45 protein-coding genes and 3 pseudogenes are annotated in these 46,993 nt (G+C 58.2%); 22 read left to right on the top strand and 26 right to left on the bottom strand.

What is annotated here, in order from left to right:
* The 4 genes from AU511_RS11780 to AU511_RS11765 form a co-directional block, all read right to left on the bottom strand.
* Positions 1-175, bottom strand: a 175-nt coding sequence (locus tag AU511_RS11780; RefSeq protein ID WP_094109798.1) for a glutaredoxin family protein, incomplete at its 3' end; no start/stop codon positions are given.
* A 210-nt stretch (positions 176-385) separates the two neighbouring features.
* Entirely contained in the window at positions 386-1,180 is a 795-nt protein-coding gene (speD, locus tag AU511_RS11775; RefSeq protein ID WP_026741215.1) for an adenosylmethionine decarboxylase, read from the bottom strand.
* A gap of 29 nt (positions 1,181-1,209) precedes the next feature.
* On the bottom strand, positions 1,210-2,073 hold the full coding sequence (gene speE, locus AU511_RS11770; protein WP_094109797.1) for a polyamine aminopropyltransferase: 864 nt from the start codon (positions 2,071-2,073) through the stop codon (positions 1,210-1,212).
* Between the two features lie 108 nt (positions 2,074-2,181).
* A complete protein-coding gene (locus AU511_RS11765) occupies positions 2,182-2,529 on the bottom strand; it encodes a YacC family pilotin-like protein (RefSeq protein WP_094102117.1) in 348 nt (115 codons plus the stop codon).
* Positions 2,530-2,784: 255 nt separating this feature from the next.
* On the opposite strand from AU511_RS11765, the gene AU511_RS11760 reads away from it, so the two are divergent.
* Both AU511_RS11760 and AU511_RS11755 read left to right on the top strand, forming a co-directional pair.
* Positions 2,785-4,383, top strand: coding sequence for an ABC transporter permease (locus AU511_RS11760; protein WP_167372029.1), 1,599 nt, complete (start codon positions 2,785-2,787; stop codon positions 4,381-4,383).
* A 7-nt stretch (positions 4,384-4,390) separates the two neighbouring features.
* Positions 4,391-5,455, top strand: a complete 1,065-nt coding sequence (locus AU511_RS11755) for an ABC transporter ATP-binding protein (RefSeq protein ID WP_094102119.1) — start codon at positions 4,391-4,393, stop codon at positions 5,453-5,455.
* Here the strand turns inward: AU511_RS11755 and AU511_RS11750 are convergent.
* Together AU511_RS11750 and AU511_RS11745 are read right to left on the bottom strand one after the other, a co-directional pair.
* A complete protein-coding gene (locus AU511_RS11750; RefSeq protein ID WP_094109795.1) occupies positions 5,436-5,822 on the bottom strand; it encodes a DUF6515 family protein in 387 nt (128 codons plus the stop codon). The genes AU511_RS11755 and AU511_RS11750 overlap by 20 nt on opposite strands.
* A gap of 48 nt (positions 5,823-5,870) precedes the next feature.
* The gene (locus AU511_RS11745) at positions 5,871-6,218 is read right to left on the bottom strand and encodes a hypothetical protein (protein WP_094101621.1); all 348 of its coding nucleotides are present in this window, start codon (positions 6,216-6,218) and stop codon (positions 5,871-5,873) included.
* A 332-nt stretch (positions 6,219-6,550) separates the two neighbouring features.
* Here AU511_RS11745 and hpt point away from each other — a divergent pair, with 332 nt between their 5' ends.
* Entirely contained in the window at positions 6,551-7,081 is a 531-nt protein-coding gene (gene hpt, locus AU511_RS11740; RefSeq protein ID WP_094109801.1) for a hypoxanthine phosphoribosyltransferase, read from the top strand.
* Positions 7,082-7,156: 75 nt separating this feature from the next.
* Here the strand turns inward: hpt and can are convergent, their stop codons facing one another.
* Positions 7,157-7,816, bottom strand: coding sequence for a carbonate dehydratase (gene can / locus AU511_RS11735; protein WP_094101622.1), 660 nt, complete (start codon positions 7,814-7,816; stop codon positions 7,157-7,159).
* 112 nt (positions 7,817-7,928) lie between these two features.
* Between can and AU511_RS11730 the strand changes: the two are divergent.
* The 3 genes and pseudogenes from AU511_RS11730 (at position 7,929) to AU511_RS11720 (ending at position 10,939) form a co-directional block, all read left to right on the top strand.
* Positions 7,929-8,866, top strand: a pseudogene (locus tag AU511_RS11730) (ABC transporter ATP-binding protein).
* The gene (locus AU511_RS11725; protein ID WP_094101624.1) at positions 8,863-9,633 is read left to right on the top strand and encodes an ABC transporter permease; all 771 of its coding nucleotides are present in this window, start codon (positions 8,863-8,865) and stop codon (positions 9,631-9,633) included. Before AU511_RS11730 ends, AU511_RS11725 begins: the two are co-directional and overlap by 4 nt.
* Before the next feature lie 58 nt (positions 9,634-9,691).
* Complete coding sequence (locus AU511_RS11720) at positions 9,692-10,939, top strand: polysaccharide deacetylase family protein (protein ID WP_094109794.1); 1,248 nt, start codon at positions 9,692-9,694, stop codon at positions 10,937-10,939.
* Positions 10,940-10,988: 49 nt separating this feature from the next.
* Here AU511_RS11720 and panD read toward each other — a convergent pair whose 3' ends face one another.
* From panD to thpR, 9 genes are all read right to left on the bottom strand, one after another.
* Complete coding sequence (gene panD, locus AU511_RS11715) at positions 10,989-11,369, bottom strand: aspartate 1-decarboxylase (protein WP_094101626.1); 381 nt, start codon at positions 11,367-11,369, stop codon at positions 10,989-10,991.
* A gap of 20 nt (positions 11,370-11,389) precedes the next feature.
* Entirely contained in the window at positions 11,390-12,244 is an 855-nt protein-coding gene (gene panC / locus AU511_RS11710) for a pantoate--beta-alanine ligase (RefSeq protein WP_094109793.1), read from the bottom strand.
* A 15-nt stretch (positions 12,245-12,259) separates the two neighbouring features.
* A complete protein-coding gene (gene panB, locus AU511_RS11705; RefSeq protein ID WP_094109792.1) occupies positions 12,260-13,054 on the bottom strand; it encodes a 3-methyl-2-oxobutanoate hydroxymethyltransferase in 795 nt (264 codons plus the stop codon).
* Between the two features lie 94 nt (positions 13,055-13,148).
* Positions 13,149-13,643, bottom strand: a complete 495-nt coding sequence (gene folK, locus AU511_RS11700; protein WP_094109791.1) for a 2-amino-4-hydroxy-6-hydroxymethyldihydropteridine diphosphokinase — start codon at positions 13,641-13,643, stop codon at positions 13,149-13,151.
* On the bottom strand, positions 13,643-15,049 hold the full coding sequence (gene pcnB, locus AU511_RS11695; RefSeq protein WP_205756450.1) for a polynucleotide adenylyltransferase PcnB: 1,407 nt from the start codon (positions 15,047-15,049) through the stop codon (positions 13,643-13,645). Before pcnB ends, folK begins: the two co-directional genes overlap by 1 nt.
* Positions 15,050-15,117: 68 nt before the next feature.
* Positions 15,118-16,035 carry a tRNA glutamyl-Q(34) synthetase GluQRS gene (gene gluQRS, locus AU511_RS11690; RefSeq protein ID WP_094109790.1) on the bottom strand — a complete coding sequence of 306 codons (918 nt, stop codon included), beginning with the start codon at positions 16,033-16,035 and terminating at the stop codon, positions 15,118-15,120.
* A gap of 77 nt (positions 16,036-16,112) precedes the next feature.
* Entirely contained in the window at positions 16,113-16,568 is a 456-nt protein-coding gene (dksA, locus tag AU511_RS11685; RefSeq protein WP_026741198.1) for an RNA polymerase-binding protein DksA, read from the bottom strand.
* A 161-nt stretch (positions 16,569-16,729) separates the two neighbouring features.
* Entirely contained in the window at positions 16,730-17,452 is a 723-nt protein-coding gene (sfsA, locus tag AU511_RS11680; protein ID WP_094109789.1) for a DNA/RNA nuclease SfsA, read from the bottom strand.
* A gap of 5 nt (positions 17,453-17,457) precedes the next feature.
* Entirely contained in the window at positions 17,458-17,994 is a 537-nt protein-coding gene (thpR, locus tag AU511_RS11675; RefSeq protein WP_094109788.1) for an RNA 2',3'-cyclic phosphodiesterase, read from the bottom strand.
* A gap of 74 nt (positions 17,995-18,068) precedes the next feature.
* On the opposite strand from thpR, the gene hrpB reads away from it, so the two are divergent.
* The 5 genes and pseudogenes from hrpB (at position 18,069) to fhuB (ending at position 27,341) form a co-directional block, all read left to right on the top strand.
* Entirely contained in the window at positions 18,069-20,513 is a 2,445-nt protein-coding gene (hrpB, locus tag AU511_RS11670; RefSeq protein WP_094109787.1) for an ATP-dependent helicase HrpB, read from the top strand.
* A gap of 101 nt (positions 20,514-20,614) precedes the next feature.
* Positions 20,615-23,100 (top strand): annotated as a pseudogene (gene mrcB, locus AU511_RS11665) (bifunctional glycosyl transferase/transpeptidase).
* Positions 23,101-23,644: 544 nt separating this feature from the next.
* The gene (fhuC, locus tag AU511_RS11660) at positions 23,645-24,445 is read left to right on the top strand and encodes a Fe3+-hydroxamate ABC transporter ATP-binding protein FhuC (protein ID WP_094109786.1); all 801 of its coding nucleotides are present in this window, start codon (positions 23,645-23,647) and stop codon (positions 24,443-24,445) included.
* Positions 24,445-25,356 carry a Fe(3+)-hydroxamate ABC transporter substrate-binding protein FhuD gene (fhuD, locus tag AU511_RS11655; protein ID WP_100059671.1) on the top strand — a complete coding sequence of 304 codons (912 nt, stop codon included), beginning with the start codon at positions 24,445-24,447 and terminating at the stop codon, positions 25,354-25,356. Before fhuC ends, fhuD begins: the two co-directional genes overlap by 1 nt.
* Positions 25,353-27,341, top strand: a complete 1,989-nt coding sequence (gene fhuB, locus AU511_RS11650) for a Fe(3+)-hydroxamate ABC transporter permease FhuB (protein WP_094109785.1) — start codon at positions 25,353-25,355, stop codon at positions 27,339-27,341. Before fhuD ends, fhuB begins: the two co-directional genes overlap by 4 nt.
* Before the next feature lie 38 nt (positions 27,342-27,379).
* Here fhuB and hemL read toward each other — a convergent pair whose 3' ends face one another.
* Complete coding sequence (gene hemL, locus AU511_RS11645) at positions 27,380-28,660, bottom strand: glutamate-1-semialdehyde 2,1-aminomutase (protein WP_094109784.1); 1,281 nt, start codon at positions 28,658-28,660, stop codon at positions 27,380-27,382.
* Between the two features lie 308 nt (positions 28,661-28,968).
* On the opposite strand from hemL, the gene erpA reads away from it, so the two are divergent.
* Positions 28,969-29,313 (top strand): iron-sulfur cluster insertion protein ErpA, encoded by a 345-nt coding sequence (gene erpA / locus AU511_RS11640; RefSeq protein WP_085651221.1) that lies wholly within the window; start codon positions 28,969-28,971, stop codon positions 29,311-29,313.
* A 125-nt stretch (positions 29,314-29,438) separates the two neighbouring features.
* On the opposite strand, the gene mtnN is transcribed toward erpA, so the two are convergent.
* A complete protein-coding gene (gene mtnN, locus AU511_RS11635) occupies positions 29,439-30,140 on the bottom strand; it encodes a 5'-methylthioadenosine/S-adenosylhomocysteine nucleosidase (protein ID WP_094109783.1) in 702 nt (233 codons plus the stop codon).
* A gap of 159 nt (positions 30,141-30,299) precedes the next feature.
* Here mtnN and dgt point away from each other — a divergent pair, with 159 nt between their 5' ends.
* The 7 genes from dgt (at position 30,300) to AU511_RS17265 (ending at position 39,204) form a co-directional block, all read left to right on the top strand.
* Positions 30,300-31,811 (top strand): dGTPase, encoded by a 1,512-nt coding sequence (gene dgt, locus AU511_RS11630; RefSeq protein ID WP_094109782.1) that lies wholly within the window; start codon positions 30,300-30,302, stop codon positions 31,809-31,811.
* 168 nt (positions 31,812-31,979) lie between these two features.
* Positions 31,980-33,428: a serine endoprotease DegP gene (gene degP, locus AU511_RS11625; protein ID WP_094109781.1), complete on the top strand. Its 1,449-nt coding sequence runs from the start codon at positions 31,980-31,982 to the stop codon at positions 33,426-33,428.
* Positions 33,429-33,755: 327 nt separating this feature from the next.
* On the top strand, positions 33,756-34,766 hold the full coding sequence (locus AU511_RS11620; protein ID WP_094109780.1) for a sulfate ABC transporter substrate-binding protein: 1,011 nt from the start codon (positions 33,756-33,758) through the stop codon (positions 34,764-34,766).
* Positions 34,767-34,863: 97 nt separating this feature from the next.
* The gene (gene cysT, locus AU511_RS11615) at positions 34,864-35,676 is read left to right on the top strand and encodes a sulfate ABC transporter permease subunit CysT (RefSeq protein WP_094109779.1); all 813 of its coding nucleotides are present in this window, start codon (positions 34,864-34,866) and stop codon (positions 35,674-35,676) included.
* Positions 35,677-35,685: 9 nt separating this feature from the next.
* On the top strand, positions 35,686-36,567 hold the full coding sequence (gene cysW / locus AU511_RS11610; protein WP_100059672.1) for a sulfate ABC transporter permease subunit CysW: 882 nt from the start codon (positions 35,686-35,688) through the stop codon (positions 36,565-36,567).
* The gene (locus AU511_RS11605; protein ID WP_094109778.1) at positions 36,557-37,549 is read left to right on the top strand and encodes a sulfate/molybdate ABC transporter ATP-binding protein; all 993 of its coding nucleotides are present in this window, start codon (positions 36,557-36,559) and stop codon (positions 37,547-37,549) included. Before cysW ends, AU511_RS11605 begins: the two co-directional genes overlap by 11 nt.
* A gap of 1,457 nt (positions 37,550-39,006) precedes the next feature.
* On the top strand, positions 39,007-39,204 hold the full coding sequence (locus tag AU511_RS17265; RefSeq protein ID WP_139829370.1) for a hypothetical protein: 198 nt from the start codon (positions 39,007-39,009) through the stop codon (positions 39,202-39,204).
* A gap of 86 nt (positions 39,205-39,290) precedes the next feature.
* On the opposite strand, the gene AU511_RS11590 is transcribed toward AU511_RS17265, so the two are convergent.
* The 7 genes and pseudogenes from AU511_RS11590 to AU511_RS11560 form a co-directional block, all read right to left on the bottom strand.
* Complete coding sequence (locus tag AU511_RS11590; protein ID WP_094102221.1) at positions 39,291-39,683, bottom strand: Mor transcription activator family protein; 393 nt, start codon at positions 39,681-39,683, stop codon at positions 39,291-39,293.
* 96 nt (positions 39,684-39,779) lie between these two features.
* The gene (locus AU511_RS11585; protein WP_094109775.1) at positions 39,780-40,070 is read right to left on the bottom strand and encodes a hypothetical protein; all 291 of its coding nucleotides are present in this window, start codon (positions 40,068-40,070) and stop codon (positions 39,780-39,782) included.
* Between the two features lie 2 nt (positions 40,071-40,072).
* Positions 40,073-40,975: pseudogene (locus tag AU511_RS11580) on the bottom strand (ExeA family protein); the annotation flags it as partial.
* A gap of 198 nt (positions 40,976-41,173) precedes the next feature.
* Positions 41,174-42,934 (bottom strand): DDE-type integrase/transposase/recombinase, encoded by a 1,761-nt coding sequence (locus tag AU511_RS11575; RefSeq protein WP_094109773.1) that lies wholly within the window; start codon positions 42,932-42,934, stop codon positions 41,174-41,176.
* Positions 42,935-42,943: 9 nt separating this feature from the next.
* Complete coding sequence (locus AU511_RS11570) at positions 42,944-43,858, bottom strand: DUF3102 domain-containing protein (protein ID WP_094109772.1); 915 nt, start codon at positions 43,856-43,858, stop codon at positions 42,944-42,946.
* A 17-nt stretch (positions 43,859-43,875) separates the two neighbouring features.
* Entirely contained in the window at positions 43,876-44,181 is a 306-nt protein-coding gene (locus AU511_RS11565) for a helix-turn-helix domain-containing protein (RefSeq protein ID WP_074728924.1), read from the bottom strand.
* A gap of 54 nt (positions 44,182-44,235) precedes the next feature.
* Positions 44,236-44,424 carry a DNA-binding protein gene (locus tag AU511_RS11560; RefSeq protein ID WP_026741174.1) on the bottom strand — a complete coding sequence of 63 codons (189 nt, stop codon included), beginning with the start codon at positions 44,422-44,424 and terminating at the stop codon, positions 44,236-44,238.
* A gap of 86 nt (positions 44,425-44,510) precedes the next feature.
* Here AU511_RS11560 and AU511_RS11555 point away from each other — a divergent pair, with 86 nt between their 5' ends.
* Positions 44,511-44,933 (top strand): helix-turn-helix domain-containing protein, encoded by a 423-nt coding sequence (locus tag AU511_RS11555; RefSeq protein WP_167372028.1) that lies wholly within the window; start codon positions 44,511-44,513, stop codon positions 44,931-44,933.
* Between the two features lie 18 nt (positions 44,934-44,951).
* The gene (locus AU511_RS11550; protein ID WP_094102226.1) at positions 44,952-45,482 is read left to right on the top strand and encodes a hypothetical protein; all 531 of its coding nucleotides are present in this window, start codon (positions 44,952-44,954) and stop codon (positions 45,480-45,482) included.
* Between the two features lie 459 nt (positions 45,483-45,941).
* On the opposite strand, the gene AU511_RS11545 is transcribed toward AU511_RS11550, so the two are convergent.
* On the bottom strand, positions 45,942-46,238 hold the full coding sequence (locus tag AU511_RS11545; RefSeq protein WP_094109771.1) for a hypothetical protein: 297 nt from the start codon (positions 46,236-46,238) through the stop codon (positions 45,942-45,944).
* 1 nt (position 46,239) lies between these two features.
* Here AU511_RS11545 and AU511_RS11540 point away from each other — a divergent pair, with 1 nt between their 5' ends.
* Positions 46,240-46,470 carry a hypothetical protein gene (locus tag AU511_RS11540; protein WP_094109769.1) on the top strand — a complete coding sequence of 77 codons (231 nt, stop codon included), beginning with the start codon at positions 46,240-46,242 and terminating at the stop codon, positions 46,468-46,470.
* Positions 46,471-46,993: the final 523 nt, after the last annotated feature.

The raw sequence follows: 46,993 nt of genomic DNA, 5'->3' as shown, positions 1-46,993 counted from the left end.
CCTGCCCGGTCACGACTACCGGCGCCTGCTGGTAACCCAGCGATCGCACAAAGGCCAGCGCCTGAGCGTCCTGAGTCAAATCGATTTTATTATAGCCAATCTGGTGCTTGTCGAGCGCTCGGCAGGTGGCATCGCACTGCGGGCAGTTGGATTTGCTGTAAACAGTAATGCTCATGATTCGTATTCACCTCTGGGCTCAAAAAAAGGGGGGCGGTATGCCCGATCGAGAAGCGATGGCGGTCAGCTGCCGTGGCACACGTGGTGTCGTCTTCTGAGAGGTAATACTAGATATAGTGGTGAAAAATATCAACCACGCAATATATGGGATTTATAGGGAGGTTAAGCACAAGAAAAGCCTAAGGGCAGGCGCCCTTAGGCTTGGCGGTCACATGGCGGGGATGTTTCTGCCGTAATAAATTTCCTGCATTTCGCGATACAGCAGATCGGTAATCCGCTGATGCTCTTCCGGCGTCAGTGCATCCGGGCTGGCGTTGAACAGGTAGTGCTTCAGATCGAAATCTTTCAGCAACATTTTTGTGTGGAAAATATTTTCCTGGTAAACGTTCACATCCATCAGGTGATACAGCGACTTCATATCATCCGACATAAAGTTTTGTATGGAATTGATTTTATGGTCGATGAAGTGTTTAACGCCGTTCACATCGCGGGTGAATCCGCGCACGCGATAGTCGATAGTCACAATATCCGATTCCAGCTGGTGGATCAGATAGTTAAGCGCCTTGAGCGGGGAAATGACGCCGCAGGTAGACACTTCGATATCGGCACGGAACGTACACAGGCCGCCTTCCGGATGGCTTTCCGGATAGGTATGCACGCAGATATGGCTTTTATCCAAATGGGCGACGACCGAATTCGGCAGCGGGCCGGGATGTTCGGAGGTATCCACGTCACGCGGATCGACAGGCTCCTCGCTGACCAGAATGGTCACGCTCGCGCCCTGCGGCTCATAATCCTGACGGGCTATATTCAGGACGTTGGCGCCAATAATAGAACAGGTTTCGGTCAGGATTTCTGTCAAACGGTTCGCGTTATATTGCTCGTCGATGTAGGCAATATATCCATCGCGATCGGCTGGCGTTTTGGCATAACAGATATCGTAGATACAAAAACTCAGGCTCTTGGTCAGATTGTTAAAGCCGTGTAGTTTCAGCTTTTGCAATTTAATTCACCCCCTTATGGATACGATTATCAGCGCGCGGCCGACAACGCATTCAGTAGATACTGCGGCAGGGCAAAGCTGCCGACGTGGATTGCCGGATTGTAGTAGCAGCAGTCGATTCCCGTTGCGGCGAAACGTTCTTGCAGACTTTCCGGGCTCAATTGGCGTAAGGCCGGGTTGTTGCTCGCCCAGGCGAAGGTCATGATCCCGCCGTAATAGGTTGGAATTGCGGCCTGATAGAAGCTGACGTCGCTAAAGTAGTGGTTCAGCTTGTTGTGGCTGGTGACCGCTTCATCCTGCTGGAGGAAACAAACGCCGTTTTGCGCCACGAAAATACCGCCGTCGTTCAGGCAGCGTGCGCAGCCCTCATAGAAGTCGGAGGTAAACAGGCTTTCTCCGGGACCAATCGGGTCGGTACAGTCGGAGATAATGACGTCGAATTTTTCCTGGCAGGCTTTAACGAAATTCACGCCGTCGTCGATGACCAGACGGAAACGCGGATCGTCATAGGCGCCTGCACTGTGGTTCGGCAGGTACTGACCGCAGAACTCCACCACACCGGCGTCGATTTCGACCATCGTGATCTGTTCTACGCCGCGATGACGACAGACTTCGCGCAGCATGCCACCGTCGCCGCCGCCAATAATCAGCACGCGTTTGGCATTGCCATGCGCCAGCAGGGGCACGTGAGTCATCATTTCATGATAGATAAACTCGTCACGTTCGGTGGTCTGCACCACGCCATCCAGCGCCATCACTCGGCCCAGTGCGGCGTTTTCGAAAATAATCAGGTCCTGATGGTCGGTCTTTTCGTGATAGAGCACGTTGTCTACAGCAAAGTACTGACCGAAGTTGGCATGGAGTGTTTCATACCAAATTTCTTTCTGGGACATGTTAGTGCTTCCTCCGCGATAACAGCCATGAAAATTGGCGCGCTATGATAGCTAACTCTTATTAGGCTTGCACGGTCAAATTTCATGCAGTGCGGAGGATTTAGACAATTACTGGGTATTCGCCAGCAGACTGAGCGAATTTCGGGCCAGTGACTGGCATTTTTTTGGGGTGGGGATGGCGATGCCGCTCAAATCACGATAGCTGGATTCGCCCAGCGTGAGCATGTCGTAGGTGTTGTAGTTGCTCAAATCCCAGCGGTTCTGCTGAGCAAATCCCACCAGCGCGCGGCGAATTTGTTCATTGGGCAGATCCTGGTAGCCGCAGTTATTTTTCAGATACACGAAGATGGCCGTCAGATCGGCAAGATCTTCGGCTTCGAATTCGTTCAGTGCTTTACTGGCGGAAGAGACACTTAACAGACTCAGCAAGAGTAGCGCCAGTGCGGATTTTTTCATGGTTAGACCTGTTTCATACTGCCGTTGGTGAGACGTTACCACAGTTATTATCGCGGATTCCAAGTTTTATTAAGCGGTTAAGCGGTCCTGCGCCTGCCGCGATCAACACGGGTGCGCAGGCCTCGACCGACCGTCAGGGCTAAGTATTGACCAATAGCCGGATTAGTGCCTTTTTCTCGCAGATTGATTTCATGACGGCTGAGTTAAGCTCTGTTATTAATCGTGTTATCTGAAACTTTTTCTATGCTTTTACCTATGAATCTCAGTATCTGGCGCGTCAGTAGTGGGTGGTTGGCGGGGGTGCTGCTGTTTCCTGTAGCGGCGGTAGCGGTGCTGGCCGTGGTAGAACCCGGCATGAGTATGGCTTCCCTGTGGACGATGTTGTCGCGCTATGGGGAAAACACCTTGACGATCATGGCAGAGAGCGCGGCAATCAGTTTATTGCTGGCGCTTCCGTTCGCCCTGATTATGGCCCGCTACCGTTTCCGGGGACAGCGTTGGCTACATCTGGCGCTCCTGCTGCCTTTAGCCATGCCCGCCTATTTGCTGGCGGCCGTGTACGGCGAACTGCTGGAATTCGGCGGTCCGGTCCGGCAAACCTTCTATGCGCTCTCGTTCGCCCACCTGTCCGGGTGGGGATTCGACTGGAGCCCGCCTCTGCGGCAGATCATCTGTAGCGTGTGTCTTGCGCTGACCCTGTTCCCTTATCTCTATTTGCTATTGCGCGCCACGCTGATGAGCCTGCCGGAGAGCGTGATGCAGTCCGGGCGGCTGCACTGTCCTTCTGCGCTGCGGCTGTTTTTTCGCGTGCGTTTTCCCTTGGTTCGCCCGACGCTATGGCTGGGGCTTGCGGTGGTGGCGCTGGAATCAGTGTCGGACTACGGCGCGGCGAGCTATTTTTCTGTGCCGACGCTGACGACCGCCAGCTTGGATTTCTGGCGCGACAAGGCCCAGTTCGGGACGGCGGCGCGCATCGCGCTGATCCTGTTGCCGCTCGTCGTGCTGCTCGGGGCGATCGCGCGTCACGGTCGTCTCTGGCAAGTGCGTTACCAACGTCCCTTATCGCCTTACCCGATCGAACGACCCGAGGCGCCGGTCTGGCTCCGCCGCGTCACGCTGTCGGCTGGATGCGGGCTGGTGCTGCTGGCGTTTGGCCTGCCGCTTCTTTGGCTGGCCCGTCACTGGCTGACGACGGCGGTCACACTTTGGACCCTTCCGCTGTTGCTGGCGACCATCAACAGCGTTCTGGCGGCGGCGTGCGCGACGCTGATTTCGCTGGGATTGGCGATGATGTATCTGTTCGACAAGCGGACCGCCGACAACCCCGCGTTTCGGCATCCACTGCGCTGGTTGGGGTTCAATCGTGTGTTGCCGGGCAGTCTGGCGGGGATGGGCGTGCTGGTGGCGCTCATGCTGATTGATTCTCGCGGAATGCCGCTGGCAATGGGCGTTTTGTCCGGATCGGTACTGATGTTGATCCTGGTCTATAGTCTGCGAGGCGCCAGCCTCATTATCGCCCCGTTACACCAGCAGTTACGTCAGCTGCCGGCCGGTATGAACGCGATGAGTCGAACGCTGGGTTATTCCACGGCGCAAAACGTGTGGCTCAACGTGTTTCCGTCTGTTCGCGGTACGCTGCTCGTCGGTGCGCTGCTGGTCTGGAGCGAGAGCCTGCGAGAGCTGAATGCTTCGCTGCTGTTGCAGCGCGTTGACGTCGACACGCTGTCGACCTATGTGTTCGGCTTTGTTGAATCCGACCAGTTGGCGTGGGCCGCCGCCCCGGCGTTTCTGCTGGTCTTGCTCGGCGTGCCGCCGTTATTCGGACTTCATCGTCTGCTACAGAGGGAAGGATAAATTCCGCATGACCCAACCAGATATCTTGTCGGTGCGCGAACTGCACTGCGGCTACCCGTCCCGTCCGGTCCTGGACGGCGTCACCTTTTCCATTCATGAAAGCGAACGGGTTTGTCTGTTGGCGGAAAGCGGGGAGGGCAAGAGCACGTTGCTCAAGGCGATTACCGGGCTGATCGCCCCGACGCAGGGCCAGATTGTGCTGGCGGGAACGCCTGTCAACGGCGAGCCTCCGTCCTCCCAGTCCGTCGCGATGGTGTTTCAGGATGACGCGCTGTTTCCGCATCTGACCGTGAGGGAAAACGTTCGCTTCGGGATGCAGCTTATCTCCGGCGAAGAGTCCCGCCGCGTACTGGAGGAGTCTTTGACGCTGATGGGCGTGACGGATATCGCGCAGCGTTACCCGCACGAGTTGTCGAAAGAGCAATGCCTGCGCGGCGCGCTGGCCCGCTCGCTGGCCTGTCGTCCTTCGCTTCTGCTGCTGGATTCGCCGTTTAGCGGGATAGACAGCCAGCATCGTTACCCGTTGCTGACGCAGCTGCGCCGATTGCTGAAGCAGCGCCATATTGCGGCCTTGCTCGTGACCACCGAAAGAGAGGACGCCTTTGCCTTTGCCGACCACCTGATGCTGATGCGCAAGGGCCATCTGGTTCAGCAGGGCGCTTCCGCCGACTTGTACTACCGACCGGTGAATCGTTACACCGCGGATTTCATGGGCTACGGCAATTACCTGCCGGTAAAGATTACGGGTGATAAGGATTGGAAGAGCTTTCTGGGCGAGCATCATGCGGCGCGGTCGTTGGGACTGGAGTCCGGGATGATGCGGGACTGGTTGGTGCGTCCGCAGGAAATCGCGCTGGCGCTGGACCCGGAGGGGGCGGCGGTGATTGAGGATCGCTTGTTTCTGGGCACCAATAATTTATATCGGGTAAGAATTGGGGATGATGTGTTGCTGGTACAAACCAACAACTGGTTTGAGCCTGACCAGCCGGTCAGGCTCAGTATTCGCACCGAACAACCGGTCTTTTTCCCCCATCAAGAAGAAAAGACCGTGATTACAGGCCCGGCGGCCTAGGCACTTCGATGTAATCGCCCTCAACGGTGTGGCGGTAATAGCGTCCGTCTTTGACATAAAAACGTTCGCCGTTGACGTCCAGTACCGTCATCGTGTTTGTGGTCTCAACATTATCCGGGGTGTCGACCACGACATACCCCTCCTGATCCGGACGATAAAAAATGCCGTTCAGAACGTAGTAGGTCAGTCCGGCGATCAGCACGGTTTCGACTCCCGGCGGCAGATGGTCGTAGTGAAAGCCGGGACCCGGACCCGGCCCATGATCGTGACCATGCTCATGCCCATGCCACATATCCGGGCCGCCAGGCGCGGCAAAGGCCGCAGGCATGAGGCTCAGTACGGCGAAAGCTGTCACTAATCTTTTCATACGAAATTCCTGTGTTGCCATGGGACGATCAAATAAACCTTAGCAGGTTTATTTATCCGCAGCGCCTTTTTGCGGTGCGGGCGGCGCTGGCGGGACTTCACGCACGCTCACGCTGACTTCATAGGTCTTACCGTTGCCGGCAGGGACGTTGGAAACCAGTTTGTTCACACCAGCGACCGGATCGTTAGTCTGCAGAGAAGCCTGATACAACGCCGGTGGCATCGGAGGGAACGGCGGATGGTGCGGCATACGGTCATGGTCTTTCTCGCCGTGACCATGTCCTTCCATCTGCGGCGCGCCCTGTTCCGGATGCGCAAAGGCGCTGGGCAGGGTCGCAAAAAGAGAGCAAGCGGCGATGGCGGCAGCGATGCCATAACGTTGGGTCAATGTTTTCATAAATGCACCTCTTCAGTAGGGATGGCCCTATATAAGGACATTCCCCGTCTGCGGGGCAACCGGCTTTACCCAGCTTTATTCAGGCATAACGCAATCCTGATTATTTTGTTCAAACGTTGCGGTTAACGCGTTTTTTTAGCGATATTCCTACGATTGGACAGTACTTCGGCCGCCCACTTTGGGAACTGAACGTGAAAGCGCCTATTAGTGAAAGGGGGCTTTTGCTATACTCCGCGGCCATATCTTCTGGTGCGCACAGGTCGCGTATTCAGCATCGGGGTATGGCCTGCGAGGCGATACAGAACACATCCACTCAATGAGTTTTCAATATGATGAAACACACCGTCGACGTCATGATCTCCGAACAGGACATCAAAGCGCGTGTAACCGAACTCGGTCGCCAAATTAGCGCGCATTACCAGAACAGCCAGAGCGACATGGTGCTAGTGGGATTATTGCGAGGCTCGTTCATCTTCATGGCGGACCTGTGCCGGACGTTGGAAGTGTCTCACGAAGTCGATTTCATGACGGCGTCGAGCTACGGCAACAGCATGAACTCCACGCGTGACGTGAAAATTCTGAAGGATTTGGACGAAGACATTCGCGGCAAAGACGTACTGATCGTGGAAGACATCATCGACTCCGGCAACACGCTCAGCCGAGTGCGGGAAATTCTGCAGCTGCGCGGACCGAAGTCCCTCGCCATCTGCACGTTGTTGGATAAACCGTCACGCCGTGAAGTCGACGTGCCCGTCGAGTGGGTGGGGTTCTCCATTGAGGACGAATTCGTGGTGGGTTACGGCATCGACTACGCGCAGCATTATCGTCACCTGCCGTACATCGGCAAGGTGATTTCGGAGTAAGCTGCTCGCGCTTGCCGTGGGAGAAAATGAAAAGCCGCGCCAACGGCGACCGTTGAGCGCGGCTTTTCATTTCGGCTAGTCTGCCCGGGTAGACGACAGTAGTGAAGACATCGTCCGGCGATAGCGCTGTTCCAGCGATTCGCGGCTGGTGGCGGTGACGTCCAAATCGCTCAGCCGACCGTCCTGAATGCCGTAGACCCAGCCGTGGATCATCACCTTCTGGCCCCGTTTCCAGGCGGACTGCATGATGGTGGAGTGGCCGAGGTTATACACCTGCTCTACCACGTTGAGTTCACACAGTTTGTTGAAGCGCTCTTCGGGAGGCAATTCTCCCAGCAGAGAGCTATGCTTGTACCACAGATCGCGGATGTGCAGCAGCCAGTTATTAATCAGCCCCAGTTCGGGGTTTTCCACCGCCGCCTGCACGCCGCCGCAGCCATAGTGACCGCAGATGATGATGTGTTCGACCTCTAACACTTCGACCGCATACTGCACGACCGATAGGCAGTTCAAATCGGTATGGATCACCAGGTTGGCGACGTTGCGGTGAACAAAGAGCTCTCCCGGCTCCAGGCTGGTCAGGCTCTCCGCGGGAACCCGACTGTCCGAACATCCAATCCATAGAAAACGCGGGCGCTGCGCCTGAGCTAATCGTTCAAAATAACCCGGATCTTCCTTCACCATCTTTTCGGACCAATTCTGGTTATTAGCGATGAGCGTTTCGATTGTTTTCATGAAAGTAAATGACCTGTAACAACAAATGGCAGTGGAGTTAATATAGAGCAATCACTGGGGTTTTAACATTGAAAACTGACGTACACACTGACAATAAGGCATCCATTTTCTTATGACGTATGCACTGGAACTAGCGAAATTAAGCAAGACTTACCCAGGAGGAGTCAAAGCGCTGCGAGGGATTGATTTACAGGTGGAGGCCGGCGACTTTTATGCGCTGCTGGGACCGAACGGCGCGGGGAAATCTACTACCATCGGCATTATCAGCTCATTGGTGAACAAGACCTCAGGCAAAGTTAACGTCTTTGGTTACGACATCGACCAGGACATCGTCAACGCCAAACGCCAGTTGGGTCTGGTGCCGCAGGAATTCAACTTCAACCCGTTTGAAACGGTCTATCAGATTGTGACGCATCAGGCGGGTTACTACGGCGTCGATCGCAAAACGGCGCAGCAACGCGCCGAAAAATACCTCAATCAGCTCGATCTGTGGGGAAAACGCAATGAACGGGCGCGCATGCTGTCGGGCGGGATGAAGCGGCGTTTGATGATCGCCCGCGCCTGATGCACCAACCTAAACTGCTGATCCTCGATGAACCGACGGCTGGGGTGGATATCGAGCTGCGCCGGTCCATGTGGGGGTTTCTGAAAGAGCTCAACGCTCAGGGCACCACCATCATTCTCACAACGCATTATCTCGAAGAAGCGGAAATGCTGTGCCGCAACATCGGCATCATCCAGAACGGTCTGCTGGTGGAAAATACCTCGATGAAGCAGCTGCTCTCCAAAGTGCAGTCGGAAACATTCATTCTTGATCTGGCGTCTAAAAGCGCCTTGCCGCGCTTGGAAGGCTACCCGCATCGACTGGTGGACACGACGACGCTGGAGGTCGACGTGAAGCGGGATCAGGGACTGAACGGTGTGTTCAGTCAGCTGAGCGCGCAGGGCGTCCAAATTTTGAGTATGCGCAACAAGGCTAACCGGCTGGAAGAGCTGTTCGTTAGTTTGGTTAACCATCATGGAGAACATGCCAACGAGGAGAAAGCATGAGCAGGTTGTATTGGGTCGCGTTGCAGAGTATCTGGACGAAAGAAATCAACCGTTTCGCCCGCATCTGGGTGCAAACGCTGGTGCCGCCGGTTATCACCATGACGCTCTACTTCATTATTTTCGGCAACCTGATCGGCTCGCGCATCGGCGAAATGCACGGCTTTACTTATATGCAGTTCATCGTACCCGGCCTCATTATGATGTCGGTGATTACGAACGCCTATGCCAACGTCGCGTCGTCATTCTTCAGCGCAAAATTCCAGCGCAACATTGAAGAGCTGCTGGTTGCGCCGGTGCCGACGCATATTATCATTGCCGGTTATATCGGCGGCGGGATGGCGCGGGGGATCTGCGTGGGGATTTTGGTGACCGCCGTATCGCTGTTCTTTGTGCCGCTACAGGTGCATGCCTGGTGGATGATTGTGGTGACGCTGTTACTGACGGCGATGCTGTTTTCGCTGGCCGGTCTGTTGAACGCGGTGTTTGCCAAAACCTTTGACGACATCAGCCTGATCCCGACCTTCGTGCTGACGCCGTTGACCTACCTCGGCGGGGTCTTTTACTCTCTCACGTTGCTGCCGCCGTTCTGGCAGTCGGTTTCTCAGTTGAATCCGATCGTGTACATGATCAGTGGTTTTCGCTACGGCTTCCTGGGGATCAACGATGTCTCACTGACGTTGACGCTGGGTGTGCTGGTGAGTTTCATCGTCGTCTTTTACGTGCTGGTGTGGTGGCTGATCCAGCGGGGGCGCGGCCTGCGCGGCTAATGTGTTCGCCTCCTTCGGGAGGCGTTTTTAATATCGGCATCAAATAAGTCAATTCTCTATGCACGTTCAATCCAAGGCGGCCGTTGCGGGGCTCGGCGTCGGCATCGCGCTCCTGGCGTTGCTGACCGGTGCCCATGCCTTGTCGCATCACGCCGATCCCTCTTCCGAATACCGAACGCTCATCCACGACAGCGACGTCTACGCCTTGATTGACGACAGCGTGAAAATCGTCGCCTCCATCAAACGCGGCGAGGTGGTCCGGGTGCGTCCCGGCTCCGAAGAGCGTGATGCGCTGAACTTCGGGTTCGGCACTGGTTTCATCGATAAGCATGCGCTCGGCGCGCCGCTCGACGGCCCTCCGGCGCAAGTTCACCCGATGACGCCTTGCCCTCGTCGAAATCTCATCACGCCGCGACCGGTGACGCTCTACTCGGCGCCGGATGACGATAGCCCGGCGATGGGCGTGATGGCGGGCAACCTGCGCTATCCTGTCGCCGGTCTCAGCCACGATCGGTTCAATCACCTTTGGTATGAAATTGCCCTGGGCGACAGGCCGGCGTTCATCAGGGCGCAAGACAGTGAACAGGATCACGGTATTCCGGTGCTGACCTATCACTATCTGCTGACCGACGTCGAAAACACGCATTTTCTGCACACGTCGACGACGACGTCGGATGACGCGTTCAACCGCCAGATGGCCTATTTGAAAGAGGCCGGTTACACGACGCTTTCGCTGTATCAGCTGGAAGATTACCTGCACAATCGCATCAATTTACCGGGCAGGGCGGTCGTGCTGACGTTTGATGACGGTCTGAAGTCCGTCTGTCGCTACGCTTATCCGACACTGAAACAGTTTGGCTTCCATGCCACTGCGTTCATCATCACTTCACGCATCAAATCGCAGCCGCAGCCGTGGGATCCGAACTCGCTGCAATTTATGAGCAGCAGTGAACTCCGGCAGATTGCCGATGTGTTCGACTTCCAGTCACATACCCATTTTCTGCATCGACTGGGTCCTGCGCGTCGCCCGGTTTTATTGAGTCGAACGCGGCGCAATATCAAGCTTGATCTCGAGCATACGCGGCGCGCACTGTCACCGTTTAACGCACAAGTGTGGTATCTGTCCTATCCGTTTGGCGGCTACTCCCCGACGGCGGTTCAGGCGGCGAAGGCCGCGGGTTTTCATATGGCGTTGACGACGCAACAGGGAAAGGTGCTGCCGGGGGATAACCCGTTTACGCTGAAAAGACTGTTTCTGCTGCGAACAGACTCCATTGAGACCATGGCGGCGCGGCTGGCTAACTAGCGAACGCTTCGGCGGAGAAGCGGCGCCGCAGACGCGACGCCGCAGGGGATTAGGCTAACTGCACCGGAATGGCTTTAGCTGTGCGCTGGAGCTCATTGTCGTCGTTGAAATAGGCGACGTTGGGGTGATGATCGCGGGCCTGTTCGTCTGACATTTGCACGTAGGAGCAGATGATCATACGGTCACCGACGCAGGCGCAGCGTGCAGCCGCGCCGTTTACGGAAATGATGCGCGATCCGCGTTCGGCGGCGATTGCGTAAGTGGAAAATCGCTGGCCGTTGTCCACGTTATACAGATCGATGGCCTCGTATTCCAAAATGCCTGCGGCATCCATGAAGTCAAGGTCGATGGCGCAAGAGCCTTCGTAGTGTAAGTCCGCTTGGGTCACTTTGACCCGGTGTAGTTTGCCTTGCAGCATAGTTCTTATCATTAGCGAATACCGGGTGTCGATTATGCGGTGAGATCCACCTGCAGGTTGTCGATAAGCCGCGCTTTTCCGAGCCACGCAGCCATGAGAATGACGCCGCGCGCGCTGTCCGTCGTCAGCGGTTCCAACGAGTCTGCATCACGGATAAACAGTTCATCCGGCGTAAAGCCCGCATTGCGCAGGGCCTCTTCCGCTCGCCCCAGAATGTGGTCAATCTGCCGATTACCGGTGGCAAGTTCTTCCGCGATGGTGTGCATAATACGCGGCAGCTGAGGCGCCAGCTTGCGCTCTTCAGGGGTGAGGTAGCCGTTACGCGAGCTGAGTGCCAGGCCGTCTTCCGCCCGGACAATCGGGACGCCCACGATGCTGATGTCGTATCCCATATCCGCCACCATCCGACGAATCAGCGCCAGCTGTTGATAATCCTTTTCGCCGAAGCAGGCGACATCCGGCTGTACCAGATTAAACAGTTTACTGACCACCGTGGCTACACCGCGAAAATGGCCGGGACGGCTGGCGCCCTCCAGCATCTGTGACAGCCCGGGGACTTCGACAAAAGTCTGCTGATCAAGCCCGGCGGGGTAGATGTCCTGCGCGGCCGGAGCGAAGACCAGATCGGCTCCGCGTTGGGTCAGGCGTTCGCAGTCTTCTTGCAGCGTACGCGGGTAGCGATCCAGATCGTCCGCGCGTTCAAACTGCATCGGATTGACGAAAATACTGACGATGACGATATCGGCGCTCGCTTTGGCGGCGTCAATTAGCGCCATGTGGCCGTCATGCAGATTCCCCATGGTGGGAACCAGCGCCACTCTTTTCCCTTCTTGCTGCCAGCGCCGGACTTCGCGCCTTAGCAAAAGGGGCGTTTCGATAATTAACACTCCGCTTCTCCTGCGTTAGTGAAAGGCGTGCTGGTCGTCAGGGTACAGTCCCTGCTCTACTTCCTGCACGTAAAGGCGAATGGCCGAGGGGATGTCTTCCGCCAGGGCCAAAAAGTTTTTGGCGAAGCTTGGCGTTTGCTCGCCGCTGATACCCAATGCGTCGTGCATCACCAGAATTTGTCCGTCGGTCACGTTGCCTGCGCCAATGCCGATAACCGGGATCGTCAGCGCGTTGGTGATGCGCTGGGCCAGCTCGACCGGTACGCACTCCAGCACCATCATTTGCGCGCCGGCTCGCTCCAGCGCGATCGCGTCTTCCAACAGCTGCTCCGCGGCGGTATCACTACGACCCTGCACCTTATAGCCGCCGAAGATATTGACCGACTGCGGCGTCAGGCCCAAATGGCCGCACACCGGCACGGCGCGTTCTGTCAGCTTCTGTACGGTTGGCACCAGCCAGCTGCCTCCCTCTATTTTCACCATGTTGGCGCCTGCCCGCATTAATTCGGCCGCCTGCTGACAGGCCTGCTCCGGCGTAGCGCAGCCCATAAACGGAATGTCGGAGAGCAGTAGACACAGCGGCGCGCCGCGTCGGACACAACGGGTATGATAGACCATATCTTCGAGCGTCACGGGGATCGTGGAATCGTTTCCCTGCACGGTCATCCCTAAGGAGTCTCCCACCAGCATGACTTTGACGCCGTGTTCATAGAACTGACGGGCAAAGCTGGCGTCGTAGGCGGTGATGGTGGCGAACTTTTTGCGGGCCTGTTTCCACTGGCGCAGATGAGTGAGGGTTGTTGGTTTCATAGCTGCCTTCCTGAATAAAGATAAGGACGTGAAAAGGGGCGGCGATATTCTACTGAAAACGGCGAGGCGTCGGACATTTTATTTGCGGCAACGTTTACTGCGCCGCGTGATCCCACAGGGCAAGTCCGTTGGACGGCACGCAGGCCAGGCGATCGACCAGCGCTTCTCCGTCGGGGAAAGTCAGTTCGGGGGCGATGTCGGCCAGTGGATAGAGCATGAATTCGCGGTTTTTCATATCGTAGTGGGGAACGATAAGGCGGTCGGTATTGATCACCTCATCGCCGAACAGCAGGATGTCCAAATCCAGTGTGCGAGGCCCCCAGCGGTGCGCCTTACGGACGCGTCCCTGTTCCAGCTCGATGCGCTGCGTCTGATCCAGCAGCGCTTCCGGTTCAAGCTCGGTGTGAAGCTCCGCCACGGCGTTGAGGTAATCCGGTTGGTCTTGCGGGCCCAGCGGACGGCTGCGATAGAAGGGCGAGCAGCGCACCAGCTGGGTGAGAGGGATCGCGTCCAACGCTGTCAGCGCAGCATGTACCTGTTGTAACGGCTGCGACAAATTGCTGCCGAGTGCCAGATACACGCACGTCATTATTGCTGACCTCGGCGCGGCGCGGCCGGGCGCTTGCGCGGACGGCGAGAGCGGCGGTGCGGCGTAGGGCCGTCATCCAGCGAGTTGAGTAAGACTTGCTGCCTCGGCGGCGCAGCTACCTGGAATTCGCCCCACCACTGCGCCAGACGCTGCAGTTCCGGCTGATGTTCGATTTCAGCGCGCAGGCACAAGAGGTCGTAGGCCGCTCGGAATTTGGGGTGCTCCATCAGCTTGAAGGCGCGTTTTCCCTGACGGCGAGACAAGCGCAGTTGCAGCTGCCAGATATCGCGGATCAGCGAGGTAATGCGTTTGGGGATGGAGAGTGAACGGCATTGCTCGTCGAGTACATCGTTCATCGCCAGCGCGAAGGCCTCGAAATAGGCCAGACCGCTTTCCTGCGCCAGCTTCTGGGCGTGCTCGATCAGCGGATACCACAGCATGGCGGCAAACAGGAATGCCGGGTTCACGCGCATGTTGTTCTGAATACGCTGGTCGGTGTTTTTCAGCACCTGCACGATCATCCGCTCCATCGTGGTTTCGCCGGTTTCGGTAAAGTTACGGCTGATCAGCGGGAACAGGGGCTGGAACAGTTGATATTCGCACAGCAGTTCATACGTCGGATGGCCGTAGCCCGCCTGTAGCAGCTTCAGCGACTCTTCAAACAGACGCGCCGGCGGAATATCGTGCAGCAACGAGGCCAGACGCGGGATCGGCTCGGCGGTTTCCGGGCTGATGGTCATATCCAGCTTGGCGGCGAAACGCACGGCGCGCAGCATTCTCACCGGATCTTCGCGGTAGCGTTTTTCCGGCTCGCCAATCAGGCGGATGATGCGCTGATTCAGGTCGCTAACCCCATTGGTGTAGTCGCGCACGGTGAAGTCCGCGCTGCTGTAATAGAGGCTGTTGATGGAGAAGTCGCGGCGTTGGGCGTCTTCTTCGATCGTGCCGAAAATGTTGTCGCGCAACAGCATGCCGTTGAGTCCCTGCTGGGACGTGTTTTTCAGCAGCTGTTCCTGATGCTGTTCGTGGTGACCGCGGAATGTCGCGACCTCGATCACTTCAGGACCGAACATGACGTGGGCCAGGCGGAAGCGGCGTCCGACCAGACGGCAGTTGCGGAAAAGTTTGCGAACCTGTTCCGGCGTTGCGTTGGTCGTGATATCGAAATCTTTGGGCTTTTTGCCTAACAGCAGATCACGTACGCCGCCGCCGACCAGGTAAGCCTCATAGCCTGACTTGTTCAGGCGGTAAAGTACTTTCAGGGCATTATCGCTAATGTCACTGCGTGAAATAGTATGTTGGTCACGCGGAATGACCGTCATGGACTCGCGCGGTGCTGAGGAAGCGCCGGACTCGTTCTCACGGTTCAGTACCTTACGACAAAAATTAGCTACTCGGGTAAAGATAATACACCTCGATAATGATGAAAAATGAACGGCCCAATCAAAAAATAGCGGCTAATCATAGCTCACCCTCAGCGCTTTGAGAATGCTGATGTGATTTCGGGCAACGGAATCGCCGCTTCCGTAGGTATGGTCGCGAGCGACCAGTGGGTCTCGGCCCATGTCAGGAGTGCCGGCAGCGTCAGGTCCTGCCAGCTTTCCGGCAAGGGTTGGCGCAAAAAAGCAAGCGCCTGCGCCAACGTCGGCCGCGGATCGCTCTGGGGCAGCGGCGGGGCATGATTTTGTTTGGACAACTTTTTGCCCGCCGCATCCAGCGCAAGCGGCAGATGTACATAGTCCGGCGCATTCCACTCAAGTTGTCGAAACAGCGACAGCTGGCGCACGGTGGGCTCGATCAGGTCCGCCCCACGGACGATCTCTGTCACCCCTTGATCGCGGTCGTCCACTACCACCGCTAAATTATAGGCGAACAGGCCATCGCGGCGATGAATAATGAAGTCTTCGCGCGCCAGCGCCGGGTCCGCATCCAACCAACCGCGCAGACGGTCGTGGAAGCGCATGACTGGGCGGGTTTGCGTTAGCCGCAGCGCGGCGTTATCCGGACTGTGCGCCAGCGTGCGGCAGTGGCCATCGTAACGGCCGCCGAGACGCTGAATGCGGCGACGCGTGCAGGTGCAGTAGTAGCAGCGCCCCTGTTGTTTGAGGTCGTCGAGGATCTGGCGGTAGCGGTCGTGGCGCTGCGACTGGTAAACGATGTCGCCATCCCAGTGGAGACCGTAGTGCTCCAGTTGGCGCAGAATGCGCGAGGCGGCGCCGGGGACTTCTCTAGGGGGATCGATATCTTCAATGCGGACCAGCCAACGTCCCCCGCAGGCACGCGCCTGCAGGTAGCTGCCGAGAGCGGCTATCAGGGAACCAAAATGCAGATCGCCGGACGGGGAAGGGGCAAAGCGCCCGACGTAATGATTATCTTGTTGTAATGCGGACATACTACTGCGGGAGCGTCATGTCGATGGACGTCATATAAAGAAACGGGAAGGCCGAAGCCTTCCCGTTCAGGAATAGATTATCCTGCCATTTGTTTTTCGCGTATTTCCGCCAGCGTTTTGCAGTCGATGCAAAGGTCGGCGGTCGGACGGGCTTCCAGTCGGCGGATACCAATCTCAACCCCACAAGAGTCGCAGAACCCGAAGTCTTCGTCTTCGATTTTTTGCAATGTCTTGGAGATCTTCTTGATCAGTTTACGTTCGCGATCGCGGTTACGCAGTTCCAGGCTGAACTCTTCTTCTTGAGCCGCGCGGTCAACGGGGTCTGGGAAGTTAGCAGCTTCGTCCTGCATGTGTGATACGGTGCGATCAACTTCGCCACGTAGCTGGTTGCGCCATGCATCAAGGATGCGCTTGAAATGCGCCAGCTGAGCGTCGTTCATGTATTCTTCGCCCGGCTTTTCCTGGTATGGCTCCACTCCGGCAATCGCGAGGATGCTCAGAGAGGATGTCTTACGGTTTTGCCCTTCTTGCATGTTGCTTCTCCTACATAACACGACACGCAGTATCGATCCCCGAGGGGAAAAAACAGGCCGCTATAAATAACAGATGGACGTTGGGTTGGCAATCATTCCTGACACTGGCCTGATAAAGTGTGAGGAAGCGTTGAATTCATCCGTAAACATAACGTATCACGCTATTCGCGCATTACCGCCATGTTATCGAATGGTAACGGGCCATTTACTGTTATCCCTTCCGCAGCAAGATGGGTCCCGTAACAGAGAATTTCAACCCCCAGTTGCTGTGCCTGCCATAATAATTCGGCATAACGTTTATCTATGTGGCCGGCAGGAGAGACCCGCGTGATGCCGGAATGCATCACGGCGAAAAAGAGTACAGCACGCGCTCCGCTGGCCGCCATGTACTGTAGTTCACGTAAATGTTTTTGTCCTCTCAGCGTCACTGCATCAGGAAAATAACCACTCGCATGTTGCAATAATGTGACTGATTTAACCTCAACATAGCAGTCCGCTATTCCCGGCTTCTGGAGAAGAAAATCAATGCGGCTGCCCTCTTCGCCATAGCGCACCTCGCTTTTCACCGAGTCGTAGCCGTTCAATTCCGGGATTTTCTGCGCCAGTATTGCCTCACGGACGACCTGATTGGCGCGTAGCGTGTTGACGCACAGGAGATCGCCGTCCTGCGTTTCGGTGAGTTCCCAGGTACAGGGGTAGCGGCGTTTGGGATTGTCGGAGGTCGCGTACCAGACGGTATCGCCCGGCGTGGCGCAGCCGGTCATCGCACCGGTGTTGGGGCAGTGGATCGTCATGACGTCGCCTGAGGGCGTGACCACATCAGCCAGAAAGCGTTTGTAGCGTTTAATCAGCGTCGCGGGCTGCAACGGGGGCGAAAACTGCATAGTCATTACTCTTTGGCGATAAGCGGCCAGCTTGCCAGCGACCGATAGCGGGTTCGGCCGTGTTCAAACTGCGATTCATACAGGGAGAAGCTGTCGACGTGAGCTGACCAGCCGAAGGTGGCGGGCGGCAAGGCCACAGGGTGGGTCGCCCCGCGTAACAGGGTGACATGCGGATGAAACGGCTGCAGACTTTGGTGGCAGCCGTGACGCGCCGCCTGCGCCCGCAGCAGGTCCGCCAACTGCAACAGACCGCGCGGCGCCCGGCGACATCCCAGCCAGACCACGCCTGGACGCGGCCAGTGACCCGCGTCGTCAAGCGTCAGGGTGAACCCCGGCTGACGAATGCGTCCTGCCAGCGTTTGCAGCGCACGCTGCTGACCGTCGCCGACCTCACCGAGAAACGCCAGCGTAAGATGCAGATTGGCCGCCGCGATCGGACGTCCCGCCTGCATCGGGAAATGCGCCGCGCGCCAGCGAACAATCTGGCGGCGGGTGTTTTCCGGCAGCGGCAGGGCAAAAAACAGGCGGCGGGTGGCAGTCATGACGCTCTCTCTATAATAGGGGGCTCCGATGCTACAATGCGAGCCGCTTAAAGTTAATCATTACGGAGAATTCTGTGAGTTTACCGCCCGTCAGCGAGGTGCTGGATGACGTCATCCACGCGTTGCGCCAGTCGCCTCAGGTATTGCTGCATGCGCCGACCGGCGCCGGAAAATCTACCTGGCTGCCGCTACAGCTGTTGCAGAATGCCGAACTGCCCGGTCGTATCATTTTACTGGAGCCTCGCCGTCTGGCGGCGAAAAGCGTCGCGTTCCGGCTGGCGGAACTGCTGGGAGAAACGCCCGGACAGACGGTGGGCTTTAGGATGCGCGCCGAAACCTGCTGCGGCGCGCAGACGCGATTGGAAGTCGTGACCGAAGGTATTCTGACGCGGATGTTACAACAGGACGCCGAGCTGGCAGGCGTCTCTCTGGTGATCCTGGATGAATTTCACGAGCGTAGCCTGCAAGCCGACCTCGCGCTGGCGCTGTTGCTCGATGTGCAGGCGGGACTACGCGACGACCTCAAACTGCTGATCATGTCGGCCACGCTCGACAACGACCGTCTCTCTTCTTTATTACCGGATGCGCGCGCAGTCAGTTCCGAGGGGCGCGCTTACCCGGTGACGCGACACTTCCAGTCGCCGGGGAAGCATGAGCGTCTGGAGGCTTCGCTGGCCCGACTGATTGAGCAGGTGCTACAGCAGGAAAGCGGTTCGATGCTGGTCTTCCTGCCGGGCGTGGCGGAAATCAAACGGTTGCAACTTCTGCTAGGCGAACGCATCGCGGAGGATATCGACCTGTGTCCGCTGTATGGCGCGTTGGCGCTGGCGGAGCAGCAGCAGGCTATTCGTCCGGCGGCCGCGGGGCGGCGCAAAGTGGTGCTGGCGACCAATATCGCCGAAACCAGCCTGACGATTGAAGGCATTCGCGTCGTCGTCGATAGCGGTCTGGAGCGCGTCGCGCTATTCGACGTCAAAAGCGGACTGACGCGGCTGACGACCCAGCGGATCAGTCAGGCGTCCATGACGCAGCGCGCTGGCCGGGCGGGACGTCTGGAGCCTGGCGTCTGCTGGCACCTGTGCACGAAAGAGCAGGCGGAGCGCGCGGCGGCGCAGAGCGAACCGGAAATACTGCATAGCGATCTGTCGGGCCTCTGGCTGGATTTGTTGCAGTGGGGATGTCGCGATATCGGTCAGCTCACCTGGCTGGATACGCCGCCCGCGCCAGCCCTGTCTGGCGCACAGCGTCTGTTGCTGCAACTGGGCGTCGTTGATGATCGGCAGCAGTTGACGACCACCGGCAGGCAGATCGCGGGTATCGGCAGCGATCCGCGTCTGGCGGTAATGCTACATGCCGCCGCGCGGGATAGCGGCGACGCGCTGGCCACGGCGGCGCTGCTGGCGGCCATTATTGAAGAGCCGCCTCGCAGCGGTTCGCCGAATTTGTTCGATAGCCTGCGTCGCCCGGCCGGTCACTGGCAGCGTCGGGCCACGCAGTTGGCGCGACGTCTAGGGGGCGGCAAAGGCCATTTCGACGACGGGCTGGCGGCAGCGCTGCTGGCGAAGGGCTTCGCCGATCGCATCGCCCGGCGGCGCGGTCAGGACGGCCGTTATCAGTTGGCGAACGGCGTCGGCGGTCAGCTGGCGGTGGACGACCCGCTGACCGCTTCCGAGTGGCTGATCGTCCCCGCGCTGATGCAAAGTCCTCAGTATGCCGATGCGCGAATTCAGCTGGCGCTGCCGGTGGATATCGACCGGTTGTTGCAACATGCTCCGGGGTTGTTGTGCGAGCGGAATATCGTGCACTGGGATGAAGAAAAAGGTACGCTGCGCGCCAGTCGGCGTAGCCAAATCGGCTGTCTGACGTTGCACATCCGGCCTTTGGCGAAGCCCTCCGACGATGACCTGCAGCAGGCGATGCTGAACTGGCTGCGCGAGCAAGGGTTATCCGTATTGAATTGGGACGCGGCGGCCTCACAGCTGCGCGCCCGTATTCAGTGCGCGCGCCAATGGTTGCCTGACGTCGAGTGGCCAGCAGTGGATGACGACACGCTGCTGACGACGCTGGAACAGTGGCTCTTACCCTCTTTGGCAGGCGTACGCGATCGCCGAGGGCTGAATCAGCTCAATCTGGCGGAAGCCCTTCAACGCCGCCTTGACTGGCGGCAGAAACAGCGTCTGGATAGCGCGTTGCCAAGCCATTACACGGTGCCAGGCGGCAGCCGTTTGCCTATCCGCTATGCTGAGGATAGCGCGCCGGCGCTGGCGGTACGGTTGCAGGAAATGTTCGGCGAACGGGAAAGCCCGCGCGTGGCGGAGGGCCGGGTGGCGCTGGTGCTGGAACTGTTGTCGCCGGCTCAGCGTCCGCTGCAAATCACCCGCGATCTGGCTGCATTCTGGCAGGGCGCCTATCGTGATGTGCAGAAAGAGATGAAAGGGCGTTATCCCAAGCACGTTTGGCCTGACGACCCGGCTAATGCCGTGCCGACCCGGCGCACCAGAAAGTATCATAATCAGTAATTTCGGATGTTTCCCCCTTTCTTGAGAAAGGCGGGGGACACAGAGTAGACGGCCAGGTACTGCACGGGTGCCGTTAGCAACCTGATGGAGATGTCACAGCAATGGCTCGGGACGATCGCGAACCTATCGGGCGCAAGGGAAAAGCGCCGCGAAAACCTACACGTAAACAGATGGTAAGGCGTCGCAGGGATGATGATGACTATGATGATGACTACGAAGAGTATGACGATAATTATGATGACGAGGACGACGAAGAGATGAGCCGCAAGCCTGGCAAAAAACGCCGCTGGCTGGGGCTGGCGCTAAAACTGCTGCTGGTGTTCGTGGTCGTCATGGCGGTCTATGGCATCTATCTGGACAGCGAAATCCGTAGCCGCATCGACGGCAAGGTTTGGCAACTCCCGGCAACGGTCTACGGCCGGATGGTGAACCTTGAACCCGGCATGTCCTACAGCAAGCAGGAAATGGTGCATCTGCTGGAAGGGATGCAGTACCGCGAAGTCACCCGTATGACCCGCCCCGGCGAGTTTACGGTGCAGGCCAACAGCATCGAAATGCTGCGTCGTCCGTTCGACTTCCCCGATGGCAAAGAGGGCCAGATCCGCGCCCGTCTGGTGTTCAACAACGACCGTCTGTCGAAGATCCAGAATCTGGATAACCAGCGCAGCTCGGTTTCTTCAGGCTCGATCCCAAACTGATCACCATGCTGCAATCGCCGAACGGCGAACAGCGCCTGTTCGTACCTCGAGCAGGGTTCCCCGATCTGCTGGTGGATACGTTGATCGCGACCGAGGACCGTCACTTTTACGAGCATGACGGTATTAGTCTGTTTTCCATCGGCCGCGCGGTGCTGGCCAACCTGACCGCAGGACGCGCGGTGCAGGGCGGGAGTACGCTGACGCAGCAGTTGGTGAAAAACATGTTTCTCACCAACGAGCGTTCGCTGTGGCGTAAGCTCAATGAAGCCTATATGGCGCTGATTGTCGACGCCCGCTACAGCAAAGATCGGATTCTGGAACTGTATCTGAATGAGGTATATCTCGGTCAGAGCGGCAGCGATCAGATCCGCGGTTTCCCGCTGGCCAGCCTCTATTATTTCGGGCGTCCAGTGAACGAACTGAGCCTCGATCAGCAAGCGATGCTGGTCGGTATGGTCAAAGGGGCCTCGCTATACAATCCGTGGCGTAACCCGAAACTGACGCTGGAGCGACGCAATCTGGTGCTGCGTCTGCTGCAAAACCAGCAGGTGATCGACGAAGATCTCTATAACATGCTGAGCGCGCGTCCGCTGGGCGTCCAGCCGAAGGGCGGCGTGATCAGCCCGCAACCCGCATTTATGCAGATGGTGCGTCAGGAGTTGCAGCAGCGGCTGGGCGACAAGGTCAACGACCTGTCCGGCGTGAAGATCTTCACCACGCTTGACCCGGTATCGCAGGATGCCGCCGAACGCGCAGTGGAGAAGGGCGTTCCTGCGCTGCGTGCCGCGCGCAACGTCGGCGATCTGGAAGCGGCGATGGTGATCGTCGACCGTTTCAGCGGAGAAGTTCGTGCGATGGTGGGCGGCGCCGATACCCAATTCGCCGGTTTCAACCGTGCGCTGCAGGCGCGTCGTTCGGTCGGCTCACTGGCGAAACCCGCGACCTATCTGACGGCCTTGAGCGATCCCGATCATTATCGCCTCAATACCGTGCTGGCGGATGCGCCGCTGGCGCTGAAACAGCCGAACGGCGCGATATGGGAGCCGAAGAACTACGACCGCCAGTTCCGTGGTCAGGTGCTATTGGTGGATGCGCTCGCCAACTCCCTGAACGTCCCGACGGTGAATCTGGGGATGGCGGTTGGACTGGATCAGGTCAGCGCCACGCTACAGCGATTGGGGATCCCCAAAGAGGTGATCCAGCCAGTGCCGTCCATGCTGCTGGGGGCGATCAGCCTGACGCCGATGGAAGTCGCGCAGGAGTACCAGACGATTGCCAGCGGCGGCAACCGTGCCCCGCTGTCGGCGGTACGCTCTGTGATCGCGGAAGACAATTCGGTGCTGTATCAGAGCTTCCCGCAGGCGGAACGCGCCGTCCCGGCTCAGGCGGCCTATTTGACGCTGTACGGTATGCAACAGGTGGTTGAACGCGGGACGTCCCGCTCGCTGACGGTGAAATTCGGACGCTATCATCTGGCGGCGAAAACCGGGACGACCAACGACCTGCGCGACAGCTGGTTCGCTGGCGTGGACGGTAAGGAAGTGGCCATCGCTTGGGTAGGGCGAGACAATAATGGCCCTGCCAAGCTGACCGGCGCCAATGGCGCGCTAACGCTCTACCGCCGCTATCTGGAAAACCAGACGCCGCTGACGTTAACACTCACCCCGCCGGAAGGCATCAGCACGATGACGGTCGACGGCAATGGCAATGTCATCTGCAACGGCAGCGCGGGCCGCGTGCTGCCGGTCTGGAGCGATAATCCGCAGTCTCTGTGCCAAACGGCCCCTGAGACGGTTCAATCGCAGGAAGGACAGCCGGTCGGACAGCAGGATGAGCAGAAAGACGGGCAGGGCGTCGCCGGTTGGATCAAAGAGATGTTTGGACAGTAATCCCGCTAAGGCGTGACTGCCGCCATCACCCTCGAAGCCCGCAACCTGGTTGCGGGCTTTTTGTTATCAGCCCGAGCCCCCTGAAGCGCGAGGGGGAGGATTGATCCGCGCTACCCGCCAGAAAGAAGGCATCGGCGTTGCCGGGCTAGGCATTTGGGTCGCGTTTGCTAATTCCCCCCTGTCATCGGCGGTAGATTCTCGGGATGGACGTCGCCTGGCACGAAACAGGACACTGCTTTGTGATGATGGGGCGTCACCGGACGGATACCGGTGGTATCCGTGCTATCGAGACACGCTGGCTTAAATGACGTCTCGCACGGGCATTCGGTGCGGAGCCGGTCGCGTGGGTTTCACGAAGACCAAACGCGCTTGCAGTGGCCGGTTCCTTTTGCAAAAATGCGACGCTTATAATAACCATTCTCGTTTGCATTAATGAATAATTCATTAGAGATGCGACCTATGACGCCCGCTTGCCCGTTACGTCTTGCCATTCACCCTTTCGCGACGGCGACTACCGCCTGTGCTTTCGCTCAGGGCCAGCCTTATGCCAAATAATTTTCCGCTTGATGGGGATGTGACGTTCTCGCTCGAGGGGGTTAGCTTCAGCGTGGGCAGCCGTATGTTGCTGCATCCGCTGTCGGTTGCGTTTCCCACTGGAAAAGTCTACGGGCTGATCGGCCATAACGGATCGGGTAAGTCCACCTTGCTCAAGCTGCTGGGCCGTCATCAGCCCGCCAGCGCCGGTCAACTCTCGCTGGCGGGGCGGCCGTTGGCGCTTTGGGGCAACACGCTCTTCGCCCGTCAGGTGGCCTATCTACCACAGCAACTGCCCGCCGCCGAAGGCATGACGGTGCGTGAGCTGGTGGCGGTGGGACGCTACCCGTGGCACGGCGCGCTCGGGCGCTTCGGTCATGCAGACCGGGAGCAGGTGGAACAAGCCATTGCATTGGTCGGTTTGACGCCGTTTGCACAGCGGCTGGTGGACAGCCTGTCCGGCGGCGAGCGTCAGCGGGCCTGGCTGGCGATGACGCTGGCGCAGGGCAGCCGGTGCCTGTTGCTGGATGAGCCGACTTCGGCGCTGGACATTGCGCATCAGGTCGATGTGCTGGCGCTGATCCGGCAGCTCAGCCGTGAGCGCGGGCTGACCGTGATTGCGGTGCTGCACGACGTGAATATGGCCGCTCGCTATTGCGACTGCCTGCTGGCGCTGCGTCAGGGAAAACTGATTGCGCAGGGAACGCCCGCAGAGATGATGCAGGCATCGGTGCTGCAGGAAATTTATGGGATCCCGATGGGGATACTGACGCATCCGGCGGATGGCTCGCCGATAAGTTTTGTGTGCTGATGATGACACCTTCCACCGGACTTTTTTCCAGCGGACTTTCTCGCCGCCGCCTGCTGACCGCTTTGCTGCTGTCGCCCTGTGTGTATGCGCTACGGGGGCGGGCCGCGGTCAACGATGTGCGGCGCATCGTGGCGCTGGAGTGGCAGCCGTTGGAGCTGCTGATGGCGCTGGGCGTCACCCCGTTGGGCATCGCCGATAAACATAACTACCAACGGTGGGTGAAGTCGCCGTCGTTGCCGGACCGTGTGGTGGACGTGGGGCTGCGCACCGAACCCAATCTGGAGCTGTTGGCGCAACTGCGGCCATCCCTGCTGCTGTATGCCGACGGCTTTGGTCCCGCGCCCGCGCAGATGGCCCGCATCGCGCCAGGCATGGGTTTTTCATTTATTAACGGCGACGGCGGCCCGCTGGAAAGCGCCCGTCGTTCGCTGCGGGAGCTGGGCGAACGCCTGGATCTGCGGTCGGCGGCGGAGCAGCATCTGGCGTTGTTCAGTCGTTTCATTGAGCAGGCGCGGATCAAGCTGCAGGCTTATCCCCATCGGCCTTTACTCCTTTTTACCGTGATGGATGCGCGCCACGTCCTGATCCTCGGCCGTAACAGCCTGTTTCAGTCGGTCATGGATGAACTCGGTATCGACAATGCCTGGCAGGGTGAAACCAATGCCTGGGGCAGTATTATCGTGGGCATGGAGCGATTGGCGACGTTGAGCGCAGAGGTCGACGCGCTATGTTTTGATCACGGCAACGGCGCGTTGATGGCGGAAGTTGAAGCCAATCCGCTGTGGCAAGCGCTGCCGTTCGTGCGTCATCAGCGCTGGCAACGGGTGGAGCCCATCTGGTTTTATGGCGGCACGCTTTCCGCCATGCGTTTTTGCGAGACGCTGGCCAACGCGCAGGAGGCGTTCCGATGATGTCGACATCTTCCCGGCGTTTTACCGTCTTGGTGGTCGGCACGCTGACTTTGCTGGTGCTGGCGATCACGCTGAGCCAACTGAATCGACACCTGCCGTTTGCCCTCTGGCGACAAGGCATTGCAGGTCCCTCGCAGGACGATATCCGGCAGATGCTGTTTCACTACAGTCAGTTGCCGCGTCTCGTGTTGTCCTGTTTGATCGGCGCGGGACTGGGTCTGGTCGGCGTGCTGTTTCAACAAGTGCTGCGCAATCCATTGGCAGAGCCTGCCACGTTGGGCGTCGCCAGCGGCGCGCAGCTCGGTATCACCGTCGCGACGCTGTGGGCGTTGCCGGGCGGGGCCATGACGTCGCAACTGGCGGCGATGCTCGGCGCATTACTGGTGGGGGCGCTGGTGTTTGGCGTCGCCTGGGGACGTCGCTTATCGCCGGTGACGCTGATCCTCGCGGGTCTGGTGCTGAGTCTGTACTGCGGCGCGGTCAATCACTTGCTGGCCTTGCTGCATTTTGACCAACTGACCAACCTATTTTTGTGGAGCAGCGGCTCGTTGAACCAGCAGGACTGGCGCAACGTGTCGTTCGTGCTGCCGCGTTTGATCCTGGGCTTTATCGCCGCCGGACTGCTGGTTCGGCCGTTGACGCTGCTCGTGCTGGATGATGGCGTGGCGCGCAATTTAGGACTCGGGCTGGGACTGACGCGTTTCGGTACGCTGACGCTGGCGATCTTTCTGAGCGCCCAGTGGGTTAACGCCGCCGGCATCATCGGCTTCGTCGGCCTTTTCGCGCCGCTGCTGGCGAAAATTTTGGGTGCGCGTCGTCTGGGTCAGCGGCTGTGGCTGGCGCCGCTGCTGGGCGCGCTGCTGCTGTGTCTTACCGATCGGCTGACGCTCTGGCTGGCGGACGCATGGCGCGAGGTGCCGACGGGGGCCGCGACGGCGCTGGTTGGCGCGCCGATGCTACTGTGGCTGCTGCCGCGTCTGCGCAATGGGGTGGCAGCCCCGGTCAATGACGCGCCTGCCGCCGTGCGGCAACGTCGTCTTAGCCCGCTCTGGCTGACGGGCGGCGGTGTCATGTTGGCGGCGGTAATTGTCGCCGCATTGTGTCTGGGACGTGATGCGCAGGGCTGGCAATGGGCCAGCGGCCATGCCTTTTCCGAACTCTTGCCGTGGCGGTGGCCGCGTCTGGCGGCGGCGATGTGCGCGGGGATGATGCTGGCGGTCGCGGGATGCTTGATTCAGCGGCTAACCGGTAATCCGATGGCCAGTCCTGAGGTGCTGGGAATTAGCTCGGGCGCGGCGTTTGGCGTCGTTATCCTCATGTTCATGTGGCCGGGTAACGCGCTGGCGTGGCGTTTGCCCGCAGGCAGCCTCGGCGCCGCCCTGACGCTGACTGTGATGATGGCGGCGGCAGGTCGGGACGGTTTTTCCACGCAGAGACTGTTACCGACCGGGATCGCGGTCGGCACAGCGCTGACCACGTTGGTCACGTTGCTGCTGGCGAGCGGCGATCCGCGCATGGGCGCCGTGCTGACGTGGATCACTGGCTCCACATACGGCGTGGATGGCAAGCAGGTCATCTATACCGGCGCGTTGGCGTTAGTGGCGCTGTTGTTGACGCCGGTCTGCCGCCGTTGGTTGCAGATCTTGCCGTTAGGCGGCGTGACCGCGAGAACGCTCGGCGTTCCGGTCTCATTAGCCCGTCTGGCTATTCTTCTGCTGGCGGCGATGCTCACCGCCGGCGCGACCTTGATCGTCGGCCCCATGAGCTTCGTCGGGCTGATGGCCCCGCATCTCGCGCGGATGCTGGGATTTAATCGGGTGATGTCGCACATCGTCTGTGCGGCGGCGATAGGGGGAGGGCTGATGGCGGCGGCCGACTGGGCCGGGCGGATGTTGCTGTTTCCGTATCAGATCCCCGCCGGGTTGTTGGCGACGTTCATCGGCGCGCCGTACTTTATTTACCTGCTGAGGAAGCAGACGCGTTGAGCCTCAGAGCCGGATTCGCTCCGAGGCAGCAAAACACATTACAGCTGTGAGAAGCACCGACGCGCCGCGGCGATGGTGCGATCGATATCCTGTTCGCTGTGTGCCGTGGACATAAAGCCCGCCTCGAACGCGGACGGCGACAGATAAACGCCCTCATCCAGCATCAGGTGGAAGAAGCGTTTGAAGCGTTCCACATCGCACTTCAGCACGTCCTGATAGCTTGTTACCGTTTCATCGTCGGTGAAGAACAGGCCGAACATGCCCCCGGCGCGGTTGATGACCAGCGGCACGTTTTCTGCCCGGGCCGCGTCCAGCAGCCCTTCCGCCAGACGATCCGTCAGCGCGGTTAACCGCGGATGGACGTCCGGTTTAGCGACCTCGGTCAGGCAGGCGACGCCTGCCGCCATGGCGATCGGGTTGCCGGACAGCGTACCCGCCTGATAGACCGGTCCGGTCGGAGCCAGCGCTTCCATCACGTCGCGGCGACCGCCGAATGCGCCGACAGGCATACCGCCGCCGATGATTTTACCCAGGCAAGTCAGGTCCGGTTGCACGCCATAGAAGGCCTGCGCGCCGCCCAGCGCGACGCGGAAACCGGTCATCACTTCGTCGATAATCAGCAGCGCGCCGAATTCGTCGCACAGATCGCGCAGCCCCGGCAGGAATGCCGGCAGCGGCGGAATGCAGTTCATGTTACCGGCGACCGGTTCAACGATAATGGCGGCGATGTCTTCGGGGTGTTGTTCAAAAGCAGCGCGTACCGAGGCCAAATCGTTATACGTACAGGTCAGGGTATGGCGGGCGAAATCGGCGGGGACGCCGGGGGAGTTCGGCTGCCCCAGCGTGAGTGCGCCGGAGCCGGCTTTGACCAGCAGACAGTCCGCATGACCATGGTAGCAGCCTTCGAATTTGATGATTTTATCGCGTCCGGTGAAACCGCGGGCCAGACGAATGGCGCTCATCGTGGCTTCCGTTCCGGAGTTGACCATGCGCACCATGTCCATGCCCTTCATCAGCGAGGTCACGAGATTCGCCATGGTGACTTCCATTTCGGTGGGCGCGCCAAAGCTCAGTCCGCGCTCCGCGGCGGCGATCACCGCATCGCGAATAGCCGGATGGTTGTGGCCCAGCACCATCGGCCCCCAGGAACCGACGTAGTCGATATACGCTTTGCCATCCGCATCATAGATGTAGGCGCCCTCGGCGCGTTCGATAAACAGCGGCGTGCCGCCAACGCCGTTAAATGCCCGCACCGGCGAGTTTACGCCGCCCGGAATGACTTGCTGCGCCGCCGCGTACAGACTTTCAGATTTATTCATTACAGATTCCTGACTGGGGATTGATGTCACAGAGTATGCCTTCATTCTAATGAAGAGAGGGCGGTTGTGAAATCCTTGTGACCAATATGAGAGGGCAATGTAGGCGAACGACGTTGTTTTGGCGCGGTAAAAGGCCGATAATCGTCGCCAATACCTGCCGAATCACATGCCTGAATGAGTGCGGCGTCATTGACTGCCGCCCCGCCGCGAACCGATCATCTCTTGAACGAGATCGGGGGCTATTAGATAATCGAAGCATCACCGGGTTGGATGACCTCCGCCCGATACTGAGTTTGGGAGTACGAAAGATGAGCGACGTAACAGCAGTGCCGCTGCAATTCACTGATGCCGCAGCCAATAAGGTGAAATTCCTGATTGCTGACGAAGAAAATCCCGATTTGAAACTGCGTGTGTACATTACCGGCGGCGGTTGCAGCGGTTTCCAATATGGCTTTACGTTTGACGACAAGGTCAACGAGGGCGATATGATGATTGAGAAGCAGGGCGTGTCGCTGGTCGTGGATCCGATGAGCCTGCAATATCTGGTCGGCGGTTCGGTAGACTATACCGAGGGGCTGGAAGGCTCGCGCTTCGTGGTCACCAACCCGAATGCTAAAACCACCTGCGGCTGCGGATCGTCCTTCAGCATCTGATCCTCAAGCTCAGCCACACAGTGTGGCGTGCATAAAAAACCCGTGCTCAGCGTAGCTGCCGCACGGGTTTTTTGTTTACGCGCGCTGCATTCACTCGTCAGTGAATGCAGCGGCGGGCTATCGAATCAGCCTTGTTGGCCCAGCGACTGCACGAGCGCTTCCACCATTAACGTGGACTGCTTGGCCGCCACGCTCAGGAATTCCTCGAAGCTCAGATGAGATTCCTGGTCCGCGACGTCGGAAATCGCGCGCACGACAACGAAAGGTGCGCCGAACTGATGGCAGACGTGGCCGATAGCTGTCGCTTCCATCTCCACGGCGACCGCCTGCGGGAAGGTGTTGCGGATGCGGGCCAGCGGTTCCGCGCCGTTGATGAAGGCATCGCCGCTGACGACCAGGCCGCGTACCGCATTTAGCTCCAGCTTGGCGATAGCCTGTTCGGCCTGAACGATCAGGTTTTCGTCTGCGACGAAAGCGGCGGGGCAGCCCGCCATTTGACCCGCTTCATAACCGAACGCGGTGACGTCGGCATCGTGGTAGCGAACTTCGCTGGATACCACGATATCGCCCACTTTCAGGCTGGAAACGAGCCCCCCGGCTGAACCGGTATTGATCACGACATCTGGACGGCAGTGCTCCAGCAGCAGCGTCGTCCCCAGCGCCGCCGCGACTTTACCGATCCCGGACTTCAGCAGCGCCACGTCCACGCCGTGCAGCTGTCCGGTATAAATTTCACAGCCCGCGCGCTGTATGGTCTGACGATTCTGGATCTGATCCCGCAGCAGGATAACTTCTTGCTCCATTGCGCCAATGATGCCAACTTTCATAGGATTCCCCACAAGTTTTGCTTGAATTAACAGGTGTGTCGTGGCCGGTAGTCTACCATGGCCGTTATGATAGCGAGAGCACGCGAACAAAACGCCTTAACCGTTGTATCGCCCGGTCGGGCATGCTATCACCGGTCAGGGCCAGAAACGGAGAACAGCATGTCCGACATCGATTTTGCCAGGAAAATCAGCTATCAACGCGCGTTGAGCAAGCCTAGAGAAAAGAGCGATGAATACGGCGTCATTCGCGAGTTTGAAAGCGATCGCGGCCGTATCATCAACTCCGCCGCCATTCGTCGGTTGCAGCAGAAGACGCAGGTGTTTCCATTGGAAAGAAATGCCGCCGTGCGCTCCCGTCTTACGCACTCCATGGAGGTGCAGCAGATCGGCCGCTATATCGCTAAAAACATTATCGATAGCTTGAGGCGCCAGGGGAAGCTGGATACCTACGGGCTGAGCCGCTACGAGATCCCTTTCGAAAGCATGGTGGAGATGGCCTGCCTGATGCACGACATCGGCAACCCGCCGTTCGGCCATTTCGGCGAATCCGCGCTGAGAAATTGGTTTTCCACACAAATGGATGCCGAGTTCTGCAAGACGCTTATCGGGGAAGACGCCTGTCAGGTCGCTTGTCTGACGCTGAAGGAGGGCGAGGACGATCTGAACGAGCTTCGCTGCCGTATCCGACAGGATCTGAGTCAGTTCGAGGGCAATGCCCAGGCGGTGCGGATGGTGCATACGCTGTTGAAACTGAATCTGACCTATTCGCAGGTCGCCTGCATTCTCAAATATACCAAGCCCGCCTACTGGGTCGATGAGCTGCCGGCCGACTATAACAACCTGATGAAGAAGCCGGGCTTTTATCTGGCGGAGGAAGCGTTCGTAAGTCAGCTGCGGAGCGAGCTGGACATGAAAGAGTTTCATCGTTTTCCGCTGACCTACATTATGGAAGCGGCGGACGATATCTCGTACTGCATTGCCGATCTGGAAGATGCCGTTGAAAAAAAACTGTTTTCCATCGATCGTCTTTATCAGCTGCTAGAAGAGGCCTGGGGAGAGACGAAAGAGAACGATATGTTCATGAAGACCGTGGGTAAGGCATTTAAATCTCGCCAGCAGCACCGCTGGCGTAGCAGCGACGACCAGTTCTTTATGAATCTGAGGGTTAACGCCGTTGCTTGTCTGGTGCCGCATGCTTCACAGCGTTTTATTGACAACCTGCCTCACATTTTTAACGGCGAATTCAACCAAGCCTTGCTGGAAGATGGCAGTCCGCAGAACCGACTTTTGAAAAGCTTCAAGCGTGTGGCGTTCAAACACGTCTTTAACCATCACGAAGTCGAACAGCTGGAGCTACAGGGAAGCCGGGTGATGCGCGGTTTGCTCGATATCTATCATCCTCTGCTTAAAATGCCCTCGGCCGACTTCAGAACACTGGTGGAAGAGGAGTTTCATCGCGACTATCCCATCGAGACTCGTCTCTACCACAAGCTGTCGCGCAAGCATTGTCTGGCTTATCAAGAGGCCGTGGAGTCTTTGGAGAAGAAACCGATTGATCAGCATGAGTGCCTGGAGTTTTACTACCGCGGTCGGCTGATTCAAGACTACATCAGCGGCATGACCGACCTTTACGCCTACGACGAATACCGTCGGCTGATGGCGGCGGAGTAAGCGAGGGAAAGGCCGTCGCCGACGGCTGTTTTGTAAACAAAGACAATATTTCCTTACGTTTCACAGGATTGCGCAGAGGAACTTCCTTTGTGCAGAGTTATCTTATCTGCGCGACCACAGCAAAAGGCCGTAAAATTTGCGTGTTGATTGACTATGAGACCTATTCCTATGAAAAGAAAATCATTGGTTCTGAGTGCATTGACGTTAAGCCTGGCAATGGCAACAGGGACGGTTCCGGCAATCGCGGCGGAATCGGTCTCCTCCTCCAGCCAACAGCTCCCCAGTCTGGCGCCGATGCTTGAAAAAGTGATGCCTTCGGTCGTCAATATTTCCGTCCAAGGACATGCGCCGGTTAGCCGGGCGGGCAGTGGCGGCATTCCTCCCCAGCTACAGCCATTCTTTGGTGAAGACTCCCCGTTTTGTCAGGAGGGTTCGCCATTCCAGTCCTCGCCGATGTGTCAGGGCGGAGAAGACGACGGCAGCGCTAATCCCCAGCAGCGTCAGCAGCAGACCTTCCAGGCGCTGGGCGCGGGCGTGATCATCAATGCGGCCAAAGGCTACGTGGTGACGAACAATCACGTGGTCGATAATGCCGACAAGATTCAAGTGCGCCTCAACGACGGCCGTAAATACGATGCGCGGGTCATCGGTAAAGATCCTCGCTCCGATATCGCGGTGGTGCAGATCAAAGATGCCCGCAATCTGACCGCGTTGAAAATGGCGGACTCCGATCAACTGCGCGTCGGCGACTACGCCGTGGCGATCGGCAATCCTTACGGCCTAGGCGAAACGGCGACCTCGGGAATCATTTCCGCGCTGGGTCGCAGCGGGCTGAATATCGAAAACTATGAAGATTTCATCCAGACGGATGCCGCTATCAACCGCGGGAACTCCGGCGGCGCGCTGGTCAATCTCAACGGCGAGCTGATTGGCCTCAATACGGCGATTCTGGCGCCGGACGGCGGTAACATCGGCATTGGTTTCGCCATTCCTAGCAATATGGTGAAAAATCTGGTGAATCAGATCGTCGAATTCGGCGAAGTGAAACGCGGCGAACTGGGTATCGTCGGTACGGAGTTGAACTCCGATCTGGCGCAGGCAATGAAGATCGACGCTCAGCGTGGCGCGTTCGTCAGCCAGGTTCAGCCGAAATCGGCCGCCGCCGCCGCTGGGATCAAGGCGGGCGACGTCATCGTGTCGCTGAACGGCAAAACGGTCAGCAGCTTTGCGGCGTTGCGCGCGCAGGTGGGATCTCTGCCTGCGGGCACCAAGCTCACATTAGGCCTGCTTCGCGACGGCAAACCGGTTTCCGTGGATGTCACGTTGCAGCAAAGCAGTCAGGCCCAGGTAGCGGCGGGCAATCTGAATTCGGGCATTGAAGGCGCCGAGCTCAGCAATACGCAGATCGACGGCCAGAAAGGCGTGAAGGTCGAGAAGGTGAAACCGGGCTCCTCCGCCGCGCGCATCGGCCTGAAACCGGGCGATGTCATCCTCGGGGTGAATCAGCAGGCCGTGGCCAATATCGGCGAACTGCGCAAGATTCTGGACAGCAAACCCCCTGTGCTGGCGCTGAATATCCGCCGTGGCGACAGTAGTCTGTATCTCTTGTTGCAGTAATCTAAACGGGCTGACGTCGTTCGCGGCGTCAGCCTTCACCCCGACTCTTGGCCCGCGCGGCCAGCCCGATTTAAACCCCCAAAAATTGTGCGAAGAATATAACGGGATTGCATAAATTATCGCGAAACAGTCTTTTTGCCGCCCTCTCATATCCTCTATTGTCCAGTCTTACCGCCTGCCTGATAACTCACTTAGCTTATCGCTATCTTCGGCTATGGTGTGGTCTCTACAGACTGCCGTAGCGCCAGATATTATCAGGAAGGCCCCATAATTAGCCCGGTGGCCTGCGGGTATCGAACTGAATGACTTCTTGAGGGAGTGTTAACTATGTCAAAGCGTCGTCTGGGGCTGTCGCTGGCTGCCGCAACCCTGTTGTTTTCAGGCGTTGCCTCTGCCGCGACAGGACTGCTGAACGTGTCTTACGATCCTACGCGGGAGTTCTATCAGGAGTACAACGCCGCTTTCAGCAAGCACTGGAAGGCAACCACGGGTGAAGATATCTCAATCAAGAATTCGCACGGCGGCTCCGGCAAACAGGCGCGCTCGGTCATCGACGGTCTTCAGGCGGATGTCGTCACGCTGGCCTTGGCGGGCGATATCGATGCGCTCAATCTGAATAAAAAACTGATCGACCCGAACTGGCAGGCGCGTTTGCCGGATAACAGCACGCCTTACACTTCCACCATCGTATTCCTGGTGCGTAAAGGAAATCCGAAACAGATTAAGGATTGGGGCGATCTGATAAAACCCGGCGTGCAGGTGATTACGCCTAACCCGAAAACATCCGGCGGCGCTCGCTGGAACTTCCTGGCCGCGTGGGCATATGCCAAGCATTTGCCGGGCGGGACCGATGAAAGCGCGCTCAAATTCGTCACTGAACTGTATCGCCATGCCCCGGTACTGGATACGGGCGCGCGCGGCTCGACCGTCAGCTTCGTACAGCGCCAGCTCGGCGATGTGCTGATCGCCTGGGAGAACGAAGCCTACCTGTCTTTGAAAGAGCAGGGCGGCGAAAATCTGGAGATCGTCACACCGTCGCTGTCCATCTTGGCTGAGCCGCCGGTGGCTGTCGTCGACAATGTCGTCGAGAGAAAAGGCACGAAAAAGCAGGCTGAAGCCTATCTGAACTATCTTTATAGCGACGAAGGGCAACGTATTATTGCCAAAAACTTCTACCGTCCGCGCAACGAAAAAATCGCGGAGGAATTTAAGAGCCAGTTCGCGCCGGTGAAACTGGTGACAATAGACGGCGACTTTGGCGGCTGGAAGCAGGCGCAGCCCAAGTTCTTCGCTGATGGCGGAATTTTTGACGGCATCTTCGAAAAAATTAATCAGTAAGGTATCTCATGATGTAAACCGCCTCGGCGTGGGGCGGTTTTGTCACGCAGGGACGCGGGAGACCGTTGTGGTCTGGTAGATAAAAGAAAGGCTTGTTATGTCGCGACGTGCTTCGCCGGTAATGCCCGGTTTTGGATTGACGTTAGGTTTTAGCCTCACCTATCTGGGGCTGATTGTTTTAATCCCTCTGGCGGCAATGTTCCTTTACGCCAGCCAACTCACACTGACCCAGTTTTGGGATCTGATCACCAGCCGGCAGGTGTTGTCCTCTGTGCGGCTCTCGTTTTCCACGGCGCTATCTGCCGCCTTTATCAACGGTATTATTGGCACGCTGTTGGCGTGGGTGCTGGTGCGCTATCACTTCCCCGGACGCAAAATTATCGATGCCATGATCGATATGCCGTTTGCGTTGCCCACAGCCGTGGCGGGTATCGCGCTGACGTCGCTCTATGCGCCCACCGGGCTGGTGGGCAGTCTGTTTCCCTTCAAGATCGCCTATAGCCCGTTGGGGATAACGCTGGCGCTGATTTTTGTCACGCTACCGTTCGTCGTGCGAACGGTACAGCCGGTGCTGGCGGACATTCCGAAGGAAGTGGAGGAGGCGGCGTCTTGTCTTGGCGCCGGGCCGCTACAAATATTCCGTCACGTGCTGGTGCCCGCTATTCTGCCGGCCTGGTTGACCGGCTTCGCGCTGGCTTTCGCTCGCGGTGTGGGAGAGTACGGTTCCGTGGTGTTCATCGCCGGCAATATCCCGTTCAAAACAGAGATCATGCCGCTGCTGATAGTCTCCAAGCTGGACCAGTACGATTACAAAGGGGCGACGGGTATCGGCGTATTCATGCTGGTGCTGTCATTCATTATGCTGTTGCTGATTAACTTGTTGCAGCGCCGAATCCAACCGAATCGCTAGGGGATGATGATGGATAACACAGTCTCCGTGTCGGATAAGACACGCTCTATTTTCCGGCGGCCTGCGACTTATTACACCTTGGTCGCGCTTGCCTGGGGGGTCTTCGTGCTGGTGTTGGTGTTGCCGCTGGTCATGGTAGTGACGCAGGGGCTACACAATGGCGTGGGCGCCTTCTGGAATGCGATTTCCGAGCCTGACGCCGTGTCGGCACTCAAGCTGACGCTGTTTGCCACCGTAATTTCCGTGCCGTTGAATATGATTTTCGGTCTGGCCACGGCATGGTGCGTGACCAAGTTCGAGTTTCGCGGTAAGACGCTGTTGCTGGCCTTGATCGACTTGCCGTTCTCGGTCTCCCCGGTGGTGACCGGCTTGGTTTATGTGCTGCTGTTCGGGGCGCAGAGCAAACTTTATCCGTTCTTGATGGAGCATGATCTGCAGGTGGTCTATGCGGTGCCCGGCATCGTGTTGGCGACAATCTTCGTGACGTTGCCGTATGTGGCGCGCGAGCTGATTCCTCTGATGGAGCAACAGGGATCGCAGGAAGAAGAAGCTGCGCGTCTGTTGGGCGCGAATGGCTGGCAGATGTTCTGGAACATCACGTTGCCTAACGTGAAATGGGCGCTGATTTATGGCGTGGTGCTCTGTACGGCGCGCGCGATGGGCGAGTTTGGCGCGGTTTCCGTGGTATCGGGACATATCCGTGGTATGACTAACACGCTGCCGCTGCACATCGAAATTCTTTATAACGAATACAACATTGTTGCGGCATTTAGCGTGGCGATTCTGCTGCTGGTGATGTCGTTGGTGATACTGCTGCTGCGCCAGTGGAGCGAGGCACGTTTGACAAAACAGTTAGAGCAACAACAGGAGCTGGCCAAAAATGAGCATTGAAGTCCATAACGTTAACAAGCAATTTGGCCAGTTTAGGGCGCTGGATAACATCAATCTGTCCATTCAAAGCGGTGAGCTGGTGGCGCTGTTGGGGCCGTCGGGCTGCGGTAAGACGACCCTTCTGCGGATTATCGCCGGACTGGAGCAGCCGGACAGCGGCAATATTGTGTTCCATGGCGAGGATGTTTCGGTACACGACGTACGCGATCGCAATGTGGGCTTCGTCTTCCAGCACTACGCACTGTTCCGCCACATGACGGTCTTTGACAACGTTGCTTTTGGCTTGCGGATGAAGCCGAAAGCGATTCGCCCGTCCAAACGCGACATTGAAACCAAAGTGCATGAGTTGCTGAACATGGTGCAATTGGACTGGTTGGCGGATCGTTATCCGGAGCAGCTATCCGGCGGTCAGCGCCAACGTATTGCGCTTGCCCGAGCGCTAATTGTCGAGCCGCGCATCCTCCTGCTGGATGAACCTTTCGGAGCGCTGGATGCGAAAGTGCGTAAGGAGCTGCGTCGCTGGTTGTCTCGCCTACACGAGAATATCAACTTGACGTCGGTGTTCGTTACTCACGATCAGGAAGAGGCGATGGAAGTAGCCGATCGCATCGTGCTGATGAATAAAGGCGTGATTGAGCAAATTGGGACGCCGCACGAGGTCTACAACCATCCCGCCAGCGAGTTTGTGTACCATTTCCTCGGCGACAGCAACCGCCTGACGTTGTCTGAATCCGACAAATCTATCTTGTTTCGTCCGCATGAGGTGGTGTTGTCGAAAGATCCGCAGCCGGACTACCAGCCCGTTGCCGTCAAAGACATCCGCCCGTTGGGGGCGTTAACGCGCTTAACATTGCAGATTGAGGGGAATTCGGAGCTGATTGAAGCTGAAGTGGCGCACGACGACACCACGCTCGCCGGACTACATCGGGGCGACATCATTCAATTCAAACCCAAAACCTATAACCATGATTGGGAAATTTAACCTCATTTGAATGACCCGGCATCGGTAAACAAAGCTGGGTCATGTTATTTCACCGTTGCAGTTTAACAGTAATAACCAAGTAAATTATTACCCTCCTATCAAATTAAGCGATTTATCAATAAGCGTACTCCCTCGCTAATATTCTTCATCGCGGATTTTTTGCTCTAAAGATATTTTTTATCTTTAATGAGCATCGAAAATAACGTCTCAGTAACGTCCGTTTTCTGTCCAGCGCAGTATTTATTTTCTGCATGATATTTATGGATATATCCTATTGATCCCCACCAATATAATCCCCGGCCAAAAATAGAGATAATGAGATTCGAGAATGTGAGGGCAGGAATGGGAAACTCGGGTGGATGAAACAATTTTTTGCTATGTGAAAAAAGAAATGAATTTGAATAATTATCCGCACGAAAAGGAAAGATGAATTTTTTATTATTCTTGATTGCTGATTAATAATACAGATAAACGAGGAAGACTTGCGCGTCTATTTCCTCTTTCCTTTACTAACTATTTCGTTAGTAATTTGTCTGTTTTTTGATAAAAGCGCGTTGCCTGTTTATTTTTTTGCGTTTTTTATTTTTCGGTTGACGGGTTATTCAGCGTTGCCGGGTGCACTGGTCCTATCAGTAATTTTATTTTTTGTTCGCTTAGCGCCGGAGCAGGTTTAGTGGAAATAGAGGATAGCCATAAAGGCCGTGCGATCGAAGTGGGTGACCTTTATTCAGCGAATGGCCGCGAAGCGGCGCGTCGTAATATACGGGAAATAGAGATTCTCGACGAATTGCAACAGATCAGAGGACCGTGGAGTCCATTCTTTAACGGCCAATCCTACGCGGCAATCCGACTGTGAGAAAACGGCAACTGTCGTCATTTTTTGAGCACGCTTTTCAGCGCCTCCGCGGCGGCTCATCGGCGTGATCTTTCGGGTATCATCCTTCCATTGCCGGGGCGCTAAGGCCTTTTGGAAACCCGCCGCCGGTAAGCTCATCAATCGGTGATGTTTCCGCCTCATCGCTTCACGTTTTATCGATCTGAACTCTTCGCATGTTCGTCCTTCTGGCCTTTGACACGACCGCCCCTCGGCCCGGGAGCTTTACCCTGGATCGCCTGCGTCTTTGCAGGCGGAGGCGCGTTCCTTCTGTTTTATTTTTCTCTCTTGAATTGAGCCTGATGGGCCGAGCCAGCGCTGTCGGGCCGGCTTAGGCGTGTCGCCTGCGTGGAGAAACGTGAGGGCGCAGCCCGTAAGCGTGACCGGAAGCATGGCCTTAATCGCGTAACCGAGGGCATAAGCGCGGCCGCCTTTCGTACGGAACGAGCAGGTTTTATGCTGACGCTGCGCGGCGGTGCCTCGTCTGGTACCGACGTTTGACCTTCGGTGCCGCCACGCGCTCAGCATACTTGCTTTGATGATCCCCCCGGCGGCGGCCCCGCCAGCCAGAATGTCGTCTGTGATGTCCTCACCGTCGGCGAGTCTCGCGGGCGCTTTCAGAGCAGATGCGGCGGCGGGCGGCGTTATCAACCTGCCTATCCTGTCCCCCGGCCCTGTCCCCACGGTGGGTGGGATTGGCGGCCGTATTGAAGTAACGGCGTTGCGGCATTGGAGAGCGTATCGGCGTCGTAAATCTGCGAACGTGGTGAGTGAGCCGTGAGGCGGTTTTGAGCGGATTCAGGCGAGGCGTCTTGATGGGGTAAACCCCGCCCGGACCGGCGGGGAGGCGCGGTCCGGGCGGGGCGATCAGTCGTCGTCGGGACCGCTGTCGCGGGCGGCGGCGCCTTCGAACAGCGAGCCTTGTATGCGTGCCTGCTCCTCTTTGCGAACGCGTTTGACGACGCTGTAGATCCACTGTAGCGATACGCCGTATTTGCGGGCCAGATCGTGGTGATTTTTGCCGTTAAAATCGCTGAAGATCTCCTGGTCGCGTTGGCTGACTCTCCACGCCATCCCCATCGGGAAGTAGACGTTTTGTCCCCCCCAGACCTGCATCATCCGGCTGGCGACGGCTTCGCCTATCTGGTCGGCGGTGCGGGTGTCGATGTCGACGGCCTCATGCAAAATGTTGGCGGTGTGCTGAGCAAGCTCGACCAGCAGCTCCGGGCCTTTACTGCGAAAACTGTTGCTATTTGTCATGATGTATTCCTCTTCTTGATGTCAAAAATCATTGATTTCACTGCGATTTCCCCGTTAACGGAGCGATGGCGACCGGTGTGCAAGCCGGTCGGTGCCTTAGGGGCGGGCGTCCTCCATGTCGTCCGACGCCGCGGCGGCGTCATTCAGCGGCGTGACGGTCGCCTCCGCCACCCGCACGCCCTGGTCTTCCAGCAGCATGACCAACTGGTCGTTGGCGGACTCGATCAGGTCCGGCAGCCCGGCGCCGAGCAGTTGAGTCATCAGCAGCGTCACCTGCTCTTCGTGGTCCTCCAGCTCCGCCGTGACGGCGCAAGACAGGTCCACCGCGCTTAATCCGCGCGCCGCTTTTTCTTTTTTATGGGTAATGTTGATGATGATTTTGGCCATGATTAGAGTCCTTTGATGACGTCTGAATTGATGAGGGGGATGCCGATGCTGGCCGCCAGATTCATGGCGGCGATCATCAGGTTGCCGATAGCTAAGGGGTAAAGCAGGCTGACCGTCTGGCGGCCGCCCGTGTGAAAGCTGAGGCGAGCGCGGAGAGCGTCCAGCGCGCCGTCGTCGAGCACCTCGTCGAGCGCTTTGCCGACGCGGCCCAGTTTGAAGCTGAGGAAATCCGCCAGCGCCCCGTCCAGCGGCCGCAGTTCGACCACTTCGCAGCGCTGCACCACTTCACGTACCTCGGGGTTGCGCTCGCTGAGCTTCGACGCCAGTTCCGGCTGCCCGATCAGCACGATGGACAGCAGTTTTTTGAAGCCGCTTTCCAGCTCGAAAAAGCGCTTGAGATGCTTGAGCGTGGGGATTGGCAGGCTGTGCGCTTCTTCGATGATCAGCACATGGCTGTAGCCGCTGCGGCTGCTGTCGCGCAGCAATCGGTGCATCTGGCGGAAGCGAGCGTCCTGAGTCCGTTTGATGCGTTCGAGCGGCGCCAATGCGCTGATCACCGCCTCGGCGATGCCCGCCGCCTTCAGCGTTTTGCCTTTGACGTCGTTGTCTTCCATCGCCAGCGTGTAGGGTTCAATGACGACGACCGGGGCGCGCTCGCGCGCCAGACGGTCGATCAGGTCGCGGCGCAGCGTGGACTTGCCGGCGCCGGACTCGCCGATCACCGCCAGAAAGCCGCCGTAGCACGCGGTCTGGTGCAGCGCTTCCCGCACATAACGAATGTCGGGCGTGACGAACACGTCCTCGGGGCCTTGCAGCGCGTCTTCCGCAAACGGGTCGCGGAACAGGCCGAACGCTTTGCGGGTTTCGGGGTGCAACACCTGTTTTTTCAATAACATCCTTGCCTCCATAACGCGGGGGGAACCGGTCCTGACGGCGCGCCGTCGGGGCGTTGTGCGGTCTCGCGTGGTTTCTGCGACGTGCTGTCACGCCGAAAAAAGGTTGAGCGTTCCCAAGGCGGCGCGATGTCGCGTCGCTCTGGGTCGGCGGGGAGGGCCGCTTAGCGAGTCGGCCCGGTCAGGTTGCGGCGCGGTTGCGCCGAGGGATCAAGGCCCGTTGACGATGCGGACAGGCGGGGCCAGCAGCTCGCCGGCCAGCGGCTCCAGCGCCTCGATGGGCACGCCGTCGGGATAGCGGTTGGCCAGCTGGCGATAGTGCGCCGAGGTCCAGTCCTGCCCGTGGGTCAGGAAACGCTCGCGCAGCAGGCGGGCGGCCTCGACGTGGCTTAACGGGCGCTGTTCGATGCGCGGCTCGCGGACCGGCGAGGGCTGGCCGCGTCGCGGCAGGTAGCTCGGCAATTCGGCGTCGTCGATCTGCTTATACGGGTCGAGCCGTCCGCCGAATGGCAGAGCGTGGCGACGGCGGGCGTCGGCGGCATCCGTGGCGCTCTCCGTTCCGGTGATGCGCCGCTCCAGCTCGGCTTTGGCCGTCTGCGCGGGCGTGGCGGCCTGCGCGCGGAAACGTTCGCCGATGACGGGCGCGGAGGCCGCGAAGCCGTAGGCGTCTTTCTCGACTTCCTCGATCTGCCAGTAGTGCTCGTAGCCGTCCTCGCCCATCATCACCACCTGCGCGCAGCCGGAGCGCCACGGGTTGCGGGTGATGCGCAGCGTCTGGCCGACCATGACGTCCGGCACCGATGACACGTCGTACTCCACGCCGCGGAACGAGACGCGCAGTTTCGGCGTCACTTTGCGGGTCTCCGGCGTGGAGACCGCCAGTTCGCGGCAGACGTCGCGCGACGGCGCTTTCACCAGCTCGCTGTCGCGGATGTTCAGCCACGCGGCGGTGCGCGTCAGCCCGGTGCGGCTGTGGACGGCGGTGGCGTTGAAGTGGCTGCGCCATTTGGCGGCCAGCGCGTTCAGCGCTTCCAGACTGTGGATCGGCTGGAACTTCAGGCCGGGTTCCAGCTTGCGTTCGATGATGTCGCGCGCCTTTTCCACCTGACCGGTGGCGCGGGCCGAGTGCGCCTTGTGGGCGATCAGCTCGATGCCGAGCGACTGGCACAGGTTGCGGGTCATGCTCGCGGTGTTGGCGGAACCGGGATCGAGGTAAAGGATGCGCGGTACGCCGTGCAGGACGTCGGCGCCGCCGCGCGCCTGCATCGCGTTGATCAGCACCGAGCACAGGTTCTCGCCGGACTCCGCGCCCATCACGTATTCCACGTAGATCCAGCCGGTGGCGTGGTCGGTGATTTCGTAGCTCCACACGCGGTCGCTGGCGATGCGCGCCAGGTTGGCGGGCTTGTTTTTGTAGAAGCGCGCGCTGTCCATCACCTGTAACCCTTTGCGGCCGTTGCTGAGGTAGTAAAGCGTGCAGAGCGACGCGTCGATTTCCCAGACGTGATTGGGATGACGGCTCGCCAGTTCCGTGACCGGCGCGGGGGCGCTCAGCTGGTCCGGGTGCAGGCCGTAGTTGCGCAGCGCGCGGCTCAGCGTGGAGGCGGACAGCGGGATGCATTCGCCGGTGGCCGGGTCCATCCGGCTGGCGTCGATCAGGCCGTTGGCGCGCAGCGTGTCGGCCGCGTCGGCGATTGTATAGAGGCGTTTGCCGTTTTTACGCGTGGCTTCCATCAGCGTGGCGGCCAGCAGCGCGGCTTCGTCGCGGGTCAGGGCGCTGTGGCCGGCGTCGCTGCGCTGCTTGCGAGGGCGGCGGGGCATCGCCACGGTCTTCAGCTTGCGCAGCAGGGTGCCGCGGGACATCCCCAGTTCGGCGCACGCGGCGTCGTAGATCTGGCCTCGTTGGCCGTGTCCGGCTTCGCGCGCGGCGCGGGCGACAGCGACCAGTTTTTCCGTCAGGGCGGCGTTCATCATCACTCCTCAGACCGTCTCGGTGTGGGGCAGGTGAGGTTCGGGGGCGTCGAGCCAGGCCGGTTTCAGGCTGGCGTTCGGCGTCTCGTCCAGGAAGAAGCGCTCGCGCAGCTGGTGGATGGCGCGCTCCAGCTGGCACAGCAAGCCGTTCATGAATTCGGTCGGCGGCGACTGCAAGGCGTCGTTGCTGTTGAGCAGCTCGCTGAAACCGGCCTGCAGTTTGCCGAGCAGATGCGCTTCGGCGTCGAAGGCGATGGCGCTGACTTCGGCCCGCAGTTGGGCGCTCTGCGGGTCCGGTTCGGGTGTGTCGATGCGGGACTTTTTCTCCAGCCGGGTGGCCAGCTCGTCGATTTTGCTGTTTTTGTCCGCCAGCACCCGCTGCTGAGCGGCGCTGTTCTCGCGGGATTCGCGCAGGGCCGCCTTCAGTTCGCGGCTGGTCATGCGGTCGATCTCGTCGAGCGTCGCGCCCGCCACCGTGCCGCCTTCCGCCAACTGGTCCAGATCGTCGTCGTCCATCACCATCAGTTCATACAGTTTGGTTTTGCCCAAAACGCGCAGCGATGAGCGCTTTGGCTGCGAGCCGTCGCCGTAGCCCAGAAACTTGACGCTGGCCTGCATCATGCGGCGCGCCACCTGCGGCGCCAGCCCCAGTTCGTTCTCGACGATGGTCGTAAAGGTGCCGTGCGGCTCGTTTTCTTTGAGGATCACCAATCGCTTACCGGCTTCCAGCATCGCTTCCGCGCTCTGCGCCATGTAAAAGCGGGCTTCGTGAACGATGCGGTCGCGCTCGTAGGGCAGGCCTTCGCCGTATTGCTGCATGATGCGCGTCTGGTGCTGCGACAGCGCGTTGAGGTTCTCATCCAGATCGCGGGCCAACGCGGCATCCGCAACTAATTCAAGCGGTGGGTTTTTTATTCTTGCCATGTGTGTGAGTCCTTCTACTACCGGCTGCCGGCCAGCAAGCGCTGGTTCATTTCATTGATGCGGTCTTGTGCGAGTGCGATTTCGTTGGCATGAGCCTGAGCGATTTGCAGGGTCTGCATGCTCAGTGCGAAACGTCCGTTGTCCAACCGTTGCGCCAATCCTTCTTCAATCAAGGTATGCAGCGCGCGATGGATGTTGGCGGGCGACTCATCCAGCGCCGCCGCGAGTTCACCGTTCGCGACGCCGCCTAAGGTATGGCCGCGCAATGCCTTGAGAACGCGCAGAATACGAACGCCTGCGCTGGATACGTTTGCCTTGCTCATGCCACATTCTCCTTTTTTTAATATGTGATAATCTGTTACGAAGGTTGATAACCATCAAACGGGTTGAGGCGTTTTTAGGCCAAGCTTCACGGCAATTTCATGGCCTTTTCCGTATTTCGCTTTCGTGAGTCCGTTCAATACGCGGTAGACGTCTGAGGGGCGGTAGCCGTTTTCCTCGGCCCAGCGGTTGAAGGTCCAACCGTTTTGCCGGAACAGCTGTTTGACCTGCTCGGGGGTTTTCATCGAGATGGCTCCTTTTTCTACGAAGAAAGTGTTTATTTGTTCAATAGATTTTGTGAACTTTAGTTCTCATTGTCAATGGGGTTTTTGTGAACTTTGATTCTCTTTGTGCTCAGCGTCTGAAATCTGAGCGAAGTCGGCTAGCGTTAAAACAGGGCGAAGCCGCGGCCAGATGCGGCGTTTCTCGTGAAATGTGGAGCAAATATGAGCGTGGCGTTGCGGTGCCAGGAGGGGATGTCTTCGCGGCGTTTGCACAGTCGGGCGCCAACGTGCAATTCATTTTGACCGGCGAGCAGGGCGCGTCTTCGGAGACGCGTGCTGGCGCATTGGATGCGGAGCTGCTCGCAAAAATTGTCCTAAAGTTAGAAATGCTGGCTAAACAAGCGGGACGACGCTGGACGTCAGCGGAACTCGTATTACAATCAGCAAAAATATATAACTTCCTAATTAAAGAACCTGCTATCGATAATGATAGGATTGATAGCGTGCTGAAGTTGGTTATAAATCGTTGATAATATAAAGGACTAATCATGGACAGAAGAGATAATGAATTACAGGAGCTTGCAGATCAGGTCGCGGGCAGTTTAAAAATGCTTCCCCAAGAGAACCTGGATCGACAAATAACAATAAGCGTCGGGGGGGATAATCCCGGCTCCATACATGTCGGGTCCGTCGTGAATATCAATCCCGCACCGGTGAGACCCCCTGAGTTGCACGAGATGGATGATCGAACTTTACTGAATATGAAAAAAGCCTTGATATCAAACCTTAATGAATCCTCGCGCCGCTGTTATTTCAATATCCCGTGCATCCTCTTATTCGGTTTGATTACTGGCGCGTTTATTTTTGTTCTGTGGAATATTTTTCTTATACTCCACCAAAAACCCACCTTGTTAGATTTAGACGAAAAGAAACTGATTATTTATGCCAGCTGGGTATGTTTGGTGATGCTCGCAGGTAAAAATCTGGAGAAGATCCGAAAAATCGAATCCCGGATAGCGACGGAAAACCAGACTATTATCGATACTATCGATGTCATCTTGTTTCGCCGAGGCCGGTAAGTGAAACACCTGACGCCTTGCGGAGTCCCCTGAAGCCCTATCGCGCGGTGGAAATGGTTTTATTCCTGATTTCCGTGCCGAGCACAGATATTCATCATCTTTGCCGAAGCCATTTAATGGCGCCGTAACGTATTCACTGTGCGGCAATGTGCGAAAATAGGTCGGCGTGGCCGGACCATAAAATAAGCGAAGGCGATAAAAAGACTCTGGATAGTCAATATCAACAATAACCGCAGGCTGATGTATTTATTGAATTCATTGTTACTTCCCTGGAATAGATCAATAAAGTTCCGCATGGGGGCGTGGGCGGCAACAGCACCCTCCCGGGCGGAACCCGGCCCTTCTTATGATGTCATTTCTCATGTTATTCGAACACGGACCGCCACCCGATAACGTCGCTGCGCGCGGACGGAAGAGCGATGTCATCATGATGCTTCGCCGCTCGCCGCATAATCCGCCTTAGCGTCCATGCTGGTATTCGTGGTTCCGCGAGGTTACACGGACGACGGCTGCGAGCGATTCCAGCCAGCCGTCGTCTTGCTCCTCTTTGGCGGATGGCTGTACCCGACGCAGATGCGTCGGCAGATCGCTGCGCTCGACACGGGCGCGGCGGTGGCGCTTGCGGGCCTTTCTGGCGGCGCGAAATCGCTTCCTAAACGAACGCTCAATCTCACCCCTCTTCTTGATTTTCGCTGTGGCCAATCGTGCTAGCGTGTCGCTCTTTCCACGTAAATGCATCTGATGTACTGGAGTCATGATGATGCCCCTACGAGCTGTTTTGACGGTACTGCTCACCGCGAATCTGATGGCGTGCGCGCCCTATCACTATGACGCGGAGCGGAACAAAGGCCCCATCAATCCCGTGGGGCATCCGGTATATACCCGGGATAAAAACGGCAATATGACCCAAAGCCGACGTATGGAGCGTATTAGCCAACAGGAGTGTCGCGAGTACGGCTCGAATTGCGGAAACCATTTCGGTTGGTAGCGATGTGCCCGTCAGGCAAGCGCTGCCCAACCTGAACCCGGCGGGCAGGGGGGAAGTGTCGGTACTGGGTCTCGGCGATGCCGCCGATATCTTCAAGCGCAGTGCCGTTTATCCGCCAGTCCTCAGGCGTGCGCTTGCTGAATCCCCGACACCTTGAACGCCTGAACGCCTGAACGCCCGACGCGTCAGCGAGTGCGCGACGCCCCAAGGGGATTATTTCCGGCAGAGCGTTATCCCGCATGCTCCAGTGCTGCCGGAAGGCATGTCCGACGAAGGGACGGCGACCCGCGTGGACGTCACCGCCGAGGTAAAAACAGACCATCCCGGACAAAAACGGCGTGGCGGATTTTCATGGGTGCGTCCAGACTCGACAGGGGGTAAAACGGCCGGTGTCGCGAGTGTCGCCTTTTGGCGGCGGGCCGATGAAGCTGATGTCGCGAGTGTCGCCTTTTGGCGGCCGGCCGATGAAGCCGGTGTCGCGAGTGTCGCTTTTAGGAGGCGAGCCGGTGAAGTTGGTGTCGCC

It is taken from the genome of Lonsdalea iberica, from assembly GCF_002111585.1.
GTDB classification, from domain to species: Bacteria; Pseudomonadota; Gammaproteobacteria; order Enterobacterales; family Enterobacteriaceae; genus Lonsdalea; species Lonsdalea iberica.
Note: the sequence above shows the minus strand (reverse complement) of the source record. Positions and strands in the feature narration are given on the sequence as shown.

Coding starts and splice junctions, on each gene's coding strand:
- sfsA (WP_094109789.1), bottom strand. CDS start 17,452: ATGCAGTTTTCGCCCCCGTTGCAGCCCGCGACGCTGATTAAACGCTAC.
- fhuC (WP_094109786.1), top strand. CDS start 23,645: ATGCCAAATAATTTTCCGCTTGATGGGGATGTGACGTTCTCGCTCGAG.
- erpA (WP_085651221.1), top strand. CDS start 28,969: ATGAGCGACGTAACAGCAGTGCCGCTGCAATTCACTGATGCCGCAGCC.
- hemL (WP_094109784.1), bottom strand. CDS start 28,660: ATGAATAAATCTGAAAGTCTGTACGCGGCGGCGCAGCAAGTCATTCCG.
- hpt (WP_094109801.1), top strand. CDS start 6,551: ATGAAACACACCGTCGACGTCATGATCTCCGAACAGGACATCAAAGCG.
- AU511_RS11720 (WP_094109794.1), top strand. CDS start 9,692: ATGCACGTTCAATCCAAGGCGGCCGTTGCGGGGCTCGGCGTCGGCATC.
- degP (WP_094109781.1), top strand. CDS start 31,980: ATGAAAAGAAAATCATTGGTTCTGAGTGCATTGACGTTAAGCCTGGCA.
- AU511_RS11745 (WP_094101621.1), bottom strand. CDS start 6,218: ATGAAAACATTGACCCAACGTTATGGCATCGCTGCCGCCATCGCCGCT.
- mtnN (WP_094109783.1), bottom strand. CDS start 30,140: ATGAAAGTTGGCATCATTGGCGCAATGGAGCAAGAAGTTATCCTGCTG.
- thpR (WP_094109788.1), bottom strand. CDS start 17,994: ATGACTGCCACCCGCCGCCTGTTTTTTGCCCTGCCGCTGCCGGAAAAC.
- AU511_RS11545 (WP_094109771.1), bottom strand. CDS start 46,238: ATGACTCCAGTACATCAGATGCATTTACGTGGAAAGAGCGACACGCTA.
- AU511_RS11620 (WP_094109780.1), top strand. CDS start 33,756: ATGTCAAAGCGTCGTCTGGGGCTGTCGCTGGCTGCCGCAACCCTGTTG.
- AU511_RS11605 (WP_094109778.1), top strand. CDS start 36,557: ATGAGCATTGAAGTCCATAACGTTAACAAGCAATTTGGCCAGTTTAGG.
- AU511_RS11750 (WP_094109795.1), bottom strand. CDS start 5,822: ATGAAAAGATTAGTGACAGCTTTCGCCGTACTGAGCCTCATGCCTGCG.
- AU511_RS11550 (WP_094102226.1), top strand. CDS start 44,952: ATGGACAGAAGAGATAATGAATTACAGGAGCTTGCAGATCAGGTCGCG.
- AU511_RS11585 (WP_094109775.1), bottom strand. CDS start 40,070: ATGGCCAAAATCATCATCAACATTACCCATAAAAAAGAAAAAGCGGCG.
- panB (WP_094109792.1), bottom strand. CDS start 13,054: ATGAAACCAACAACCCTCACTCATCTGCGCCAGTGGAAACAGGCCCGC.
- AU511_RS11725 (WP_094101624.1), top strand. CDS start 8,863: ATGAGCAGGTTGTATTGGGTCGCGTTGCAGAGTATCTGGACGAAAGAA.
- dksA (WP_026741198.1), bottom strand. CDS start 16,568: ATGCAAGAAGGGCAAAACCGTAAGACATCCTCTCTGAGCATCCTCGCG.
- dgt (WP_094109782.1), top strand. CDS start 30,300: ATGTCCGACATCGATTTTGCCAGGAAAATCAGCTATCAACGCGCGTTG.
- fhuD (WP_100059671.1), top strand. CDS start 24,445: ATGATGACACCTTCCACCGGACTTTTTTCCAGCGGACTTTCTCGCCGC.
- folK (WP_094109791.1), bottom strand. CDS start 13,643: ATGACGTGCGTGTATCTGGCACTCGGCAGCAATTTGTCGCAGCCGTTA.
- AU511_RS11760 (WP_167372029.1), top strand. CDS start 2,785: ATGAATCTCAGTATCTGGCGCGTCAGTAGTGGGTGGTTGGCGGGGGTG.
- AU511_RS11540 (WP_094109769.1), top strand. CDS start 46,240: ATGATGCCCCTACGAGCTGTTTTGACGGTACTGCTCACCGCGAATCTG.
- AU511_RS11755 (WP_094102119.1), top strand. CDS start 4,391: ATGACCCAACCAGATATCTTGTCGGTGCGCGAACTGCACTGCGGCTAC.
- AU511_RS11590 (WP_094102221.1), bottom strand. CDS start 39,683: ATGACAAATAGCAACAGTTTTCGCAGTAAAGGCCCGGAGCTGCTGGTC.
- gluQRS (WP_094109790.1), bottom strand. CDS start 16,035: ATGTCCGCATTACAACAAGATAATCATTACGTCGGGCGCTTTGCCCCT.
- AU511_RS11560 (WP_026741174.1), bottom strand. CDS start 44,424: ATGAAAACCCCCGAGCAGGTCAAACAGCTGTTCCGGCAAAACGGTTGG.
- cysT (WP_094109779.1), top strand. CDS start 34,864: ATGTCGCGACGTGCTTCGCCGGTAATGCCCGGTTTTGGATTGACGTTA.
- AU511_RS17265 (WP_139829370.1), top strand. CDS start 39,007: ATGTCCTCACCGTCGGCGAGTCTCGCGGGCGCTTTCAGAGCAGATGCG.
- speE (WP_094109797.1), bottom strand. CDS start 2,073: ATGTCCCAGAAAGAAATTTGGTATGAAACACTCCATGCCAACTTCGGT.
- AU511_RS11570 (WP_094109772.1), bottom strand. CDS start 43,858: ATGGCAAGAATAAAAAACCCACCGCTTGAATTAGTTGCGGATGCCGCG.
- cysW (WP_100059672.1), top strand. CDS start 35,686: ATGGATAACACAGTCTCCGTGTCGGATAAGACACGCTCTATTTTCCGG.
- fhuB (WP_094109785.1), top strand. CDS start 25,353: ATGATGTCGACATCTTCCCGGCGTTTTACCGTCTTGGTGGTCGGCACG.
- can (WP_094101622.1), bottom strand. CDS start 7,816: ATGAAAACAATCGAAACGCTCATCGCTAATAACCAGAATTGGTCCGAA.
- AU511_RS11765 (WP_094102117.1), bottom strand. CDS start 2,529: ATGAAAAAATCCGCACTGGCGCTACTCTTGCTGAGTCTGTTAAGTGTC.
- panD (WP_094101626.1), bottom strand. CDS start 11,369: ATGATAAGAACTATGCTGCAAGGCAAACTACACCGGGTCAAAGTGACC.
- AU511_RS11575 (WP_094109773.1), bottom strand. CDS start 42,934: ATGAACGCCGCCCTGACGGAAAAACTGGTCGCTGTCGCCCGCGCCGCG.
- AU511_RS11565 (WP_074728924.1), bottom strand. CDS start 44,181: ATGAGCAAGGCAAACGTATCCAGCGCAGGCGTTCGTATTCTGCGCGTT.